Annotated in this window: 49 protein-coding genes and 3 pseudogenes (2 of these 52 cut by a window edge); 25 read left to right on the forward strand and 27 right to left on the reverse strand. The window is 73.4% G+C overall.

Annotated features, from left to right (window positions below; genetic code table 11):
• A protein-coding gene (gene bla, locus ACFVQZ_RS17630; protein ID WP_383623501.1) for a class A beta-lactamase crosses the window boundary here: on the forward strand, nt 1–529 show its 3' portion. It extends 404 nt beyond the left edge of the window; only the last 529 of its 933 coding nucleotides appear in the window; the start codon falls outside the window, past its left edge; the stop codon is at nt 527–529.
• Nucleotides 530–652: 123 nt separating this feature from the next.
• Here bla and ACFVQZ_RS17635 read toward each other — a convergent pair whose 3' ends face one another.
• A complete protein-coding gene (locus ACFVQZ_RS17635; RefSeq protein WP_383623504.1) occupies nt 653–1,735 on the reverse strand; it encodes an Lrp/AsnC family transcriptional regulator in 1,083 nt (360 codons plus the stop codon).
• 237 nt (nt 1,736–1,972) lie between these two features.
• Between ACFVQZ_RS17635 and ACFVQZ_RS17640 the strand changes: the two genes are divergently transcribed.
• The 7 genes from ACFVQZ_RS17640 to ACFVQZ_RS17670 all read left to right on the forward strand — a co-directional run bounded on the left by ACFVQZ_RS17640 (nt 1,973) and on the right by ACFVQZ_RS17670 (nt 10,850).
• Nucleotides 1,973–3,241, forward strand: a complete 1,269-nt coding sequence (locus tag ACFVQZ_RS17640) for an MFS transporter (protein ID WP_383623507.1) — start codon at nt 1,973–1,975, stop codon at nt 3,239–3,241.
• Entirely contained in the window at nt 3,213–4,502 is a 1,290-nt protein-coding gene (locus ACFVQZ_RS17645; RefSeq protein ID WP_383623510.1) for an amidohydrolase, read from the forward strand. Before ACFVQZ_RS17640 ends, ACFVQZ_RS17645 begins: the two co-directional genes overlap by 29 nt.
• Nucleotides 4,503–4,536: 34 nt before the next feature.
• Nucleotides 4,537–5,787 (forward strand): hypothetical protein, encoded by a 1,251-nt coding sequence (locus ACFVQZ_RS17650; protein WP_383623513.1) that lies wholly within the window; start codon nt 4,537–4,539, stop codon nt 5,785–5,787.
• A 303-nt stretch (nt 5,788–6,090) separates the two neighbouring features.
• Nucleotides 6,091–7,281, forward strand: coding sequence for a polyprenyl synthetase family protein (locus tag ACFVQZ_RS17655; protein WP_383623517.1), 1,191 nt, complete (start codon nt 6,091–6,093; stop codon nt 7,279–7,281).
• Nucleotides 7,278–8,816, forward strand: a complete 1,539-nt coding sequence (gene crtI / locus ACFVQZ_RS17660; protein ID WP_383623520.1) for a phytoene desaturase family protein — start codon at nt 7,278–7,280, stop codon at nt 8,814–8,816. The genes ACFVQZ_RS17655 and crtI overlap by 4 nt, the downstream gene beginning before the upstream one ends.
• Nucleotides 8,813–9,829 (forward strand): phytoene/squalene synthase family protein, encoded by a 1,017-nt coding sequence (locus tag ACFVQZ_RS17665; RefSeq protein WP_383623523.1) that lies wholly within the window; start codon nt 8,813–8,815, stop codon nt 9,827–9,829. Before crtI ends, ACFVQZ_RS17665 begins: the two co-directional genes overlap by 4 nt.
• Nucleotide 9,830: 1 nt before the next feature.
• Nucleotides 9,831–10,850 carry a DUF5914 domain-containing protein gene (locus tag ACFVQZ_RS17670; protein ID WP_383623525.1) on the forward strand — a complete coding sequence of 340 codons (1,020 nt, stop codon included), beginning with the start codon at nt 9,831–9,833 and terminating at the stop codon, nt 10,848–10,850.
• A gap of 110 nt (nt 10,851–10,960) precedes the next feature.
• Here the strand turns inward: ACFVQZ_RS17670 and ACFVQZ_RS17675 are convergent, their stop codons facing one another.
• The 3 genes from ACFVQZ_RS17675 to ACFVQZ_RS17685 all read right to left on the reverse strand — a co-directional run bounded on the left by ACFVQZ_RS17675 (nt 10,961) and on the right by ACFVQZ_RS17685 (nt 14,612).
• Nucleotides 10,961–12,520, reverse strand: coding sequence for an FAD-dependent oxidoreductase (locus ACFVQZ_RS17675; RefSeq protein ID WP_383623528.1), 1,560 nt, complete (start codon nt 12,518–12,520; stop codon nt 10,961–10,963).
• Between the two features lie 33 nt (nt 12,521–12,553).
• On the reverse strand, nt 12,554–13,723 hold the full coding sequence (locus ACFVQZ_RS17680; protein ID WP_383623531.1) for a lycopene cyclase family protein: 1,170 nt from the start codon (nt 13,721–13,723) through the stop codon (nt 12,554–12,556).
• 367 nt (nt 13,724–14,090) lie between these two features.
• Complete coding sequence (locus ACFVQZ_RS17685; RefSeq protein ID WP_383623534.1) at nt 14,091–14,612, reverse strand: SRPBCC family protein; 522 nt, start codon at nt 14,610–14,612, stop codon at nt 14,091–14,093.
• A 185-nt stretch (nt 14,613–14,797) separates the two neighbouring features.
• Between ACFVQZ_RS17685 and ACFVQZ_RS17690 the strand changes: the two genes are divergently transcribed.
• The 7 genes and pseudogenes from ACFVQZ_RS17690 (at nt 14,798) to ACFVQZ_RS17720 (ending at nt 21,186) form a co-directional block, all read left to right on the forward strand.
• On the forward strand, nt 14,798–15,361 hold the full coding sequence (locus tag ACFVQZ_RS17690; RefSeq protein WP_383623537.1) for a TetR/AcrR family transcriptional regulator: 564 nt from the start codon (nt 14,798–14,800) through the stop codon (nt 15,359–15,361).
• 143 nt (nt 15,362–15,504) lie between these two features.
• On the forward strand, nt 15,505–16,554 hold the full coding sequence (locus ACFVQZ_RS17695; RefSeq protein WP_383623540.1) for a medium chain dehydrogenase/reductase family protein: 1,050 nt from the start codon (nt 15,505–15,507) through the stop codon (nt 16,552–16,554).
• Between the two features lie 367 nt (nt 16,555–16,921).
• Nucleotides 16,922–17,410 (forward strand): VOC family protein, encoded by a 489-nt coding sequence (locus ACFVQZ_RS17700; protein WP_383623543.1) that lies wholly within the window; start codon nt 16,922–16,924, stop codon nt 17,408–17,410.
• 288 nt (nt 17,411–17,698) lie between these two features.
• Nucleotides 17,699–18,181, forward strand: a complete 483-nt coding sequence (locus ACFVQZ_RS17705) for a heme-binding protein (protein ID WP_383623876.1) — start codon at nt 17,699–17,701, stop codon at nt 18,179–18,181.
• A gap of 21 nt (nt 18,182–18,202) precedes the next feature.
• Nucleotides 18,203–18,997: pseudogene (locus ACFVQZ_RS17710) on the forward strand (aldo/keto reductase); the annotation flags it as partial.
• A gap of 728 nt (nt 18,998–19,725) precedes the next feature.
• The gene (locus tag ACFVQZ_RS17715; RefSeq protein WP_030495747.1) at nt 19,726–20,736 is read left to right on the forward strand and encodes an aldo/keto reductase; all 1,011 of its coding nucleotides are present in this window, start codon (nt 19,726–19,728) and stop codon (nt 20,734–20,736) included.
• A gap of 30 nt (nt 20,737–20,766) precedes the next feature.
• On the forward strand, nt 20,767–21,186 hold the full coding sequence (locus ACFVQZ_RS17720; protein ID WP_383623546.1) for an SRPBCC family protein: 420 nt from the start codon (nt 20,767–20,769) through the stop codon (nt 21,184–21,186).
• A 142-nt stretch (nt 21,187–21,328) separates the two neighbouring features.
• Here the strand turns inward: ACFVQZ_RS17720 and ACFVQZ_RS17725 are convergent, their stop codons facing one another.
• The 3 genes from ACFVQZ_RS17725 to ACFVQZ_RS17735 form a co-directional block, all read right to left on the reverse strand.
• Nucleotides 21,329–21,763 carry a hypothetical protein gene (locus ACFVQZ_RS17725; protein WP_383623549.1) on the reverse strand — a complete coding sequence of 145 codons (435 nt, stop codon included), beginning with the start codon at nt 21,761–21,763 and terminating at the stop codon, nt 21,329–21,331.
• A 56-nt stretch (nt 21,764–21,819) separates the two neighbouring features.
• Nucleotides 21,820–23,274, reverse strand: coding sequence for an ATP-binding protein (locus ACFVQZ_RS17730; RefSeq protein ID WP_383623879.1), 1,455 nt, complete (start codon nt 23,272–23,274; stop codon nt 21,820–21,822).
• A gap of 134 nt (nt 23,275–23,408) precedes the next feature.
• Nucleotides 23,409–24,104: a response regulator transcription factor gene (locus ACFVQZ_RS17735; protein WP_030495743.1), complete on the reverse strand. Its 696-nt coding sequence runs from the start codon at nt 24,102–24,104 to the stop codon at nt 23,409–23,411.
• Nucleotides 24,105–24,238: 134 nt separating this feature from the next.
• Between ACFVQZ_RS17735 and ACFVQZ_RS17740 the strand changes: the two genes are divergently transcribed.
• The 5 genes from ACFVQZ_RS17740 (at nt 24,239) to ACFVQZ_RS17760 (ending at nt 29,707) form a co-directional block, all read left to right on the forward strand.
• The gene (locus ACFVQZ_RS17740) at nt 24,239–24,892 is read left to right on the forward strand and encodes a hypothetical protein (RefSeq protein ID WP_383623554.1); all 654 of its coding nucleotides are present in this window, start codon (nt 24,239–24,241) and stop codon (nt 24,890–24,892) included.
• Complete coding sequence (locus ACFVQZ_RS17745; protein WP_030495741.1) at nt 24,889–25,995, forward strand: peptidoglycan-binding protein; 1,107 nt, start codon at nt 24,889–24,891, stop codon at nt 25,993–25,995. Before ACFVQZ_RS17740 ends, ACFVQZ_RS17745 begins: the two co-directional genes overlap by 4 nt.
• Nucleotides 25,996–26,153: 158 nt before the next feature.
• Entirely contained in the window at nt 26,154–26,843 is a 690-nt protein-coding gene (locus ACFVQZ_RS17750) for an ABC transporter ATP-binding protein (RefSeq protein ID WP_321192951.1), read from the forward strand.
• The gene (locus ACFVQZ_RS17755) at nt 26,840–28,033 is read left to right on the forward strand and encodes an ABC transporter permease (RefSeq protein ID WP_383623558.1); all 1,194 of its coding nucleotides are present in this window, start codon (nt 26,840–26,842) and stop codon (nt 28,031–28,033) included. Before ACFVQZ_RS17750 ends, ACFVQZ_RS17755 begins: the two co-directional genes overlap by 4 nt.
• A 1,230-nt stretch (nt 28,034–29,263) precedes the next feature.
• Entirely contained in the window at nt 29,264–29,707 is a 444-nt protein-coding gene (locus ACFVQZ_RS17760; protein WP_383623561.1) for a DUF4383 domain-containing protein, read from the forward strand.
• Nucleotides 29,708–30,385: 678 nt separating this feature from the next.
• Here the strand turns inward: ACFVQZ_RS17760 and ACFVQZ_RS17765 are convergent.
• Nucleotides 30,386–30,874, reverse strand: coding sequence for an isochorismatase family protein (locus ACFVQZ_RS17765; RefSeq protein WP_321192950.1), 489 nt, complete (start codon nt 30,872–30,874; stop codon nt 30,386–30,388).
• Nucleotides 30,875–31,973: 1,099 nt separating this feature from the next.
• Here ACFVQZ_RS17765 and ACFVQZ_RS17770 point away from each other — a divergent pair.
• Nucleotides 31,974–32,504 carry a hypothetical protein gene (locus ACFVQZ_RS17770; protein ID WP_321192949.1) on the forward strand — a complete coding sequence of 177 codons (531 nt, stop codon included), beginning with the start codon at nt 31,974–31,976 and terminating at the stop codon, nt 32,502–32,504.
• Nucleotides 32,505–32,771: 267 nt separating this feature from the next.
• Nucleotides 32,772–33,557: a hypothetical protein gene (locus ACFVQZ_RS17775; protein ID WP_030495735.1), complete on the forward strand. Its 786-nt coding sequence runs from the start codon at nt 32,772–32,774 to the stop codon at nt 33,555–33,557.
• A 77-nt stretch (nt 33,558–33,634) separates the two neighbouring features.
• Here ACFVQZ_RS17775 and ACFVQZ_RS17780 read toward each other — a convergent pair whose 3' ends face one another.
• The 5 genes and pseudogenes from ACFVQZ_RS17780 to ACFVQZ_RS17800 form a co-directional block, all read right to left on the reverse strand.
• Nucleotides 33,635–34,129, reverse strand: a complete 495-nt coding sequence (locus ACFVQZ_RS17780; RefSeq protein ID WP_383623567.1) for a DUF3237 domain-containing protein — start codon at nt 34,127–34,129, stop codon at nt 33,635–33,637.
• 154 nt (nt 34,130–34,283) lie between these two features.
• Nucleotides 34,284–35,102: pseudogene (locus tag ACFVQZ_RS17785) on the reverse strand (MBL fold metallo-hydrolase).
• A 748-nt stretch (nt 35,103–35,850) separates the two neighbouring features.
• The gene (locus ACFVQZ_RS17790; protein WP_383623569.1) at nt 35,851–36,246 is read right to left on the reverse strand and encodes a suppressor of fused domain protein; all 396 of its coding nucleotides are present in this window, start codon (nt 36,244–36,246) and stop codon (nt 35,851–35,853) included.
• A 9-nt stretch (nt 36,247–36,255) separates the two neighbouring features.
• On the reverse strand, nt 36,256–36,933 hold the full coding sequence (locus tag ACFVQZ_RS17795) for a class I SAM-dependent methyltransferase (protein WP_383623573.1): 678 nt from the start codon (nt 36,931–36,933) through the stop codon (nt 36,256–36,258).
• A gap of 764 nt (nt 36,934–37,697) precedes the next feature.
• Nucleotides 37,698–38,048 (reverse strand): DoxX family protein, encoded by a 351-nt coding sequence (locus ACFVQZ_RS17800; RefSeq protein ID WP_383623576.1) that lies wholly within the window; start codon nt 38,046–38,048, stop codon nt 37,698–37,700.
• Between the two features lie 98 nt (nt 38,049–38,146).
• On the opposite strand from ACFVQZ_RS17800, the gene ACFVQZ_RS17805 reads away from it, so the two are divergent.
• The 3 genes from ACFVQZ_RS17805 (at nt 38,147) to ACFVQZ_RS17815 (ending at nt 39,745) form a co-directional block, all read left to right on the forward strand.
• Nucleotides 38,147–38,539, forward strand: a complete 393-nt coding sequence (locus ACFVQZ_RS17805; protein ID WP_383623579.1) for a winged helix-turn-helix transcriptional regulator — start codon at nt 38,147–38,149, stop codon at nt 38,537–38,539.
• Between the two features lie 312 nt (nt 38,540–38,851).
• A complete protein-coding gene (locus ACFVQZ_RS17810; protein WP_030495730.1) occupies nt 38,852–39,229 on the forward strand; it encodes a DUF1304 domain-containing protein in 378 nt (125 codons plus the stop codon).
• Between the two features lie 99 nt (nt 39,230–39,328).
• On the forward strand, nt 39,329–39,745 hold the full coding sequence (locus ACFVQZ_RS17815; RefSeq protein WP_383623582.1) for a hypothetical protein: 417 nt from the start codon (nt 39,329–39,331) through the stop codon (nt 39,743–39,745).
• A gap of 1,948 nt (nt 39,746–41,693) precedes the next feature.
• Here the strand turns inward: ACFVQZ_RS17815 and ACFVQZ_RS17820 are convergent.
• From ACFVQZ_RS17820 to ACFVQZ_RS17885, 14 genes and pseudogenes are all read right to left on the reverse strand, one after another.
• Nucleotides 41,694–42,815 carry an endonuclease/exonuclease/phosphatase family protein gene (locus ACFVQZ_RS17820; protein ID WP_383623585.1) on the reverse strand — a complete coding sequence of 374 codons (1,122 nt, stop codon included), beginning with the start codon at nt 42,813–42,815 and terminating at the stop codon, nt 41,694–41,696.
• Entirely contained in the window at nt 42,812–43,759 is a 948-nt protein-coding gene (locus ACFVQZ_RS17825) for a D-alanyl-D-alanine carboxypeptidase family protein (protein ID WP_383623588.1), read from the reverse strand. Before ACFVQZ_RS17825 ends, ACFVQZ_RS17820 begins: the two co-directional genes overlap by 4 nt.
• A gap of 181 nt (nt 43,760–43,940) precedes the next feature.
• Nucleotides 43,941–45,200, reverse strand: coding sequence for an ATP-binding protein (locus ACFVQZ_RS17830; RefSeq protein WP_383623591.1), 1,260 nt, complete (start codon nt 45,198–45,200; stop codon nt 43,941–43,943).
• A complete protein-coding gene (cseB, locus tag ACFVQZ_RS17835; RefSeq protein ID WP_383623594.1) occupies nt 45,197–45,922 on the reverse strand; it encodes a two-component system response regulator CseB in 726 nt (241 codons plus the stop codon). The genes ACFVQZ_RS17830 and cseB overlap by 4 nt, the downstream gene beginning before the upstream one ends.
• A 358-nt stretch (nt 45,923–46,280) precedes the next feature.
• Complete coding sequence (locus ACFVQZ_RS17840; protein ID WP_383623597.1) at nt 46,281–47,609, reverse strand: diaminopimelate decarboxylase; 1,329 nt, start codon at nt 47,607–47,609, stop codon at nt 46,281–46,283.
• Nucleotides 47,610–47,680: 71 nt separating this feature from the next.
• A complete protein-coding gene (locus ACFVQZ_RS17845) occupies nt 47,681–48,001 on the reverse strand; it encodes a hypothetical protein (protein ID WP_383623882.1) in 321 nt (106 codons plus the stop codon).
• Nucleotides 47,920–48,318 (reverse strand): annotated as a pseudogene (locus ACFVQZ_RS17850) (hypothetical protein); the annotation flags it as partial. The gene ACFVQZ_RS17845 and the pseudogene ACFVQZ_RS17850, both read right to left, overlap by 82 nt.
• A gap of 139 nt (nt 48,319–48,457) precedes the next feature.
• The gene (locus ACFVQZ_RS17855; protein ID WP_383623600.1) at nt 48,458–49,801 is read right to left on the reverse strand and encodes a M20/M25/M40 family metallo-hydrolase; all 1,344 of its coding nucleotides are present in this window, start codon (nt 49,799–49,801) and stop codon (nt 48,458–48,460) included.
• A gap of 76 nt (nt 49,802–49,877) precedes the next feature.
• A complete protein-coding gene (locus ACFVQZ_RS17860) occupies nt 49,878–50,624 on the reverse strand; it encodes a M55 family metallopeptidase (protein WP_383623602.1) in 747 nt (248 codons plus the stop codon).
• On the reverse strand, nt 50,621–51,493 hold the full coding sequence (locus tag ACFVQZ_RS17865; protein WP_383623605.1) for an LD-carboxypeptidase: 873 nt from the start codon (nt 51,491–51,493) through the stop codon (nt 50,621–50,623). Before ACFVQZ_RS17865 ends, ACFVQZ_RS17860 begins: the two co-directional genes overlap by 4 nt.
• A gap of 110 nt (nt 51,494–51,603) precedes the next feature.
• Complete coding sequence (locus tag ACFVQZ_RS17870) at nt 51,604–53,640, reverse strand: prolyl oligopeptidase family serine peptidase (RefSeq protein ID WP_383623608.1); 2,037 nt, start codon at nt 53,638–53,640, stop codon at nt 51,604–51,606.
• 432 nt (nt 53,641–54,072) lie between these two features.
• Entirely contained in the window at nt 54,073–55,287 is a 1,215-nt protein-coding gene (locus ACFVQZ_RS17875; protein WP_383623611.1) for a C39 family peptidase, read from the reverse strand.
• 418 nt (nt 55,288–55,705) lie between these two features.
• On the reverse strand, nt 55,706–56,716 hold the full coding sequence (locus tag ACFVQZ_RS17880) for an ABC transporter ATP-binding protein (protein WP_383623614.1): 1,011 nt from the start codon (nt 56,714–56,716) through the stop codon (nt 55,706–55,708).
• Nucleotides 56,700–57,671 carry the 3' portion of an ABC transporter ATP-binding protein gene (locus tag ACFVQZ_RS17885; RefSeq protein WP_030495718.1) on the reverse strand. 33 nt of this gene lie beyond the right edge of the window, so the window shows 972 of its 1,005 coding nt (coding positions 34–1,005); its start codon lies off the right edge, out of view — the gene reads right to left on this strand; the stop codon is at nt 56,700–56,702. Before ACFVQZ_RS17885 ends, ACFVQZ_RS17880 begins: the two co-directional genes overlap by 17 nt.

Consider the following 57,671-nt stretch of genomic DNA (forward strand, 5'->3'; position numbering starts at 1 on the left):
GAACGGCATGACCGTCGCCGAGCTGTGCGACGCCACCATCTGCCACAGCGACAACACCGCGGGGAACCTGCTGCTCGTCGAGCTGGGCGGTCCGACGGCCATCACCGCATTCTGCCGCTCGATCGGCGACGGCCGGACCCGGCTGGACCGCTGGGAGCCCGAGCTCAACTCGGCGGAGCCGTGGCGGCGGACGGACACCACCACGCCGCGCGCCATCGGCGGCACGTACGCCCGCCTGGTGCTCGGTGACGCGCTGGCCGGCGCCGACCGGGAGCGGCTCACCGGCTGGCTGCTGGCCAACACGACCAGCCTCGAACGGTTCCGGGCCGGCCTCCCGGCCGACTGGATCCTCGCGGACAAGACCGGCGGCGGCAGCTACGGCGGCAACAACGACGTCGGCATCGCCTGGACGCCGGACGGCACTCCGGTCCTGCTGGCCGTCCTGACGACCAAGCACGAGCAGGACGCCGTGGGCGACCATCCGCTGGTGGCCGCCACGGCAGCCCTCCTCGCGGCCGAACTCGGCTGACGGCCTCGCGCACGGTGAGGGGCTGTCCCCTCACCGTGGCGTGGACGTTGCTTCTGGAGGACCGGCTTGCTCACGTCGGGCCGCAGCTCATCCTTCCGTGCGTGCGCATCAGGTGGGTCGCGGTCACGGTGTCAGGGCGGCCGCGGTGATGGCCACGTGTGCGGTGCCGCGGCCCCAGGGGTCGAGCAGGCGGCCCATGCGCTTGTCGGTGCGCAGGGTCAGGGTGCGGGCGTTCACCGCGAGCCGCGGGTGGTGGTGCAGTATCCGCTCCTCCAGTGCCGCGCAGTCCGCGGGTGTGCGCAACCACACCGACAGGAGAAGGTTGTCGGTCCCGGTGACGGTGGCGCACACCCTGGTCTCGGGCAGGGCCGCCAGGGAGCGGGCCACGGCGTCCACGCCGGGCCCGGGCACGGCGATCCGGAAGGTGGCGACGACCGGCCAGCCGGCCAGGTGCTGGGCGAGGTCGCAGCGGAAGTAGATCTCGCCGTGGTCGGTCATCCGCCGCAGCCGACGCCGCACGGTCGTCTCGCTCAGCTCGCAGGTCCGGGCCAGCTCGGCGTGGCTGCTGCGCGCGTCGACGCCGAGGGCGCGCAGCAGCCTGCGGTCGCTCTCGTAGGGCCCGGTGCCGGGTCGTGGCCGGGCGGGCCGTCTGCCGCCCGTCAGGTCGGAGCGCTGCTGCTCGTTGAGCGTGTGCACCAGCCATCCGCTGCCGTCCCGGTGCACCCCGGTGCACACGCTCAGCCGCACCGCGCGCACGCCGTCCATGGCGCCGAGCCGCCGGTGGACGAGGTCGTCGAGGGAGGGCAGGTCACGGGCGGCGACCGACAGGAACAGCTGGTGGGGCCCCGTGGTGCGTTCCAGGCTGAAGACCGGTCCCCACTGGCGCAGTCGCTCCGCCAGCCGGTCCACCGCCGCTGCTTCGCAGGCGAGGTCGACGTAGCCGACCACGGTGGCGTGGTGGGTGGGGTAGGCGGTCATCCAGGCGGCGCCGCTGTCGGTGAGCCGTCGCCACCGCCGGGCGGTGGTGGTGGCGTCGATCCCGATCACCGCGGCGATCCGCGACCAGGGGGCGCGGGGCTGCAGCTGGAGTGCCTCGATCAGCGCCAGGTCGATCTCGCTCAGTTCGGTGACCAGAGCCGGAGACGACGCCTCGGGGGACGGTGGCCGGGGAGGAGCGGGGGCGGCGGTGGGCAGCACGGTGCTCATCCTGTCAGCGCCGCCGGTGGAACAGAAGGGCCGCTGGACCCCGGTCCGTCGTAGCGGATCACGGGCCGACCGCCTGACTCGACCTCGGGTCGTCATGGCCGGGCCGTCCTCGTGCGGCGGCGGATTCGGGCGGGGCATGCGCGCCGGGAAGTGGAATCCGGCGATACGGGGGTGGCGACCGGGGCGCGGTGCAGGGTGTCCGCCAAGCGTCATCCAGCCGGGCAGGAGGACCCCCCTGTGCTGAGAACCACCCGGACGACCGCCGTCCTGCTCTTCGTCGCCTGGGCCGTCGACTACATCGACCGACAGGTCATCAATCTGGCCCTCCCGTTCATCGGGGACACGTTCGACCTGACGCACGGCGAACGCGGCATGATCATCTCCGCGTTCTTCCTCACCTACGCGCTCACCCAGATCCCCGCCGGCTTCCTCGCCCACCGCTTCGGCGGGGTCCGGATGGTCTGCGTGGCGCTGGTCCTGTGGTCGCTGTTCACCGGCCTCACGGCGATCGCCTGGTCGTTCACCGCCCTGCTGGTCTTCCGCGGCCTGTTCGGCGTGGCCCAGGGCCTGTTCCCGGCCGCCGCGATCGACACGCTCAGCCGCCGCAGCGTCCCCGAGCAGCGCCTGACGGCCAACGGCTGGATCCAGAGCTCCAACGCGATCGGCGGCCTGCTGGCCGCCGTGCTCGGCGCGTTGCTGCTGGCGCACTGGGACTGGCGGGTGATGTTCGTCGCCGTCTCGGTCCTGGGGCTCGTGGTGGTGGTCGCGATCCGGCGCCTCATGCCCGCTCCCCTGCCCGCCGAGAAGACGGGCCCCGTCCTGCGGCGCACCGGGCACGGCCCGTCGGCGCTGCTGAGGTCCCCGGTCATCTGGGGTTTCGCGGTGATGTTCTTCGCGTACGACATCGTGGTCTGGGGACTCAACAGCTGGAGCGCCTCCTACCTGATGGACGAACGCGGCCTGGAGGTGGCCGACGCGGGACTGGTCGCGCTGGGGCCGACGCTGCTCGCGGCGGTCACCGCCGTCGTCGGCGGTCGTCTCTCCGATCGGTTCGAGGGCCGGCCGCGGCGCATCGTCGTGCCGGCCATGACGGCGGCGGCCGTACTGATCGTCGTGCTCCCGCTCACCTCCTCGCTGACCTGGTTCGTGGTCGTGGCCACGCTCACCAGCGCGGCGATGGGCCTGTGCTACATGCCGTGCTTCTCGGTTCCCCTGCGCAGTCTGCCGCCGGGGCTGACGGGCGCGGCGGCCGGGGTCATCCTCTTCGGCGGCCAGTTCGCCGGGATCGTGACGCCGGTCCTCTTCGGCCACGTCGTCGACGCCTTCTCCTACCGCGTCGCCTTCTGGTCTCTGCTCCTCGGGCCCCTGCTCGCGATCACGGCCGTCCTCTGCCTCCCGCAGACCTCGCAGAGCTTCCTGGCCCGCCTTCACGCCCTTCCGGTCCACGACCGTACGACGAAAGAGGAGATCGACAGCGATGCGTCCACAGCTCCCCCCTCCGTCTGAGAACTCCCTCACCGAGGACCTCACGGCCCGCCTCCCCCACTGGGAGCAGGTCTACCGCGACCTGCACGCCCACCCGGAACCCGCCTTCGAGGAGCACCGCACCGCCGCGGTGGTCGCCGAGGAACTGGCCGGCATCGGCGGCTGGGAGGTCACGACCGGGATCGGCGGCACCGGTGTGGCGGCCGTCCTGCGCAACGGGGCGGGGCCGGTGGTCTGGCTCCGGGCGGACATGGACGCCCTGCCCGTGCACGAGGAGACCGGCCTGCCCTATGCCTCCGCGTCGCCGGGTCTCATGCACGCCTGCGGCCACGACGTCCACGTGGCCGCCCTGCTGGGCGCCTGCCGGCAGCTCGCCGGCCGTCCCGACGCCTGGCGGGGCACCGTGGTCGCCGTCTTCCAGCCCGCCGAGGAGGTGGGCCGCGGCGCACAGGCCATGCTGGACGACGGCGTCCTCGACCGGCTCCCGCGCCCCGAGGTGGTCCTGGGCCAGCACGTGGGCCCGCTCCCCGCCGGCCTGGTGATCACCCGGCCGGGCGTGCTCATGGCCGCCGCGGACAGCGTCCGCGTCACGCTGTACGGAGCGGGCGCGCACGCCTCCGCCCCGCACCTCGCGGTCGACCCGCTCGTCATGGCGGCGGCCGTGGTCATGCGCCTCCAGACGGTGTCGGCCCGGCTCGCCCCGCTGACCCCCTCTCCGCTGCTCACCGTGGGCGCGCTGCACTCGGGCACGGTCGCCAACGTCATCCCGCACACCGCCGAACTCCTGTGCAGCCTCCGGACGTTCGACGAGCGGACCCGCGACGGCGTACTGGACGACCTGCGCCGGGTCGTCGCCGCCGAGGCGGCGGCCCAGGGCGCCGAACGGATGCCGGACGTGCGGACCTACGACTCCTTCCCGGCGACGGTCAACGACCCGGAGGCCACCGACCGCGCGCTGCGGGCCCTGACCGACGGGGGCGCCCTGGGCCGTGTGCTGCCCGTTCCCCTGGCGGCCAGCGAGGACTTCGGCCGCTTCGGGACCGCGGCCGGCTGCCCGTCCGTCATGTACCACTTCGGCGGCGCCGATCCGGAGACCTTCGACGACGAGGCCGTCGCCGCCCTGGAGCGCGGCGCGCTTCCCCCGGGCACCGTCATGCCCCACTCGCCCCGCTACGCGCCGTCCGACCGCCATGCCGTCGCCGCCGGGGTGCGTCATCTGCTCGCCGCCTCCGCCGCGTGGCTGGGCGGCGGCAGCGGCACGGAGGGGCCGCATGCGGCCTGAACCCCACCCCAGGACACGACGAAAGGAAGAACTCATGAGGTACGGGAAACCGCTTCTGCTTGCCGCCGCCCTCGCCCTCGCCCTGTCGGCGACCGCGCCCGGCGCCGCCGCGCAGGCCCGTCCCCAGGAACCGGCCACCCCCGCCTGCGCCTGGCAGCCGCTGGGGTACCGCACCTCGAACGTCGCCTACCCCGACACCCACACCCAGTACTGGCTGCTGCACTACACCAAGCAGGACGGCCTCGCCATCACGCTCGAAGGCCGCTACCCGGACGCCCGCTACGCGTCGTTCACGTCGTACGACGCCCGGCACGACAGCTTCACGGGCCCCGACGGCTCCGCCTCCGTGCTGGCCGACCACGGGATCGCGCCCGACCGGGGCAGCGACAACCCCTTCGAGGAACCCTCCCGCGCCGGCGGAAAGTACACGGTCACCGTCACGGACGAACCCACCCGCCGGCCCAACGTCCTGCCGCTCTCGCCCGCACAGGCCCCCGAGGGCGCCGCGGGCACGGTCATCTACCGGGTCTACCTGCCCGAGGGAGAGGTCCGGCTGCCGAAGGTCACCTTCCACCGCGACGGCCGGAGCACCCGCGTCGCGGCCTGCGCCGACGCGCAGAACGCCGCCGCGACACCCGCCCCGGCAGGCCCGGGCACCACGCGGGGGGCCGCGGCGGCCCCGGCCGCCTCCCCGGCGCGGCCGCTCTTCGCCAGGCTGCCGGGCTCCGGTCTGTACCCCCTCCCCGACAACGCGTACGTCGCCGCCGGCTTCGACGCCCCGCCCGCCGGGCAGGTCCTGCTGGTCCGGGGCAAGGCCCCCACCGCGACCGCGCATCGCGGCGCGCAGCCCTGGCCCGACCCGAACGCCCAGGTCAGGTACTGGTCGATGTGCAACAACCTGTGGTTCGGTCCCGGCGAGGTGGTGGCCAACCCGCGCCCCGACGGCACGGTGGAGCCCGGGTGCCGGGCCGACTTCGACACCCGGCTCGCCACCGACGGCACGTACACCTACGTTATCGGCACCGAGGAGCAGCGCGCGGCGATCGAGGGGATCCCGGGCGTCACCTTCCTGCCGCTCTCCGCGAAGACGCCGACGGCCAGACACCTGCTGATCCTGCGGAACATGCTCGCCTCCCCCGGCTTCGCCGAAGCGATCCAGCGGGTACCGGCCGGCAGCGACCCCGCCCGCACGGCGGAGACGATGGGTGCCTACTACCCGGAGGCGACGTACTGCGGCCTCACGGCGCTCACCGCTTCCGGCCCCGCTGCCTGTCCGACGCCCTGAACTCGACCGTCCTTCCGCTCCGTGACGCAGCCGTGCAACCGGGGGCACCCCGCAGCTGTACCTGTCGAAGCGCCTGCGGCACCCGGTCCTCCCCGATGGGCGTCGGGCGGATCGACGGCAGGAGTGCGTACGCCGCGGGCCGAGGCGGCGCGCGGGCCGGCGGACGGCTTGAGGGCGTAGGACTGCGACACGAGCAGGACCATACGGCCCAATCCCTGCCACACCGCTGCATCCGCGGGGCACTGAGGGAACGAAGCCCCTCACGCACCGCCCTGCCAGACGCCCGGCAGCAAGGGAATCCACATGCAGACGATCGAGCCGCACACCGTCGACCGCGACGTCACCGCGGCGCTGGACAGTTTCCTCCACGACCTCTTCCGACAACGCCTCGACGAAGCCCTGGCCATCGACGGGACCTTCGCCGCGGACATCGCCCGGCGCGTGGCCGCCTTCACGGCCGGCGGCCACCGCCGCAGGGCCGGCCTGCTGTGGTGGGCCATGCGCGCGGTCGGCGGGGAGGAGGACGAGGCCGCGGCCACGCTGCGCGCCGCCGCGGCCGTCGAGCTCGTCCAGACGTGCGCGCTGATCCATGACGACGTCATGGACGATTCCGGGACGCGCCGGGGTGAGCCCGCCGTCCATGTGGCGCTCGACCACCAGTACGGGACGGAGGGGCGCGCCGGCCCTGTGGCGGGCTTCGGCAGGTCGGCCGCCGTGCTCGCCGGAGATCTGGCCCTGGCCTGGGCGGACGACCTGTTCGCGGAGGCCCTGCTGAGGACCCCGCACTCGGCCGGGCTCGGCGCGCAGTGGCGGGCGATGCGGACGGAGATGGTCGCGGGGCAGTATCTGGACCTGCACGCGCAGGTGACCGGCGCGGGCTCGGCCGGGCTCGCCCTGCGGACCGCGGTCCTGAAGACGGCGTGCTACTCGGCGGTGCATCCGCTGCTCCTGGGGGCGCGGCTCGCGGGGGCCGGGGAGGGGACCGTCCGGTCGCTGCGGCGGGCCGGCCTGTGCGCCGGGATCGCCTTCCAGCTGGAGAACGACCTGCAAGGGGTCTTCGGCGACCCGGCGCGTACCGGAAAACCGGTCGGCGAGGACCTGCGCGAGGGCAAGGCGACGTACCTCATGGCCGTGGGACGGGCGCTGTGCGTCCGCCGCGGCGACACCGCGGGGCTCCGGCTGCTGGACACGGTCGTCGGCTCCCCCACGGCGACGGACGCCGATCGGCGCCGCGTACGGGATCTGCTCGACGGGCACGGGGCCCGCGCGCACGTCACCGCGCGGGTGGACGGTCTGTGCGCGCGTGCCGTCGACGCCCTGCGGCGGACCGATCTGGTGGCCGGGCCCGCCGAGCGGCTGGAGCGGCTCCTCCTGGACGCCTGCGGCCGGACACCGGCGGGGGTCGCCTCGGCCCGGCGTGCCGGTGCGGGGGGACCGGGCCTGAGGGAAGCGGCGCACCGGTCGTCGGCCGCGGTGACGGGAGGGGTGCGGTGAAGAGGGTTCCGGGGGCGACGGATCACGTCGTCGTGGTGGGCGCGGGGTTCGCCGGTCTGTCGGCGGCGCTCCATCTGCTGGGCGCCGGACGGAAGGTGACCGTCGTCGAGCGCGACCCCGGGCCCGGCGGGCGGGCCGGGCGGCTGGACCTCGGCGGGTTCCGGGTGGACACGGGGCCGACCGTCCTCACGATGCCCGACCTCCTCGACGAGGCGTTCGCGGCCGTCGGGGACTCGCTGCGCGAGCGGGTCGACCTCGTACCGCTCCACCCGGCGTACCGGGCGCTGTTCCACGACGGGAGCGGCGTCGACGTCCATACGGAGGCCGAGGCGATGGCGGCCGAGGTGGAGCGCTTCGCCGGGGCCCGGGAGGCCGACGGCTATCTCCGGCTGCGCTCCTGGCTGGCCCGGCTGTACGCCGTGCAGGAGCACCGGTTCATCGGCGCGAACTTCGATTCTCCGGCGCAGCTGCTCCATCCGGATCTGGCCCGGCTCGCGGCGCTGGGCGGGCTGGGACGCCTGGACCGCGCGATCGGGTCCTTCCTGAAGGACGAGCGCCTGCGGCGGGTCTTCTCGTTCCAGGCCCTGTACGCGGGCGTGCCGCCGTCGCGGGCGATGGCGGCGTACGCGGTGATCGCGTACATGGACACCGTCGCCGGCGTGTACTTCCCCCGCGGCGGGATGCACACGGTGCCGGTGGCGATGGCCGAGGCCGCCCGGCGGGCCGGGGCCGGCCTCCGGTTCGGGGAACGGGTCGAGGCGCTCGAACGGTCGGGGCCGCGGGTGACCGGCGTGCTGACGGAACACGGGCGGATCCCGTGCGACGCGGTGGTGCTGACCACAGAGCTGCCCCACGCCTACCGGCTCCTGGGGCGGGCGCCGCGGCGGGCGGTACGGACGCGGCACTCCCCCAGCGCCGTGATCCTGCACGCGGGGACGGACCGCACCTGGCCGGTCCTCGCCCATCACACGCTCCTCTTCGGGAGGGCGTGGGCGCGCACGTTCGACGAGCTGACCCGTACCGGGGAGCTGATGACGGATCCGTCGCTCCTCGTCACCCGGCCCACGGCCACGGACCCGTCGCTGGCGCCGCCCGGCCGGCACCTCCACTATGTGCTGGCGCCGTGTCCGAACACCGACATCGGGCCGGGCGCCCTGCACTGGGGTGAGCTCGGCCCCGCGTACCGGGATTCCCTCGTCCGTGAGCTGGAGCGGCGCGGGCTGGACGGCTTCGGCGACGCGATCGACGCCGAGTGCCTGGTGACGCCGGCCGACTGGGCGGCCGTGGGGCACAGCGCGGGCACTCCCTTCTCGGTCGCGCACACCTTCGCCCAGACGGGGCCGTTCCGCCCGCGCAACCTGGTGCGGGGCACGGAGAACGTGGTCCTCGCGGGCTGCGGCACCACGCCCGGCGTCGGCGTGCCGCCCGTGCTGGTCTCGGGGAGGCTGGCCGCCCACCGCATCACGGGAGCGGCACCCGGAGCGCGGCGGCGTGCGGTGCCCGCCGTCGCGGGCGGCCGGCGGGAGGTCTCGTGACCTCTCGTGAACTGGACGCGGCCGGGGCGCACGACCCCGCGCTGCGGGCCGCCTACGCCGAGTGCCGGCGGCTGAACGCGCGGCACGGGCGGACGTACTTCCTCGCGACGCGGCTGCTGCCGCTCGACCGCAGGAGCGCGGTCCACGCCCTGTACGGTTTCGCCCGGCGCGCGGACGACATCGTGGACGAGAACGGCTCCGCGTCGGCGGAGGAGCGCGCGGCGGCGCTGGACGTCCTGGAGGCCGAGTGGCGCCGGGCGCTCCGCGGCCAGGAGGTGGCGGACCCCACCGTGACCGCGGCGGCGCACACGCGTGAGCGCCTCGGGATCCACGCGGGGCACTTCGACGACTTCCTCGTCTCCATGCGCAGCGACCTGTACGTGAAGGAGTACGCGACCTACGCCGAGCTGCGCGCGTACATGCACGGGTCGGCCGCGGTCATCGGGCTGCAGATGGTGCCCGTCCTCGGGACCGTCGTGCCGAGGGAGGAAGCCGAACCCTACGCGGCGGCGCTGGGGATCGCCTTCCAGCTGACGAACTTCCTCCGCGACGTCGGGGAGGACCTGGACCGGGGCCGGGTGTACCTGCCGGCCGACCTGCTGGCGGCGTCCGGGGTCGACGGGGAGCTGTTGCGGTGGAGCAGACGGACCGGACTCCACGACCGCCGGATCACGGAGGCGCTGCGGACGGCCGTGTCGCTCACCCGTGACGTCTACCGGGACGCCGAGCCGGGGATCGATCTGCTGGATCCGGTGTCCGCGCCGTGCGTGCGCACGGCGTTCGTCCTGTACCGGGACATCCTCGCGGTGATCGAGAGAGAGGGGTATCCGGTGGTGCACCGGCGGGCCGTGGTCGGCGCGCGCCGACGGGTGTCGATCGCGCTGCCCGGCCTCATGAGGGCCTTGGCCGCGCGGGCCCGCCAGGGGACCGGATCTCCCGTCGTGGGCGGGGGTGCGCCGGGGGCGCGGGGTCTCCGGGGCCGAGAGGGCGCGAACGCGCCGGAGAGGACCTGAGGTGACGGAACGACACGGGCGCGGCGACCGCGGTCGCGTGCCGCTGAGCTTCCGGCGCGACGCGGTGCGCTGGGAGAGCCAGCGGTCCACGTGGCGGCAGGCGCGTCCGGCGGCGATCGCCGCCGGGCTGAAGCGGGCGGTGTCCCGGCCGTCGGGCAACTGGTACGTCGTGGGGGCGAGCGCGGACATCCGGTCGGATCGTCCCGCGGGCCGGACCGTGGCGGGCACCGAGGTGGTCCTCTGGCGCGACGCCGGGGGCGAGGTGCGCGCGGGCTCCGGTGTCTGCCCGCACCTCGGCGCCGCTCTGAAGGACGGCGTGGTCCGGTGCGGGACGCTGATCTGCCGGTGGCACGGTCTGGCTCTGGACGGCTCCCCGTTCGCGGGCTGGGAGCCGTGGCCGGTCCACGACGACGGCGTCCTCGTGTGGGTGCGGCTGGATCGCGTGGGGGGCGAGGAGCCGACGGCGCGCCCGGTGGTGCCGCCCCGGCCGCCGGGCGGGGCGGCGATCGCCGCCGTCTACACCGGCGTCGGCGGCTGCGAACCCGAGGACGTCGTCGCCAACCGGCTCGATCCCTGGCACGGCGCCTGGCTCCACCCGTACTCCTTCGTCGACCTGGAGGTGCTGTCGGCTCCGGCGGACGACGCCGCCGGAGCCGACGACGCCCTCGTCGTGCGGGTGTCGTTCAAGGTGGTGGGCCGCGCCGTGGTGCCGGTGACGGCCGCCTTCACGGCGCCGGAACCCCGTACGGTCACCATGCGGATCACGGAGGGCGAGGGCGTCGGCTCGGTGGTCGAGACGCACGCCACGCCGCTGACCCCGGCCGGGTCCGGCCGGCCGCGCACGGCCGTGGTCGAGGCCGTCCTGGCGACGTCCGACCGTCCGTACTTCGGTGCGGTCAGGGCCCTGGCGCCCCTGCTGCGGCCCGCGATGCGGTCCGCGGCGGGACGGCTGTGGCGCGACGACCTGGCGTACGCGGAGCGCCGCTGGCGGCTCCGGAGCACGGGCCGGTTCCCGGGCTAGGGCGCTTCCTCGGCGGTTGCCGGGCTCCGGTTTCTCGGTGGTCGCCGGGCGCGGCGCGCACGGCGACCACCCGCGAGGGCACGGCCCGGGCCGTGCGCGGTCGTCGCGTGTCAGGGGGTGGAGGCCGCGCGGGCGAGGAGCCTCAGTGCGGCGGAGCGCCCGGCGGTGGGGACGGTCCACAGCGTCTGGCCGCGCAGGCCCCACCGGTGGAGATGGGCGTTGGCCGCGAGGAAGCCCGTGGTGGCCGCCCGCTCCATGAGGGCCACGGGGTGTTCGGTGCGGACGAGGTCTCCGGCGACGGTGACCGTCGGGTCGGAGGTGTGGACGGTGGGGCGGTTCCGGTGGCCGCCCACCTCGAAGAGCGGGCAGTCGGAGCGGAATTCGTGCCGCTCGTCGACCACGTTCGCGGCACGGGTCTCCGGCCAGGCGCGGTGCAGCCGCGCCACCAGTTCGCGGGAGAGCTCGCGGGGGTCCGTCGACGGATCGACCGCGTAGGCGTGCAGTTCGACGACCGAGCCGCCGGTGCGGGCGGCCCAGCGAGCGGCTTCGCCTTCCCAGCGGTCGAGCACGCTGATGTTGTCGAGCGGGCCGTATCCGCTGGTCCCGAGGAAGCCGGGGCGCTCCGGGCGCACGGGACGGTCGAGCCACAGACGGGACACGAGGAAGGGCGGCGCGGTGCGGAGCGCGCCGATCCGGGCGCGCCAGGGTGCGTCGCAGAGGGCCGGGGACGCGGCGACGATGCCCTGGAGCCCCGTGGTGTCGGCCGCGAGCACGAGGGCGTCGGCGTGCCGGGAGCCGTCGGTGGAGAGGAGCGTGTGCCCGCCTTCCCGCGCGGGGACGATCTCCTGGACGGCGGTGTCGGTCAGGATGCGGACCCCGTGGCCGCGCAGGTAGGAGGCGAGGGGGTCCCACAGGGCCTGCGGGTAGGGCTCGTTGGGCACGTCGAAGAGCAATCCCTCGGACGAGCCGAGGAAGTAGATGTGGAACATCAGCACCAGCTCCGCGGCGGACAGTTCCCCGGGGTCGGCGAAGAAGCTGCGGGAGAAGACCTCGAAGGCGAGGTGCTGGGCGGCGGGCGGGAACCGGATGTCGTCGAGGAAGTCCCGCGCGCTGACGTCGTCGTACCGCCGGTAGACGTCGGAGACGCGTACGTCGAGCAGGGGGAGCGCGGCGGGGGCGTTCATCCGGGCGAGGTCGCGCCAGCCGAAGCTCGGGCTGAGGGCCACGAAACCGAGGGCGCTCCAGGGCGGTGTGCGCGGCACCCGCGCGAAACTGTCCTGGAGGCCGGAGCCGTGCCGCAGGGGGTAGTCGGGCAGGCCGGTCAGCCGCTCCAGGGAGGGGTCGATCCTGCGCAGCAGTCCGCGCAGGTTGTAGTACTGCCGGAAGAAGGCATGGAATCCGCGGCTCATCGTCACGTCCGAACCGTCCTTCAGCCGGTCCGGCCAGCCGGCCAGCCGGCCGCCGAGAACGGGCTGCCGCTCGTAGAGCGTGACGTCGACCCCGCGTTCGGCGAGGATCGTGGCCGCCGCGATCCCGGCGATCCCGCCGCCGACGACGGCGCAGGTGGGACGTCGGCCGGCGGGCGTCCGGCCGAGCCCCGGCGCGGCGGGCACGACGACCGCTCTGCGGTCGCGGCCGCGTGGGGCACGGGCGTGGCGGGTGGGGCGCATCGCGTGGGCTCGCTCTCGTGAAGGGGGACCGGTTCAGCGCCGGCGGGAGAGGAAGGGCAGTTCCGCCGTGGTGCGGAGCATGGGGAGGACGGGGGTGTGCAGGCCGATGCGGAACTCCTCCGCCGGGCGCGTCCCGCCGTCGAGGAACCGCAGGAGCGTGTCGACGGGGACCTCGGCGAACAGACGGGTGAAGACGCCGGGACCGGAGATCCTTCCGGTGTCGATGCCGCGCAGGAGGACGGCGTCCATCGCGAGGGCGCGCCGGGGGTGGGCGGGGGGAGGCAGTGGTTCCCGGCCCGCGTGCAGGAGGGCGGCGACGGCGCGCGTCTGCCGCTGGATGGCGGCGAAGGCGTATCCGGTGGAGGGCCGCACGGCTCCGCCGGCACCGCCGAGCCGGAAGGTGCTCAGGCCCGCCCGCCGGGGGAAGCGGGCATCGGTCATCGAGATGCGCCCGCGCTCCACGGCGCGCACGTCGAAGGGGCCCAGCCGGAGGACGGACCCCGTGTAGTGGCGGAGGGCGGCGTCGTACTCCCCGTCGGTCAGGGGCTGCCGGCCGAACTCCGTGTACTCGACGAGGGCTTCGTGCGGGGAGAGCGGCAGCACGTAGCCGAAGGAGAGGCCGTGCGGTGGTTGCGGCGTCCGGAAGTCCATGAGGTCGACGGCGTCCGGCGCGAAGGCGGGTTGTTCGGTGCGCAGGAACCATCCCTTGAAGTGCTGGACGAGACGGACGCGGGCCGCGGGCTCCGGGACCGGGGGCCGGGTGTCGAAGGCCCAGCGCGCGTGGACGCGGAACTCCGCACCGTCGGCGGACCGGCAGGTGACGGTGACCAGGTCGGGCCGGTCGTCGACGCCGTGGGCGGTGGCCTCGATCCGGCGCAGCCCGCGGAGCAGCGGGCGCAGTCCCCGGGAGAACGACTCGGACGTCAGCATCTTGTAGCGCAGCCCGCCCAGGTCGCGGTGGAAGGAGCGCCCGCCGGCCTCGTGCAGTCTCACCCTGCGCCACGACGACGTCAGCCAGGCGTCGTACGGTCCGGGGCCGTTCTCCCAGTAGCACCAGGTCCGCGGGGGCGGACGGAGGGGGCCAGGGGGCGGGTCGAGCAGGACGACGGCGGGAACGGGTGCGCCGGGCGGAGGGGCGAGGAGACGCCAGGCCAGGGACAGGCCGGCCGCCCCCGCTCCGATGATGACCACATCGCACCGCATGAACCCCGTCTCCTCTCGGTCGCGCGGACACGTTCCCGGTCGTCACCCGCGGAACGGCGGGGGCGATCCGTTCTGCGTGTCCGGGCAGTCCACCAATACCCCAGCCGCCGCTCCCCCGAGGACCGACGTCGCCGAGGGGGAGCGACGGATCTCCCCGTGCCTCCGAGCCCATCGCGACGGTGGCGGTCGCCGGAGGCGCGGCGGAGACTCGTCCTGCGGCAGGGATGCGACGCATGTGCTGGTTACTCCTCGCTGCTGTCCGTGCACGGCATTCGGCGCTCGCACCGTCCCCGGATGCACCGAAATCCGTCGAGCCGCTTGTCGCGGTTCGCCATGACGGGCAGGACACCGGGTCGAGGGCCCGGTGTCATCTTCCCTGTTCGGCACGGTGCTTGAGGTGGTGGAGCCAGTCGTCGAGGGACGCGTCCAGGGCTTCCTGGAGGTACGCGGTGTGGGCGTCGACCGGCTCGCCGGTCCAGGACTCCTCCGTGCGCACGACGACTCCGTCCTCGGTGGGCTCGAAGGTCCAGACGTGGACGGCGGTGATGCCCGCGGCCGGGCCTCCCCACACGATGCGACGTCCGTGCTCGACCTGCTGGACGGTCGAGGTGATGTTCTCCAGCCCCTCCGTGGACCACACCCAGGAGGAGCCCGGCCGCAGGGCGCCCTCCGTCTTCTTGACGACGGAGCTGACGCCCGGCTGCCAGGTCGGCCATCCCTCCACGTCGGTCTGGAGACGCCAGACGCGATGGGCCGGCGCGTGGATGACGATGGCGTCGCGGGTGATCACCGGGGCCGTTTCGTCGATCGTCACCGGCTGGGGGGCGACGTGGACGGCGCCGATGGCGGCGGCGAGGAGTCCAGAGGCGGCGTGAACAAGGGAAAGCACGAGTGTCTCCTGCTGGTGTCGGAGAAAGGGGCATGGAGAGACGGACGGCCGAGCGGTGCAGCACCACCCGACTTGCCATGTGAGTAGTCAATCACTCACCAACCTGAGCGTCAAAGCTGCTGTTCAGGCATGCTTCTGCCGGGCAGCGCTTGACGGAGCAGATGGGTGAGTGATTGAGTACTCACATGAACACGGAACCCCGGCGACTGTCCACCGCGGAGGAGCGCAGGGAAACAGTGCTGCGCACCGCCATCGGGGCGTTCGCCGCACGCGGCTATTTCGGCACGACGACCGCGGAGGTCGCCAAGGCGGCCGGCATCTCGCAGGCGTACGTCTACCGCCTCTTCCCCAACAAAGAAGCCCTGTTCACCGCGGTCGTCGCGCACTGCTTCACCCGGGTGCGCGCCGCCCTGGAGCGGGGGGCGGCCGAGGTCGCCGGCAGCGAGCCGCAGGCGGTGCTCGACTCCATGGGAGACGCCTACGCGCGCCTGATCAGCGACAACGATCTGCTTCTCGTCCAGTTGCACGCCCAGGCGGCGGCCGTTTCCGAACCAGCGATCAGGGAGGCCGTGCGCGCCGGGTACGCCCGCACGGTGGAGTACGTCCGCGGCGCGTCGGGCGGCAGCGAGGAGCAGGTCCAGCAGTTCTTCGCCGCCGGCATGCTCTGCCACCTGATCGTGTCCCTGGACGCTTCCTCCGTGGACGCTCCGTGGACCCGCACGCTGACCTCCGGCATCGTCCACTACTGACCCGACCCGCTCCCCTCCTCCAGCAGGCCGCCCGGCTGCCGCTCGCCCCGAGCGGCGGCCATCCTTCCGGGCCAGAGAGTGAGTGATTGACCACTCCCTCACTTGTCCTTATTCCTGATCCCTCCCCTCATCGAGGAGCACCTGTGCACATCACCGAGATCGTTCTCCCTGCCATCGGCGAGCCCGAGAGCCTTGAGGTCCGCCTGCGGGAACGCCCCCAGCCGGGCCCCGGCCAGGCCCTGATCCGCGTCGAGGCCAGTGGCGTGAGCTTCGCCGAACAGCAGATGCGTCGCGGCAAGTACTACGACATGCCGGAGTTCCCCTTCGTCCCCGGTTACGACCTCGTCGGCATCGTCGAGGAGCTGGGGGCGCCGGCCGACGGCGGGCAGCCCGGCCCGGCCGTGGGCCAGCGGGTGGCCGCTCTCACCAAGACCGGCAGCTGGGCCGACCATGTGCTGCTGGACGCCGCCGACCTCGTGCCCGTACCGGAAGGCGTCGGCGCCGCGGAGGCCGAGACGCTCGTGACGAACGGTGCGACAGCCTGGCGAATGCTCTTCCGCACGGCGCACATCCGGCCGGGTGACACCATCGTCGTCCACGGAGCCAACGGCGGCGTCGGCAGCGTACTGGTCCAGCTCGCCCGGACCCGGGGCGTGCGCGTCATCGGCACCGCCTCGGCCCGCAACCAGGAAGCCGTCGCCGCGCTGGGGGCACTGCCCGTCGACTACCGCGACGACGTTCCCGCCCGGGTACGGGAGCTGGCCCCGCACGGGGTCGCGGCGGTCTTCGACCACGTCGGCGGCAAGGGCGTCAAGGACTCCTGGCGCATGCTCGCCCCCGGCGGCACGCTCGTCTCCTACGGCAGCGCCTCGACCCGCGACCAGGCGGGAAACGGCACCCTCACGGTCCTCCGGCTCGTGGCCCGGCTGGCGCTGTGGAACGCCCTGCCCAACGGGCGCAGCGCCCACTTCTTCAACCTGTGGGCAGGAAAGGCCCGCAATCCCGGCACGTACCGTGCCGCCCTGCGCGACGACCTGACCGAGGTGTTCGAACTGCTGCGTGCCGGAACCATCCAGGCGCAGATCGACCGCGTGTACCCCCTGCACCAGGCGGCAGCCGCGCTGCGGCACGCGGAGTCCGGCACCGTCGTCGGCAAGGTCGTCCTCGCGCCCGGAGGCGACCCCACCGCCTGAACGGCCGACGGCCGAGATGCCGCGCAACAGGGCCTCCGGAGCCCGGCCGCGGCGCTGGACGTGAAGGACGTCCGGCGCCGCGGCACGGCCACCGCGGGCCGGTGTCACACCAGGCACGGAACGGGGCGCGCCGGACAGGGAGCTTCTGCACACCGCGCCGAGCACGGCGCGCTCCCCACGCGAGCCGCCGGCCCGCTCCTCACTCGTTCGCGCCGCTACCCGAATCGCACTCATGTCATGCTGACGCTCGCTTGCACCGCGGGCAGGGCGCCGCACCGGCGCCGTTCCGCCCGCCAGGGAGATGCGAAACATGCCAGATTCGGAAGAATTGCCCGGGATGCAACCACCTGAACCCGGGAGGACTCCCATGACTGTCGCCGATACGCCGATGCACCTCACGCGGGGCGCTCACGTAGGGATCTCGGTGTCCGACCTGGACGCCTCGATCGCGTTCTACTCGGCCCTGACAGGACGCGAACCCGTCGCGCGGGGAACGATGGACAGCGAACCCTTCGGCCGCACCCAGGGACTGCCGAACGCGAAGCTGAGGTACGCGACGATCAACATGGACGGGCTCGGCATCGACCTGATCCAGTTCGAGGACCCGGTCGGCGAGCGCACCAACGGCAGGGCGAACCGGCCCGGGTCCATGCACCTCTGCTTCAAGGTCGACGACTTCGACACGGTGTACCAGCGGATGAAGGACGCCGGATACGACTTCCTGGGCGACGACTACACGTTCGTCGCGGGCGAGGTCACCCCGGAGGCGGCACTCGGCACGAGGGTCGCCTACTTCAACGACCCCGACGGCACCAACCTGGAGATCATCGAACCCAAGGGCGGCTTCGCCAACTGACCCTTCCGGATCGGCTCCGGCAGATCAGGGGTAGGCCGGATCCCGCTGCACGGGGTGGACACCGCCGACGGTGCGCCCGCGCCCCTCGGTCACGCGGGCGAGGGGCGCGAGTCGCCGGCCCTCGGCAGCCTCGGCGAGGCCCCGTACAGAGCGGCCCCCTCGGGGACGGACCTCCTTCAGGAGCCACGGCCCCTCACCGGAGACATCGGCGGAGCCGCCGCGCCGGCCAGTGGAGCACGGGCGGCACACGAACAGGAACAGGCCCTCCTACCGGGCGCGCTCCGTCGGGTGGCGGCGCCCGCACAGCGGGCGAGGGCGTCGGACACCGCCCTTGACAGGCCGGTCCTCCTCATCGCCGGTGGCATCTCCGTTCACCTCGACGACCGCCTCGTCGGCGCGATCGGCGTCGACGGCGGCACCCTCGAGCAAGACCACTCCTTCGCCGCCGCGGCCGTCGACGCCCTCGCGGAGCGGGGCGATGAGCCGCACCCCGCAGGGGGTCTTCGCCGACCACGGCAACCGGCTCGGCACCGGCGGCCTCGAACCGATCAGCCGGAACCACACCGAGGACGCCGTGCTCCTCACCCCCCGAGGGCACCCTCGCGGGACGCGAGGGAGTGCAGCGGGGCATCGGCGCACTGCTCGCCGAACTCCCGGACGCCGCACGGCACCTGCCCCCCGGTTCGTCGGCGACGTGCTGTTCCTGCAGTGGAGCGCCCGCACCGAGACCCACGAGGTCACCGACATGGTCCACACGTTCGTCTTCCGTGACGGACTCAGGGTGATGAACAGATGCTCACGGGTAATGCCGGAGGACGCGAGAGCCTTGCCCACGCCGGCCTCGTTGCCGTAGATCGCCGCAGCGTCGATGGACCGGTAGCCGGCCTCGGGAGCGGAGGAGACGGCGGCGGTGGTCCCGCCGTCGGGAACCTGGAAGACGCCGAAGCCGAGCTGGGGGTCTCGACGCCGTTGTTCAGGGTGACGGTGGGGATGCCGGCGGGTGCCATGGTGGCCAAGCTGTGGAACGCCGACCAGGGCTACGACGCCGCCCGCCGCGCCTTCGACGACAGCCTGGCCAAGCTGGGCCTCGACTACGTCGACATGTACCCGATTCACTGGCCCACCCCAGCCCGTGACCTGCCACAGGGAGACCTGGAAGGGCATCGAGAAGCTCGTCGCGGACGGCCGGGTCCGCACCGCGGGCGTCTCCAACTTCCAGCCCGACCACCTGAAGCGGCTGATCGACGGCGCCGAGCTCGCCCCGGCCGTCAACCAGGTCGAACTGCACCCCGGCCTGCAGCAGAAGGAACTGCGCGCCGCGCACGCCGAACTGGGCATCGCCGCCGAGGCGTAGAGTCCGCTCGCCCAGGGCGCCGTCCTGAAGGACGAGGCCGTCACGGCCATCGCGGGCCGGCGCGCCACGTCCCCGGCGCAGGTGGTCCTGCGCCGGCACCTGCAGCTCGGCAACATCATCATCCCCAAGTCGGTGAACCCGGAGCGCATCCGGCAGAACCTCGACGTCTTCGACTTCACCGGCGACGAGAGGGCCGCGATCGCCGGCCGGACCGCGACCTGCGCACCGGACCGCACCGGACCAGTTCAACAGACCCGGCCCGAACCAGAGCCGACCCCGCGGAGATCCTGAGGACTGGGCCTCCGCGGGCCGGCGTCAGATGCCGGGGCTCTCCGGTCAAGCGGCGTTCCAATCGCCCCGGGCGGACGGGATCCACGACCGCCGCTCGGCGGTCGCGCCCGTCGCCCACCCCCACTGGCGCCCCGCGGAGCGCGAAGGAACGCCTCGGTTCCCATGAAGCCGCCGGGGTCGTGATGGCAAGCGCCGACCGGACATCGCGGGGCCGCTCGTCCGCGAGCCGACCGCCGACCGGGACGCGGTCCCGGTGCGAGCGACCACGCTGACCTGTCCGGGACGGCGGTCGGTCGTCCGGGCGCGGGAAGGGCAGCTCGATGCCCTGGTGAACGCGGCACCAGGACGCGCGGGTCGTCCGAAGCGCCGAGATGGCCGTCCCAGGGGGCGTAACCATCCACGCGCGCGCCCCGGGGGCGGCCGACCGGCCCGGGTTCCCGAGGCCGGTCGGCCGCCTCCGCCGCCCGTACTGAGGTCGACGTCCGCGCCGAGCCGTCGCGGGGTCACGCGCGGAGGGACGCACCCCATAGGGCGGACGCGCATATGAGGCGTTTGCATTAGTCGGCGCTTGCAAGTATTGTTCTCCTCGCCAGGTGCGGTTCGCACGCAGATGTGAGCGCACCGGCGGCCTTCCGGCCCTCCTCCCCCACCTCTCGCAAAGGCACTTCGCATGTCGCTCAAGAACATCCTTCCCGGACGCCTCGGCTTCGGCACCGCCCCGCTCGGCAACATGTTCCGCGCCATCCCCGACGACGAGGCCGCCGCCACCGTCGAGGCCGCCTGGGACCACGGCATCCGCTTCTACGACACCGCGCCCTTCTACGGCGCCGGCCTCGCCGAGGAACGGCTCGGCCAGGTCCTCGCCGGCAAGCCCCGCGAGGAGTACGTCCTGTCCACCAAGGTCGGCCGGGTGATCCTCGACGAGCACGAGACCGACGTGCCGGACTTCGGCGAGAAGGGCGGCCTGTTCGAGCACGGCAACCCGAACAAGATCCTCCACGAGTGGACCGCCGACGCCACCGAGCGCTCCATCGAGGACAGCCTGCGGCGCCTGCGCACCGACCGCCTCGACATCGTCTGGGTCCACGACATCGCCCAGGACTTCCACGGCGACGCCTGGCTCGCCAAGTTCGAGGAGGCCCGCACCGGCGCCTTCCGCGTCCTGTCCCGCCTCCGCGACGAGGGCGTCATCAAGGCGTGGGGCCTCGGCGTCAACAAGACCGAACCCATCGAACTGACCCTCGCCCTCGACGAGCCGCAGCCCGACGGCTTCCTCCTCGCCGGCCGCTACACCCTCCTCGACCACGAGCACGCCCTCACCCGCCTGCTCCCCATGGCGCAGGAGCAGAACGTCGACATGGTCGTCGGCGGCCCGTACAGCTCCGGCATCCTCGCCGGCGGCACCCACTTCGAGTACCAGCAGGCCCCCGCCGTGATCGTCGAGCGCGTCGGCAAGCTGAAGGCCCTGGCGGACAAGCACGGCATCTCCATCAAGGCCGCCGCCCTCCAGTTCTCCCTCGCCCACCCGGCCGCCGCCGCCGTCATCCCCGGCGCCACTCGGCCCAGCCGCATCGCCGAGGACACCGCCGCCCTGAACGAGACCGTTCCGGCCGCGTTCTGGACCGACCTGCGCGCCGCCGGCCTGGTCAGCCCGGCCGCCCCGCTCCCGAACAACGCCTGAGTCCCACGCCCTCCCCCACGGAGCACCATCATGGCTTCCACGTCCGTCTCCCGCGCCGTCCCCGCCTCCCCCCAGCAGGTCTGGAACCTGATCGGCGGCTTCGACACCCTTCCCGACTGGCTCCCCTACATCCCCGAGAGCACCGCCCTCGAAGGCGGCCGGGTCCGCCGCCTGAAGAACCCCGAGGGCGAGGTCATCGTCGAGCGCCTCGTGGACTTCAACGAGGCCGAGCGCCGCTATTCGTACACGATCCTCCAGGCTCCGTTCCCGGTCACCGGGTACGTCTCCACCCTCCGCGTCCACCCGGTCGACGGCCGGGACGACATCGCCGAGGTCCAGTGGTCGGGCCGATTCACCCCGGCGGGCGTCACCGACGCCGAGGCCGAGGAACTGTTCGCGGGCATCTACCGCGACGGCCTCGACGTCCTGCACCAGGCCCTCGCCGCCTGACCTCCGCCACCCCGCACGGCCCGGACACGCACCCGCGTGCCCGGGCCGCGGGCGGTCCGGGCCGGTTCGCCGACGACAGTCGAAGTCGTCCCCGCGCGCTCACCCGTACCGACGCCGTCCACCGAGCGTTGAAGGAAGCGCCCTAGCCGTTGAGGAACTCGGGACACCGGTACGGTCCGAGGGGCTGGGCCTCCGGCGGGCGCAGGGTGACCTCCACGTCCTCGGTCCTCACCCCCGGATCGAGGACGGACTGGGCGCGGGCCAGTGTGCACACCAGCTGCCCCGTGCCCTGGTCACGGCCCGTCGCCCCGTAAGGGTCCTCCAGGCGCACCGTGACCCCGGCGCCCCGCCCGGTCACCGTGTAGCCGCCCAGCTGGACGAGGTTGGTGAGGCCGTCGCGCTGTTCGGCGGGCGGCGGGCCGCTCATGAGCAGCTTCACCACCGAGTCGAGGCTGTCGACCTCCCTGTCGAGCACCGGCACGCCCCGCAATCCGCCGTCCGACGCGTAGTACAGCCGGATCCCCCGCGTCAGCCCGGTCGCCGGCTCGCCCGCGCCGATCACCCCGGTCGGCTGCACGCCACACCCTGCCAGGGCGATCCCCAGGACAAGCGCCGGCGCTCCCGCCCGTACCCTCACTCCGCGTCCTCACCAGTGTGCCGCAGGGGCAGTCGCAGGGTGAACACGGCGCCGCCTTCCGCCCCTTCGGCGACGTCGATGGTGCCGCCGTGCAGCCGCGCGTTCTCCAGCGCGATCGCCGTGCCGAGGCCGCTGCCCTGCCCGTCGGTGTCGGATGCGCTCCGGGTGCGCGCCGCGTCCGCCTTGTAGAAGCGGTCGAAGACCCGCTCCCGGGCCTCCGGCGGCAGGCCCGGGCCGTGGTCGGCGACCTCCACCGTCACCCACTCCCCCGTCGCGCCGTCCGTCCCGAGGGTCACGGTGACCGGCGGGGCTCCGTGCCGCAGCGCGTTGCCCACCAGGTTGGCCACGATCACGTCGACGCGGCGCCGGTCGACCACCGCCCGTACGCCCTCCTCGAGGCGGACCTCCTCGAGGCGGACCTCCACGCACTCGGTCCAGCCGCGCAACGCCAGGCAGGCCCGTACCGTGTCGGCGAGATCGGTCTCGGCCGCGTTCAGCCGGACCGCCTTCGCGTCGAAGCGGGAGATCTCCATCAGGTCCTCGACGAGCCGCGAGAGCCGCGCCGTCTCCCTGCCCACCGTGCGCGCCGCCCGCGCGGCGTCCGGCGGCAGCTGGTCGGCGTCCTCCTCCAGCACGGTCGCCACCATCGTCATCGCCGCGAGGGGGGTCCGCAGTTCGTGGGAGACGTCCGCGACGAAGCGGCGCGCCTTCGCCTCCTGTTCGCGCAGGCGCGCGTCGGAGGCCTGGAGGGCGTCCGCCGTGTCGTTGAACGTCTGTGCCAGATCGGCGAGTTCGTCGTGCCCCTTGACCGGGACCCGGCTGCCGAGGTCGCCCTTCGCGAGCTCCCTGGTGACCCGTCCCAGCTGTCGTACGGGGCGGAGGACCGTACGGGCGGCGAGCAGCGCCAGGACGGCGGTCAGCACCATCACCGGCAGGATGCCGGCGCGTACGGAGTCCACCAGGGCGGCGGTGTCGTCGCGCTCGGCCCGGAGGTCGGTGATCGCGAAGACCTCCAGACCGGAGAACCGCCGGTCGCCGTCCGCGTACGTCACGGGCATGCCGACCACCAGGTACGGCTCGTCCCGCCATGTCACCCGCTGGAACCGGGCCCCGTCCCCGGCCCGGACGGCGGCCCGCAGCTCGGCGGTGATCCGGCCCTGCGTGTCGGCGAGCGGGTCGGACACCGCGGCGAGGTCCTGGTGGCGCGCGACGACGATCCGGGCGCCGAGGCCGTCGGAGACCTTCGCCGCGAACCGGGCGAGCGACCGCTGGTCGGGCGGCAGGTCGAAGTCGGCGGCGACCGCGGTGACCCGCGTCCGTACGTCGTTCACGGCGGCGTCCTGGGTGCGCCGGAGGACGGCGGTCCGCGCGTCCCGGTAGGCGAGCGCGGTCGCGGTCACCGCGCTGACCAGCGCGACCACGACGAACGTGACGACGAGCCGGGTCCGCAGCCCCCCGACGAGCCTGCGGGAGCGCCGCCTCGGGGCGTGGGCGCCGGCCCCGCCGTTCGCCGCGCCGTTCGCCGCGCCGTTCGCCGCGCCGTTCGCCGCGCCGTTCGCCGCGCCGGCGGCGCCGCGCGTGCGCCTCACAGCGGGCCGAAGCGGTAGCCGAAGCCCCGCACGGTCTGGACGTACCGCGGCCTCGCCGGTACGTCCTCCAGCTTCGCGCGCAGCCGGCCGACCGCCGCGTCCACCAGCCGGGAGTCACCGAGGAAGGTGTGGTCCCAGACCGAAGCCAGGAGCTGCTCGCGGCTGAAGACCCGGCCCGGGGAGGCGGAGAGTTCGAGCAGCAGCCGCAGCTCGGTGGGCGGCAGCGGGATCACGACGCCCCGCTTGGTGACGGTGAGACCGGCGCGGTCGATCACCAGGCCCGCGAGGTCGGCGCCGGCCGCCCGGGACGGCGCCGACGGCTCCGCGCGCCGCAGCGCGGCCCGGATGCGGGCCTCCAGGACGGGCGCGGTGACCGGCTTGACCACGTAGTCGTCGGCGCCCGCCTCCAGGCCCGTCACGATGTCGTGGTCGTCCCCGCGCGCGGTCAGCATGATCACGGGAAGCGTGGTCGTCCGGGCGCGGATACGACGGCACACCTCGAACCCGTCCATCCCGGGCAGCATCAGGTCGAGGACGGCCAGCTCGACCTTCGCGCCGTCGGAGGAGTCGAGCAGCGCGAGCGCCTCCTCGCCGGTGGCGGCCGTGGCGACGCCGTACCCGTGGCGGCGCAGCACGAGCTCCATTCCGTCCCTCACGGACGCGTCGTCCTCGATGAGCAGTACATGCGGCATGCGGTCGATTATGGGTGCCGCAACCACCGGCCCGCCGCCCGAAGGGGGACTGAAGCCCCAGGTCGGGGGCATTGTTACGTGCCCATCATGTCGTCATGGCATCGTCATCACGTGGCCTCACCAGGGTGGTGCCCATGAGTCCGAAGACAACCTTCCGCGCCGCCGCCCGGCTGCGCCTGACCGCCCTCGCCGTGCTTCCCGTCCTCGCCTTCTCCGCGGCGTGCGGCAGCGGCGGCGACAGCACCGCCGGCGACCGGACGAACGACGAGATCGCCTCCGTGCCGGAGGCCGCCACGGCCTCGCCGTCCGCGAAGGACGGCAGCGCCCCCAGCACCCGGCCCGCCGGCAAGAGCGCCTTCTACGACGCGCAGCTGCTCTACGTCCGGTGCATGCGTGACAAGGGCGGCTACAAGGACTACCCGGACCCCAAGCTCAGCGGCCACCTCGACTGGGCGAAGATCGAGGAGATCTCCTCGCGGCCCGGCCAGATGGAGGCCGCCAAGGGCGGCAAGAACGGAGTGTGCGCCGCCGAGCTGCAGAAGGCCATGCTGGCCGAGCCGCAGCGCGACCAGCAGAAGGACTACGAGTCCATGCTGGCGCACGCCAAGTGCATGCGCGACAACGGCGTCTCCCAGTTCACCAACCCGACGATGAGCGGCGGCAACGCCCAGCCCGGCGGCGATCCGAACCCCGCCTCCCCGACCATCGACCACGACTCGCCCGCGTACAAGCAGGCCCGCGAGGCGTGCAAGACGAAGCTCCTCGACGGTCTGGACGGCATGCAGTGAAGCGCCGCACCGTCTTCCGTACCGTCGGCGCTGTGGCGGTCGCCGCCGCCGTGACCGGCGGAGCCGTCCACTTCGGCGTCCTCGGGGACCTCGGGAGGGCCCACGAGGGGAACGACCCGGGGGCCTCCGGGAAGGGCGGCGGACTGCCGCCCGCCACCACGACCGTCGTCCGCACCGACCTCGTCCAGTCCAAGACGGTCGACGGCAGGCTCGACTTCGCGCAGCGCCGCCCCGTCAAGTCCGCCGTCGACGGCACCGTCACCGTGGCCGCCTCCGAAGGACGGACGCTGACCATGGGGCAGGCGCTGTACGAGCTGAACGACAAGCCCGTCACCCTGCTGTACGGACCCGTCCCCATGTTCCGCGAGATGAAGCCGGGAGACCGGGGCAGTGACGTGCTCCAGCTGGAGCGCAATCTGCGCGACCTGGGATACGGGGCGGGCCTCTACGTCGACACCCGGTACGGCAAGGACACCGAGGCGGCGGTGAAGCAGTGGCAGAAGTCCCTGAACCGCGAACCCACGGGAAGGGTCGGCAAGGGAGACGTCGTCTTCCAGCCCGGCCAGGTCAAGGTGGTGTCCGTCGACGCCGCCCTCGCCGACCAGGTCGCCCCGGGCGAACCCGTCCTGACGATCGCCTCCACCAGGCCCGTCGTCCGGGCCCACCTGGACCAGACCGACGGCGCGCTCACCGACGCCGGCACCAAGGTCGAGGTCACCCTGCCCAGCGGGAAGACCGTGCCCGGGCGGGTCGCCGGGACCGTACGCCCCGAACCGGGCGGCTCCGGGGAGGGCGCGGCCGCGCAGGAAGGCATCGTCGTCGAGGTCGTCCTGGACGGCGGGGCGCGCGCCGCGTCCGGGGAGGACGCCAAGGCACCGGCCAGCGTGAAGTTCGTCAGTGAGGCACGCGAGGGCGTTCTCGCCGTCCCCGTCGAGGCGGTCCTCGCCCTGCGCGGAGAGAACGGCGGCTACGGACTTCAGCTCGTCCAGGGCACCACCACGCGGACGATACCGGTGGAGACGGGGATGACCGCCGACGGGCAGATCGAGGTCAGCGGACCGCACGTGCGGGAAGGCATGACGGTCGGGATGGCGGCCTCATGACCCCTGCCGCCGCCGCGTCGCCGGCCTCTCCCCTGCCCCTGGGCCCCGCCGCGTCGCCGGCCTCTCCCCTGCCCCCGGGCCCCGCCGTGTCGCCGACGTCCCCCCTGCCCCCGGGACCAGCCGCGCCGCCGACGTCCCCCCTGTCCCCGGAGCCCGTCGTGGAACTGCGCGGCGCGACCAAGACGTACCCCGGAGGCGTCCACGCCCTGCGCGCGGTGAACCTGTCCGTCGGCGAAGGCGAACTCCTCGCCGTCGTCGGCCCGTCCGGCTCCGGCAAGTCCACGATGCTCAACATCATGGGCACCCTCGACAAGCCCACCAGCGGCACCGTCCGGATCGCCGGCCACGACGTGACCGCGCTCTCCGACAACCGCCTCTCCGCACTCCGCGCCCGCCACATCGGTTTCGTCTTCCAGCACTTCCACCTGGCGGCGGGGCGCGACGCCGTGGACAACGTCGCCGACGGACTGCTGTACGCGGGCGTGCCGCTGCGGGAGCGCCGCGCGCGGGCGCGGCACGCACTCGACCGGGTCCGCCTCGCGCACCGCCACTCCCACACGCCGAACGAACTGTCCGGCGGCGAGAAGCAGCGCGTGGCCATCGCCCGCGCGCTGGTGGGAGAGCCCAGACTGCTGCTCGCGGACGAGCCGACCGGCGCCCTCGACACCGCCTCGGGCGAGGTCGTCATGGACCTGCTGCGCGAACTGAACGAGGCCGGCACCACGATCTGCGTCATCACCCACGACCAGGAGATCGCCGACTCCCTGCCGCGCCGGGTGCGCTTCAAGGACGGCGAGATCGTCGCGGACGAACGCGGCGCCGCCCGGACGGAAGGAGTCCCGGGGTGAAAGGCACCCTCAAACCCTCCCGGCTCTCCCCCGGCGACATCCTCCGCGTCGGCGCGGTCGGCCTCCGCGCCCGCCGCGCGCGCGTGGTGCTCTCCGCGCTCGGGATCGCCATCGGCATCGCGACCATGGTCGCCGTCGTCGGCCTCTCCGAGTCCAGTCGCGCGGACCTGATGGCCCGGCTCGACCGGCTCGGCACCAACCTCCTCACCGCCGAGGCGGGCAAGGACACCCAGGGCAAGGAGGTCAAACTCCCCAAGAACGCGGTCGCGATGGTCGAGCGCATCGGCCCCGTCCGACAGGCCACCGGAACCGGCGACGTCGACGCCCGGATCCGCCGCAGCGACCTGGTCCCCGAGGAGCGCACCGCCGGCGTCACCACGCAGGCGGTCCGCACCGACCTCCTGGCCACGCTCGGCGGCGAGGTCGACAAGGGCGCCTGGCTGGACCCGGCCGGCGAGCGGCTCCCGGTCACGGTCCTCGGATCGGTGGCCGCCGACCGGCTCGGCATCACCGGCATCGGCGAGACGATCATGATGAACGACACCCGTGTGGTGGTCGTCGGCATCCTGAAACCGCTGGAACTGGTCCCGACGCTCGACCGGGTGGCGATGATCGGATTCCCCGCCGCCGAGCGCCACTTCGGTTTCGACGGCCACCCGACCACGATCTTCGAGCGCTCCACGGACGCGTCGGTGGAGGACGTACGGGCGGTCCTGGCCCGCACGATCAGCCCCGGCGGCGAAGCGGCCGTCAAGGTCTCCCGGCCCTCGGACGCGCTCGCCGCCCGAGCCGCCGCCGACGAGGGCCTGACCACCCTCATGCTGGGCCTGGGCGCGGTGGCGCTCCTGGTCGGCGGCGTCGGCGTCGCCAACACCATGGTCATCTCCGTCCTGGAACGCCGGCAGGAGATCGGCCTGCGCCGCTCCCTCGGCGCGACCCGCAACGCGATCCGGCTCCAGTTCCTCACCGAGTCGCTGCTGCTGTCGGCACTCGGCGGGGCGTCGGGGGCGCTGCTCGGCGCGGCGGCGACGTACGGCTTCGCGCGGACCCAGGACTGGACACCGGTCGTCCCGCCCTGGTCCCTCGCGGGCGGCCTGACCGCCACCCTCCTGATCGGCATGATCGCCGGCCTCTACCCGGCGATCCGCGCGTCCCGCCTCCACCCGACGGCGGCACTCAACGCGCCGTGAGGCGGGCCGGGCGCGGCGCCGACTGGGCGGTGGGCGGGGCTCACGGCAGCCGCCTCCGAGGAGAAGGACATACGGCTGCGTCCCGCCCGAGTCATGCCGACGCGGGTCGACCAGCCGACTGTTCCGCGCGCGTCTGGCACGGGGCGCATCTGGGAGCAGGGCGTGGGTGGCGCGGTGGCGGGTGGTGAGGTCATGGGTGGCACGGTCGTGGACAGGCCGAGGCTCTGCTGGACAGCCGAGGAGGGCAAACCGGGGTCGGCAGCACGCGGTTCGCCGACCCCGGGGCAGGGTCTCGGTCCACGGCATCCCGCCCTTGCCCGCGTCGAACGCCCCTGCGAGCCGCCGGCGGCGAGGAGGGCGTGACTCCTCGATGCTTTGCACGATCCCCCGGCGGGGCCGTGCCCGACCCCGGCTCAGCGAGCGCCGGGGCCGGGCCATCCGTATTCCGCCCCGCGGCCCCCTACCTTCTTGCGCTCACCGTCGCCGGCGCCGGTGAGGTGCACCCGGTGGAGCACTGGACCGCCGCGGGCCCGGGGTCCAGGCCGGTACGGCGCCTGTTCCGTGTGGGGCCCACTCAGAGCCGGTTCGGACGCGGCCACGCGAAGACCGCACTCGGTCATCATCGTGCTGGTCGTGGCGCCCCCACTGGAAGCCCGGGCTGTTCCCGCAATGCGCTTCCGTGCCCACCGACTACCCCGCCCCTCGGCAATCGACTCATGCCCTGTCGGCGCGGTGCCGTCCGACTGCCGTTTGCGGGGACCGCGGCCGGGCAGGCGCCGGAGCGACGCGAACCGCCATGGAGGCGTATGTGAAGTGGTCCCGCCGCACGGTTCTCCTCGGCGCCGGACGGGCCGCCGCCCCGGCCGCCCCTGCAAGGTCCGGCGGGCGGTCCCGGACGACGGCTCGGAGACGCTCGTCCGTGCCTCCAGCGGCATCACCGCCGAGGCGACGACCACGTACCCACGACCACGTCATACCGCGGCTGCGCCCGCAGACCGACAGTCCGACGGCGCTACGGCACGCCGTCCGCGTCTCCCGCACCGCCGACACCATGTCCGTCCTCGGCATATTCACCGGAGCCGGCGACGAGCCCCCCTCGGCGCGCAGACCCGAACGAAGCGCCGCGGAACCCCCGTCACGTTCACGGCGGACGGATGCGTCCGCACCGCATCCGCCCCGGGAGGACGTCACACCGGCCCTCGATCCTCCCAGGCGAAAAGGAGAACCATCATGACCACCCACCCCCGCACCACTGCCCGGACGCCCGTGCAGCTCGCCGCTCTCGTGGTGGGAGTCGTCTTCCTGCTGGTCGGCGTCCTCGGTTTCATCCCCGGGATCACGACTGACTACGACTCCCTGAAGTTCGCCGAGCACCACTCGGAGGCCAAGCTGCTCGGCGTCTTCCAGGTCTCCGTCCTCCACAACATCGTCCACCTGCTGTTCGGCGTCGCCGGCATCGCCATGGCCCGCGCCGCCACGACCGCCCGCACCTACCTCATCGGCGGAGGCCTGATCTACCTCGTTCTGTGGATCTACGGCCTGCTGATCGATCACGACAGCTCCGCCAACTTCGTCCCGGTGAACACGGCGGACAACTGGCTCCACTTCATCCTCGGCGTCGGCATGATCGCCCTCGGCGTCCTCCTCGGACGCCGCCGCGCCCTGCACACCTGACAACCAGCTGGTGCCCCTGCCCCTTTCGCGACAGGGCGTCGAGCAGTCGCGAAAGGGACGCCGGCGTAGCGACCCGCCAGCGCCACGACCACGCGGAGCCGCCTGAGCAGCCGTACAAGTCCCCCCAGGCTGACCAATAGACGCTGCAGAAGCGCTCAGAACGGGACGGCGGCAGGCCGGACATGGGGGCAGGAGGTCGGCGTCGGCAGGTAGCCGGCCTGGGCGGCGAAGGCTTCACGCGGACAGGCCCGGCGGTCAGCTGGCGCCGGCCTCCATGAGTGGCGTGCCGGCTGCGGCGTGCCCTCGGGTGGCGGCCGCTGCGGCGAAGGAGCGGATGACGGGGAGGGAGCCCACCCGCCGTTGCGCAACCGCTGTCCCGTCTCTTCTCGTCATCGCGGTTGGCGTGGTCAGCCGCCGGCTCGGGACGGCCACCGGCTCGGCCACCCGCTCCCGGCCTATGCGCTTCCGGCAGTTTCCCCAGCCATGACGCAGGAGGTGTTCACCTGCCCGATGACACACTCCCGTCCGTCAAGCTGCTCACCGCCGAGGCGAGCATCACCCAGCCCAGCGCAGAAGTGCTGTACGAGACGGCGCTCAAAGAGCTGCGCAGCATGGGTGTACGCAGCCGGGTCCCGCTCTGCCGCTGCCGCTCGCGCGGGCGAGGAGGCCGGGGGGGTGTCACCGGTAATCAGAGGTCATCCGTACCTCGCCGAAGCGAGGGAAGATCCGCTCCACGGCGAAGTCGTGTTCGTCCGCGGCCAGTGCGGACATCGCGTCGGCCACGAACTCCAGCCGGTAACCGTGGTCGGACGCGGCCCGCGCGGTGGACTCGACGCCCATTGAGGTGACCAGTCCGGCAAGCACCAGCGTGTCCACGCCCAGGGCGCGCAGGCGCTCATTCAGGCCGGTGCCGTAGAAGGCACCGACGGTTCGCTTGACCACCACGAGGTCGCCGTCGTGCACCAGGCCGTCCGCGAAGCCGCTGCCGGGCGGCTGTTCAGCGACGCCCGGACGTTCCGCCCGCACCATCACCACGGGCCGCTTCCGTACCCGGAACGACTCGGCCAGCTCGCGGCCGCGCTGCAGTACTTCCTCTCCCGTGCGGGGGGCGAGCGGAAGAGCGATGATGCGGGGCATCAGGTCGATCAGGACCAGGGCGGAAGGCATGCCGGTGATCATAGGACCGACCCTGTCCAGAAGAACAGATCTTCGAACCGAGCCCCACCGTCCCATCGATGCGGCGTCGAAGACGCCCACCGGCCGAACAGCTGACGTTCCCGAAGACGGCCCCGTCCAGGGGCCGGACCTGTCAGGACGAGCTTCAGAGGCCCTTGCCACTGCGCCGGCAACAGAACAGCGGCTTCATACCGGGACCGGAGTAAGGCCGGTCGGCCCGGGGACGAGCAGACGCCGGCCGAGAGCGGCAGGCCGAGGAAGCGCCCTGAGGTAGCTGTCCGTGAGGTGCTCCCTCACAGGCCCCTGCGGTACGGATGGCCCGCGCCGTTGCGGGTCACCGCTTCAACTTCCAGGGCCGCCTGGCGGCCCGAGCAACGAGAACGGTAACCGCCCGGCCTCCGACTTGTGCGCCGCGCGGGCCACGGCGCCTCGGGCGCTGTCCCTTCGCCGAGGGCAGCGAGGCGGGCGGTCGGGGCCACCGGCTGGCGGCAGCTGGTCGGTGACGTCAGGGCCGGGGGTGAGGGGACAGCAGTGTGATGCGGTACTCGCCGCACCCGTCTCCCCCGCCCCGCACGCCCTGGCAGGCCGCCCCGGGTGCCGAGGGACGACCCGCGACGGCGAGTCCGGGCCTGTCCAGGGCTCGGGTTCCGCAGCCGGGCCGGCTCGAGCGCGACGCAGACGCGCGCGCCCCGGGTGGCCGCCGGCCGGCGCGGTACCCGGCCGCACCCGTCCCTTGCGCCCGGGAAGAGCAGCGCCAGCTTCCGTGTCGCGGGCGGCATGAGGGGTAGACGCCAGCGACACGAGTACGCAAGGAGGCGTAGATGATGCCCGCTCACGTCGAGAGGTGCCGACTGCCGGCGGCGCAGCGCTCCGGTGCCGCCTCCGGCCCGGCTCCCGTCGGCTGGGGGCGCTGATGGCTCCCCGTCCCTCCCTTCGTTCGCTGGCCAGCGGCCTGGCCCGATGCCGGGGCCGAAGGCCTGCTCTGCATCCGGACGGTGTCGTCCTGTCCGGAGTGCTCGAAGTCCTTCCGGCCGGTCACCACACCTGGGGCGTGGCGTGGCTGGACTCGGCAGGGCGGTATGACGTCACCGTGCGTTGGTCGAGGGCGGCCGGACTGCCCGGGCGACTGCCCGACGGGCTGGGGCTGGCGCTGAAGGTAGAGGACGCCGCCGGTCCGGACCGGCCGCTGGACCTGCTGCTCACCTCAAGCGGCAGCGGTTCCCTGACACGGCACGTGCCCCTTCCCCGTACCGACGCCCTCGCCGGCCCCTACTCCACCCTGAGCGGCTACCGCTTCCCGGACCGGGTCCGGGTGATCGCTGCCTTCCCCGACGAACCCGGCCGCGGGCTTCCCGCGCGCCCGTCGGAGCTCGCCGCGGCGCTGGCCCGCCGCCCGGCACGCTTCCGGCTCTGCGCTGCGGCGCGCGGGGAGCCGTGGCGGCAGTTCGCCGCCCTCTCCGTACACACGGCGCTCCCTGCCCCAGCACCGCTCACGGTCGCTTTCGACCCGTATGCGGCGAGCCTCACAGACCTGCAGCCCACCGACACTCTCCGTCCCCTGCGCGAGGCGGCCTACGCCGGATCCCGCCAAGGCCGCGGAGCCACGGCGCCACCGCAGTAAGGCCGGCCGTCGCGGGTGCCAGGGCGCCGGCCCTTCCCTCGCTGTCGCCACCCCACCACCGCGCCCACTCCCCGGCAGCCTGCGTCAGGCCCGCGGGATCGGCGTCTGGACGGCCCTCACCTTCCCCGCATCGACCGCGTGAAGTCCCGCCGGTCGCGCGAGCCAATCGTAGGCACCAGCTCACCACTTCGTACCCGTTGAGCATTCGGCATCGCCCGCCGGTCCGGGGCAGCTCGTGGGTTGCAACGGTCAGCGGGTGGGCAGGCGGTGCAGGACCAGCTCGCTGAGCATGCCGTCGGGCACGGGACGGAACGATCACGCCCGCAGGAACACGACGACAAGACCACCCCGATCCCGCTGCCTGCGACCCTCGCGGCCGCACCCAGGGCCGGTGCCATCACTCCCGCCCTGCCGGAGTACTTCGGCGTCGATCCCACCACCGTCCGGCCTGAAGGACCGATGCGCGACACCATGTCCGACGACACCTCGGTCCGCGACCGCGACCAGCCGCTGCACGAGCACACCCTTATGCCCACCCACATGCGCGGCGCTTCACCCGCCGAGCTCGTCCCGCCCCTCGCCTTCACCAACAACGTCCCGCTGCTCAAGCTCCCGGGCCACACCCTCCCCAACCCGTACGCCTTCGGCACGCACCTCTTCGTCCTGCACACCGACGCCGACCAGGCCCCTCCCGGACGACAACCTCGAACCGCGCATGGTCACCCTGCGCACCACACAGCCCCGCGTCGCCGGCACTCCCCGGAGCAGTACGAGCGCCTCAACCTGCCGCCCGCGGGCCCGTTCACCGAGCGCCTCCTGGCCTGTGCCCAGAAGGCACGGGCTGACGCGGCCCACCAGCTTCACCGTGCCCCGAGGACTTCCCCAGCCGGCCCGCTCAGCGCGCACGCCCTCGTCGCCCAACCCGCCCTCAGCCTCTCCCGCCTCCGGATAGCCGACCTCACCGTCGGACTCAGATTCACCGACCGGCTCCACGGGGTCTCGTTGCGGAGCCGACCTGTCGCCTGCAGGGGGGAGCTGGGCCGGCGTTTCTGAAGGCTTCACGGTCCGAAGGGCGGTGGTTCTGGACCGGGAGGGCTATGGGGGCTCTGCTCCGCGGCTTGTCGCGGGGGTCAGGCCACGGAATAGAAGCGGATGGCGACTTCCGAGTCGTCGCCGCGGGCGAGGCCGATGAAGACGGTGCGGGCGAGCCAAAGGTGGGCGGGGGCATCGGTGCGGAAGACGGGGGAGGTTCGGTAGTACACGCCTGCCTCGGACACCTGCTCGGTGCCGTCGTACTGGGCGGGGGCGGCGGGGTTGTCCTCGTGGTAACAGCCGCGGTTGGTGATGTCGATGACCGCGCCGTCATCTGCTTGCAGGAGGTATCGGGCGTCCAGCTGGTAGACCTCGCGGCGCCTGTCGAACCAGTCGCCGCCGCCGGCCAGGACCGTGCCGCGCAGGCGGGGGCCGTCGACGGTGCCGTCGATGATGGGGACGTACTCGGTGACTTCGCCGGCGCCATGGCCTATATGGAGGGAGGGGGCGAGGAAGGCCCGGACCTCGAAGGCGAAGTGGAGGGCGGGGGTGAAACCCGACCGGGCGGCAGGGTGTGACTCTGGGGCGATCACGGCGCTCACTCCGTAAGAGCTGCGGGGCTGGCGGGGCGGTTCGCCAAATGCTGGCAAGGCGCAGCCAAATGGTCAACGATGTTGACGTAACGCAGCCGCGCGGTCGCCTCGCCGAGGACACGTCCTCGTCCCGCGACTCGGCACCGGGTCCCGGTCAGCCGCCATCGCGCTCGCTTCCTCCGACGAGGCTCCGGACGTGTCCCTCGTGAATGGCGGTCGCCCACTCCCAGCCGGGCTTGGGCGATACGATTCTTGGATCGTTGGAAACCCGGGCGTCCCGCAGGTCCTCCACGTACGCCCGATCCAATCTGAGCCTTGCGCGTACCTCATCAGCCCTGGCGACGGACCCGTGGCCGGGGACAAGGACATCGACGTCGTCCGCCACGCCTTCGAGCAGACCCAGCACGACGAGGTAGTCCGGAATCGGATTATCGGTGTCGTCAAACATCGGGACGAAGACATCGGAAAGCATGTCGCCGGCGACGAGAACTCGGCGTTCCTCGATCAACAACGCCGCATGGCCCGGGGCGTGCGCCGGATGCTCGATGATTCGCACCTTGGGGCCGTCCCAAGGGAGCTACGCGGTTTCAGCAGGCAAACCTGTGATGAGACCGTAAAGGTCCAGCGGTGTGTCCTCGGCGATTTCCGGTGGCAGACCCTCGGCGACTTCGGCCCTCCAATCCGGATTCGACCGCACATCCCGCATGAAGGCTGCGCAGCGCGCTGTGCCGTAACGCGGTGCTTCGCCAAGTTCGGGGTGCCAGAGCACGTGATCCCAGTCAGGGTGCGTCGAGAAGCCGGCCACCACGGGTTGGCCAAGCTCATGAAGGTCGTTCGCCAGGCAGACCATTTCAGCGCCGGTGATCCCGGCGTCCACGAGGAGCACACCGTCGCTGCCCTGCACGACAACGGTATTGTTCTCGAGCAGCTCACTCTTGTGGACCAGCACGCCCTCGGCGACCTGCTTCAGCATGGGGATCCTCCCGCTTGACGTCTGCAGCCGCGCCTCGACCGGCGCCCGGTCGCTGCTCCTGTGCAAAGCCGGAGCGTCTCATCGGTTCGCATTACAGCCCACATCTCGGGCCTCCGTCCACCACTTCGGCCAGGTCGAGTTTCGTCGGAGCGCGGATGCCGGGTTTCGCCGGAACCCCATCCGGGGGGGGAGACGAGCAGGCACGAAAAGTAGCTCTCCGCTACGACGGACAGACGGACGCCCAACGACAAGCCTCGGCGGATGATTCCGAGGCACCTCCGGATATGGCCAATCGCCGCCCCACGCCTCCTGTCCGTGCTGTCAGTCCGAACTGGTTCGATGGAATCCCAGCGACAGCGACATCCCACGCAAGGAGACCTCGTGGGCACGTGGGGCAGTGGAAACTTCGAGAACGGCACCGCGGCGGACTACCTGGCGGAGGTCATCGACCGTCTTGTCACCGAGGTCGCCGCGTGGGTGGCCGGCGTTCCTGGGCCATCGAGCCTGATGAGTATGGGGGCGTCGTCGTGCCGTGCAACGTGGAGCTGCTGCACCTGCTCGCCCGGTCCGGCTATGGCGCCGGCAGCCTTCCGCAGGCCCAGGTGGCTTCGTTCATGAACGCGGACAGCGTTTGTCGATGACTTTGGGCGGCAATCGGTGATCGCTGTGCCTCAACTTGTCGACGAGTTTTGACGGCGCTGGGGAACTCCCCGACTATCGCTTGTGCTCCGAACTGAGCCCGCGAAGTTCAGGCGACGGGTGGACGCCTTGGATCGGTCGGAAAAATCCCGTGCTCGTCGGAGAGCTGCTCAAGGGCCTCGTGACCGTGCTCGCGGCGGTATGCCGTCCCGGCAGCGGTGACCGGCAGCGCCCAGAGGTTGCGGGCATGGCCGTCCGGCAGCGGGCAGCTCTCCAAATTAGGGCCATGGAGGTAGGGGAGGCTGATCGGCAGGTGGCCGCAGTGGGACCCAGGCGACCACGGCTCCCGATGGGCAGGCTGTGCACGGCATCGAGGTGCACAACGCGCGGCGCGGTCTCCTGGCGTCTCGCACCGCGGCGGGGCCGCCACGGCCCGGCGGGCTCCTCTCTCCCACCCCCTTGACCACGGCTTGATCATGAGCCGAAGCCGGCGATGCCAAGGCATCTCGGGGACCTAGGCAGTCAAGCTGGTCTCCTTGGTAGTCGGCTTGCGGGCCAGAAAACTGGCGAACTTCCAGTTCCGTTCCTCGTCGGGCTCCTGCAGCAGCTGGGCGGTGATGGTGAGTTCGGCCTGGTGGAGCAGTTCGGCGAGTCGGTGTGCGGGCAGCCGATAGGACGTGTAGGACACGGGGTGGCCGCCATGGCCGTGTGTGGGGCGGCGCTGCTCACCGGTGCCCACGTGGCCGGCGAGGAGGAGATGTCCGCCGGGTGCCAGGGTGCGGTGGAACTCGGCGAACACGGTCGGCAGCAGCTCCGGAGGTGTGTGGTGGGTGGAGTAGTACGCCAGGATGCCGCCGAGCGCGTCGTCCTCGATCTCCAGCGCGGTCATGGAGCCCACGGAGAAGCGCAGGTCAGGGTAAGCGCTTCGGGCCAGTTCGATCATCTTGGGGGACACATCGATGCCGAATGCAGAAACGCCGAGTCCGGCCATGTGCGCCGTGACTCTTCCGGGTCCGCAGCCCAGGTCCGCTACCGGTCCTCGGTCGGATGCCCGCACCAGCTCGGCGAAGGCGGTCAGCATCGAGCGAGACAGGGGATCCAGTTCAGAGGGGGTCTTGACGAGGGCGACGTAGTCGTCGGCCACGGTGTCGTACGACTCCCGGACGGCGGCAAGGTAGGAAGGCTCAGTCACGCCGTGAATCTAGACGGGCGCGGTGCGCGGCGGCGGCCGGGAGGCGCTCGGCACGATGTTGTCCGCGCTCGCGAGCCCACCGGGTGCCGGTCGCGTCGCCGGCCGGCTCGTACACTTCGCTGCCGCACGTCTCCAGCAGGGTCTGGGCCCGCTGCCACTCGGCGTGCGCGGCGGCCCAGGTGTCGGCCAGGCGGTACGTGCCGGTCTCCAGGCCGGCAGGCCGGTGTCGCGCCGGACGCCGCGATGGGCGTCAGCGGCCACCTGCCGGGCCCCGGTAGCTGTCTCGGCGGCCTGGGCGGCGATCTGCGCGGTGTCCAGGCCGGTGGTCTGCCGGCGGACGGCGTCGCGGGCGACGTCCTGCGAGCTCCAGATGCTCATTGCCCGTCTCCGTCCCGACAAATGGCTGCCGGCAGAACGTCCAGCCCTTCAAGGCCGGAGCCAGCGGTGCGGGGGCCGGGGCATGCGTCCTGGCGGGGGAGGTGGCATCGCAGGTGTCGCAGGCAAGGCGCTGTGATGCGTGCGGGGCGGAGCTCAGCCGGTGACGGCGGATGCGGGCCATCTCTACTCGCCCCCCTTCGGCGTTGGGAGTTCTCGGCTCGCTGCTGAGTGAGGTGCCGGGCGGCCGCGGCGCCGCCCCAGACGCACTGGGAGGTGTCGGCCGCGGCGGCCAGGACGGCGCAGACGGCAGTGACGGCGTCGGGTCCTCATCGGAGGCCAACCTCACTCAGCAGGGTCGAGGCCGGCGCCAGACCGCCTGTCAGCTGTCAGAGGGTGGCAGCACGCAGGACGATCAGGGCGACGGAGGCCATGGTGAGGACCACCGCCGGAGACGCGCCCTTGCGGTCGCCGGCGCGCAGGTGGAAGGCGACCGCCCCGGCGAAGTAGAACGTCAGGCCGATCGCGGCGGCGATGCCTACGGGTCCCCACCAGAGTCCCGCTATCACACCGGCCGCGCCCGCGACCTGAGCGCCGATCAGGAAAGCCATCATGCTCTGCGGCACTCCGAGGGTGGACATCTGCTCCGTGATGTGGCGTGTGCGCAGGGACTTGGCACCGGCGGAGGTCAGGAGAAGCGCCGCCATGAGCACGGTGACGACGGCGAGGGAGACGAACATGGCTGAAACCTCAATCGTGCGAGATGCGAGTCAACGGGGGTGTGCGCACCTCGACGACGATAGGCGGCCATCAGGTACCTCCAGGTAACCTTCGGGGCATGAGCCTGCGCCCTGGAGTTGCCTTCCTCGCCGACTGTCCCGCGCTCCTGGCCATGGAGATCATCGCCAGCAAGTGGTCCATGGTCACGCTCTTCGCGCTGACCGACGGCCCGTTGCGTCACGGCGAGCTGGTCGAGCTGAGCGGTGGCATTTCGCGCAAGGTACTGACGCAGACGTTGCGCCGGCTCCAAGCCAACGGGCTCGTCGAGCGGCACGCGTACGCCGAGGCGCCGCCGCGCGTGGAGTACAGCCTGACCGATCTCGGGCGAACCCTGGAGGAGCCCATCAGGATGCTCACCGCATGGGCGCGGGAGAACGGCGAGGCGGTCGTCGCCTTCCGGGAAGCAGCCGAGGCGGCCGGGACCATCGAGGCGGATCAGGCGACACGGTGAAGGCCCCTCATGTCGATGAGAACCCCAGCCGTTTCTGATCAAGAGAAGAGTCGCTGCGCGCGGTAGAAGGCGTGCGCCGTCGCGGTTGTCGCGCGCGTCGGTCAGCGTCTGCTCCCGGGTGTGTCCCAGGCGCCGCCGCCGTACCGCCCGCGCCGGCGCCGTGCTCCGTCAGCTGTTCCAGGGCGATGCCGAAGGGGGCGGCGACACCTGCGGCAGAGCCCTGTTCCCGGCCATCGGCTGAGCGGATGGACCTGATGGGTGGGGGCGTTGCGCGACGGCTACTCATGACATGGCTCGTACCATCATGCGGGCATGCACATCGTCAGTCAGGTCTTCGCACTGGTCGCCGCCGCCGTCCACATCTCGGTCTGGCCATTGGAAAGCTTCCTCTACGCTCGGCACGCATGGGTGCGGCAGTTCCTCACGGGAAGCACGGCCGACGCGCCCGAGGTCCGCCTCTGGCGGTTCAACGTGGGGTTCTACAACCTGTTCCTGGCCTGCGGCATGATCGCCGGCTTCGTGGCCCTGCACCTGGGACACCAGACCGTTGGCCGCTCTCTGATCCTGTACCTCGCCGCCTTCATGACCGGCGGCGGCATCGTGCTCTTCATCTCCGATCCCAAGCTGTGGCGCGGAGCACTGAGCCAGGCAGTTCCAGGCGTCATCATCCTGATCACCGAGCTCTCGTGACGGCAGAACCCACACGGGAACTGCATAGCTGCCCCCCGTCTGACCACCGATGACCTGCACGAGAAGTGCTTCGCCCTGCGCGCGGCTTCGATGGGGCGTATGGACCGCGACAACCACCACAGTCACCTGGAGTACGACGGCGTCGCGTTCGCGACGGGAGTAGCCAGGCCAGAGCAAGAGAGGTTCACCGTCGTCGTGCAGTACACCCCCAAGACCACCGACGGCGAGCAGACGACCGACGATCGGCTGCTCGCTGTCGTGCGTGCCTTTGTCACCACGCACGCACCGTGGAAGCCGCTGTTCATCGGCGCCGTCATCACCGGGGATAACCGGATGCGTCTCTACTTCCGTTCCCCTGAGCGGGACCGCACCTACGGCGTGGACGTGCTGGCCAGTCGCACGGGTCCGGGCCTGCTCGGAGCCCTGATCTCTCCGGCGTTCCTGGCGAACGAGCACCTGCATCAGCCCTCCGACGACCCGCACTGCGACACGGTCGTCGACCTCACCGACTACTGATGAGCGGAATCGGCCGACGGGACTCGGGGTGCGCTGTCAGGCGGGCGCCTTGAGTACGGCGGCGATCTGCCGGACGTCGATGACACCGGTCCTCGTGTGATCGATGAGGTCGATGGCGTTCTGACCCGGACGGGCGCGTCGGTGGCCGAAGGGGTGGGGGTAGTCGGTGGCGACGGCCAGGCCGAACTGGTCGTGGAGTGTCCGGGCGGGGACCCGGACGAGCTGGTAGAGAAGGGCCGCTGCGCGGTGGTGGGGCTGTGGAAACGGGCGTACGAGTCATCGTGGCGGCCGGTTCCCCGGCCCCGCACCCCCCGCACCCTGCGCCGTCTCAAGAACCGACGAGTCGCCGGCCTCGCCCAGCCTCTGCGTCTCGCCCTCGGCCGCGGACGACGCCCGGTGGCCGGCCCGTCGCGGCCCGAGGGCGGGTGCAGGCCCAGCGGGGGTACGCGGCACAATGTGCCGTGGCCGAGTTCCAGGAACTCGCGGAAGAGTCAGACCCGCTCGGCGAGATGGGCGTGCCGCTGCCGTCGGCAGCGCAGTTCGCCGCCATGGAACTGGTGAGCACCGGCGTCATGTCGCCGCGCGCTGGCGGGAAGATCCGGAGACGGCGGTCGGCCTGGTGCATGAGCTTGCGGCCGGCGGCGAGTCGGGGGATGGACGAGGCGGTCGACGCAGCGGTGCTGTCCGTACTCCACCACGATCCGCAACCACGGCGGGGGCGGTACCGGTCAGCCCGGGTGGAGGTCCGTACGGGCGGAGTAGCCACGAGCGTCTGCTCGGCGAGCCGGGTCAGGCCGTGGTCGAGCCGCCGGAAGTACGTGGCGCGGCTGGGGTGCCGACGGTGTGCCACCCCGACGTGCTCGGGCCTGCGGCGTACGTAGGAGGCGTCAGGGATCCGGCCCGCCTGGGCAGTGGGTGGGGCGTCGGAGGCCATCAGGTTGCCGACCGTCCGGCCTGCGCCTTTCGCAGTTTCCGGGACGGTCGGGGGGCGGCCTGGGCCAGCAGGGGCTGCATGCCAGGTGGCCGGGGTCGTGGAGGCGGGGCCGGCCGTGTTCCGGTGGCAAGCCGGGCGGGGACCAGCCGGACAGGAACGTGGGCGAAGGCGCCGGCAACCCGCCGAAGCGCGGGCATGGTCAGTTCCCTTCGTGCTCGCCGCCGTACCAGCCGTACAGGCTGTAGGGGGCTCGGCTCTCCGTCGCGGTCGAGCCCCGTTTCGGCGCAGCGGGAAGGAGCACGATCCGGTACGGGCCGCCGGTTCCGCGAGCTGGCACGCCTCCCCGGTCGGGGGCGCTCACCCTGCTCCCCCGCCCGCACGGCCCGCACAGGCCCCCGGTCTGATGCGCAGTCACCGCCGCCGCCGACGCCTGCGCTGTCTTACCGAGAATTCCTGCGCCCTGGCTCGTGTCAGCGGACGGGTCCCTCACCTGCGAGGCCGTCTGCGTGGACAGTGGCGTCCTCGTCGAGGCGCGGGTGGAGAGGTGCGGGGGGGTGTGGGTGGTGGTGTCGGAGATGGGTGGGCGCTCGGGCCGGGCCCGGCACCCAGATGTCCCTCGGCCCCGAGCCCTCGGCCCCGAGCCCGCGGCCGGGCTCCGCACCGAGCCCGGCCTCGACCGGCTCAACACCCGGTGGGTCCGTCCCGTGGCCGAGCCCGTCGGCGCCTGCCGCCACGCCCGCTGACCTGGAGGCTGCCAGATCGGTGCCGTGCGGGCCTGCCCGAGGAGGTCCTTCTCGGGCAGGCCCGCTCCTGCATCGCGGTCGCGCGTCCTCACCGGCCGACTCCATCGCCCCGGCGCATCGGTCGGCCGCCTCCGGGGATGCGGGGACAGGCGCGAACTCTCCGGAGAATCTGCACCCCCTGACGGAGACGGAACGGACATGCCCTCCCTCCACGCCCGGCGTGCACGTCGATCAGGTGCCCTTGAGGGCCCTCTCTTCGGACACGGCTTGTTCAAGGGCCGGGCTCGGGAGCGAGGATGATCCGGGCCGCCACCGGGAGGTGGTCGCTGGCCGTCGCGGGAAGGGTCCACGCCGAAGCGGCCCGGACGCCGCCGAGGAGAATCTGGTCGATCCGTACGGCCGGCAGGCCCGCCGGCCAGGTGAAGCCGAACCCGGCGCCGGCCTCGGTCTGCGCGGAGACGAGGTGGTCGGTGAGGGGTCGCAGCGCGCGGTCGTCGGTGGAGCCGTTGAGGTCGCCCATGACGACGACGCGCCGCACGGGCTCGGCCCTCACCTCCGCCGCCAGCAGGCTCATCGCCTCGTCGCGCGCCCGGGTGGTGAAGCCGGAGAGGCCCACGCGGACGGACGGCAGATGGGCGACGTACACGGCCAGCCGTCCGCCGGGCGCGTCCACCGTGGCCCGCATCGCCCGCGTCCACGGCATGATCGGCACGGCTCGCGCGTCCCGCAGCGGGTGCACGCTCCACAGGCCCACCGTGCCCTGCTGGAAGTGGTACGGGTAGGCGTCTGCCAGGGCCCGCTCGTAGGCGGGCGCCGTGGCCGGGCTCAGCTCCTCCAGCGCCAGGACGTCCGCCCCTGCGGCCAGCAGGCTCCGCGCGGTCCCGGCGGGGTCCGGGTTGGCCTGGTTCACGTTGTGGGTCACGATCGTGAGGTCGCCGCCGAGGGACGACTTGTCGACCAGGGCCCCGCCGAAGACCGCCAGCCAGGCCGCCGTCGGCACCAGCAGGGCCGTCACGGCCGCCACCGCCGCCCGCCGTAGCAGGGCGGCGGCCACCAGGACGGGGACGCTCAGCGCGCTCCAGGGCAGCAGGGTCTCGGCCAGACTGCTCATCCGTCCGGGCAGGCGGGGGAACAGTGGGTGCCCCGCGATGCCCACCGCGAGGAGGACGGAGCAGGCCGTGACCGCCGTCCCGCGCCGTCGCCACCACCGCCGGCGCGCCGCGCCGTCCGCCGCTCCGAGGCCCGGGGCCGGCCTCGCCGCAGCGGGGATCGCGGGCACGGGGGCTCGGTCCTGGTGGACCGCCGTGCTGCCCGTCCCGGCGGCGGGGTGCGGCTGTGCCGTCCTGCCGTCCGGTGCCCCGGCGGAGGGGTCGGGGCGTGTCGTCGCCGTCATCGCGCCCGGCCCTCCGTCCCGGCGGCCAGCCCGTCGCGGACGGCGGTGAGCAGGCCGCGGCTGGCGTCGACGGCGGCCCGGAGCCCTTCGGCCGGCGTGGTGTTCGCCCTCTGGTGAAGGACGGCGCCCACCAGCAGGCGGGGCGTGCCGCCGACGCGCACTTCGCAGGCCCACAGCAGGTTCCCGCCTGCCGGAGTGCTGGAACCGGTCTTCACGCCGAGGACGCCCGGGGTGCCGAGGAGGGGATTGGTGTTCGCGATCGTGCCGAGGCCGGGGACGGTGATCTCGCGGGTGGCCACGATGGCCCGGAAGACCGGGTCCTTCATCGCGGCCCGCACCAGTCGGACCTGGTCGGCCGCGGTGCTCGTGGTCGTCGGCTCGATGCCGCTCGCCCCCGTGTAGACCGTGTCCCGCATGCCGAGCCGCTCGGCGGTGCGCCGCATCTTCGCCGCGAACGCCTCCTGGCTGCCGGAGTCCCACCGGGCCAGCAGCCGGGCCACGTTGTTTCCGGAGGGGATCAGGAGCAGTTCCAGGAGCCGGCGCTGCGAGTGGCGCTCGCCCGCACGCACGGGGACGGTCGACTCGCCGCCGACCCCCACCTCGTGCGCGGCCTGTGGGTCCACCTCGATCAGGGGGCCCTCCTCGTCCGGCCGCAGCGGGTGCCCCTCGAGCACGACGTAGGCGGTCATCACCTTCGCGAGGCTCGCGATCGGCACGGGCCGCCGCCCGCCCCTCTCCCCCAGCGAACCGCTCCCCTCCAGCTCGACGGCGCTCTGGCCGTCCTGCGGCCACGGGAGCGGGCCGATGCCGGCAACCGGCCGCCCGCCGTCCGGCTGCGAGGGGGATCCGGAGGGGGAGACGACCGCGATGCCCAGGGCCGTCAGCAGCGCCAGGGCCAGAGCACCGCCGGCGAGACGGTGACGGGGTGTGCGGGGAAGGGACACGGGCTGCCTCCAGGAGCTGCGGTACGGGATCGGTACGGCAGCAAGGCTCCTGGGGAGAGGTCTCCGGTCGGCGGACACCGGAGCGCGGCCCGTGCTCGGGAACCCATCGGTCGTGTATCGGTGGGGCTGCGGGAGGGGTGCGCACCGAAGGACCCTCTGGGGCCGGCGGAGGGAGAGGGGGTCAGGCGTCGGCGAGGGTACGGTCCGGGGGCAGGCTGAGGGTGGCCACCGCGCCGCCGTCCGGGGCGTTGGCGAAGTCCAGGGCCGCCCCGATCACCTTCGCCTGGCCGGACGCGATCGTCAGGCCGAGGCCGTGCCCGCGCCCGCGTTCGGCCGCGCCCGTGCGGAACCGCTGGGGACCGTGGGCCAGCAGGTCGGCCGGGAAGCCGGGGCCGTGGTCCCGTACGGTCACCGTCCGGCCGGCGACGACGACCTCCACCGGGCCGGCACCGTGCCGGTGGGCGTTGACGACGAGGTTGGAGACGATCCGGTCCAGGCGCCGGGGGTCCGTCTCGACCACCGCCGCGTCCTGACCGGACACCCGCGCGGCGAGGCCCGTCCGCTTCACCGCGTCCCTGACGAGTCCGGCCAGGTCGACCGGTCCCGGCCGGGACCGTTCGGCGCCCGCGTCGAGCCGGGAGATCTCCAGGAGGTCCTCCACCAAGTCGCGCAGCACCCGCACCCGGCCCTGGACCAGGTCGGTCACCTCGCCCTCGGGCAGCAGCTCCGCCGAGGTGACCAGGCCCATCAGCGGGGTGCGCAGCTCGTGCGCGACGTCGGCGGTGAAGCGCTGCTCGGTGTCGATCCGCCGCTGGAGGCTGTCGGCCATCGAGTCGACCACGGCCGAGATCTCGGCGACCTCGTCGCCCCCGCGCACCCGCCCGGTCCGGGCGTCGAGGTCGCCGGCCGTGATGCGGCGGGCCGTACGGGCCACCCGGCGCAGCCGCCGGGCGGGGAGCTCGCAGGCCAGCGCCGTCGCCGGGACGACGACGCCCAGGGTGAGCAGCGAGTACTTCCACATGTGCCGGTCCAGGGCCTGCCGGGTCAGCAGATCGGCGGTCATGTCGACCTCGACCGCGTACAGTTCCCCGCCTTCCCACCGGGCCGCCCAGAAGACGGGGGCGGGTGGCCCGTCCTCGTAGAACGTGGCCTCGCCGCCGTGCTCGACCTGCCGCAGCAGGGGGTCGGGCAGTTCCCCGGGGGAGACCAGGGGTCCGTCCCCGCCGACGGCCGCGGCGTCCTCCAGCGCCTTCTCCAGGGACGCGCGGGCTTTGATCGCGCCCTCGTTCAGGGACCGCCGGAGCACCGAGTCGTGCACCAGGACACCGACCGTCAGCGCCATCGAGGCACAGGCCAGCGCCACCAGGAGGACGATCTTCCAGCGCAGCGAGCGGGGGTGCGGCACCAGTTCGGCGACCGTTGCCCGGTGCCCGCCGCTCACCGCTTCCACTTGTAGCCGAAGCCCCGGACCGTCTCGACGCGCTCGGCACCGATCTTCTTGCGCAGCCGCTGCACGCACAGGTCCACGACCCGGGTGTCGCCGTCCCAGCCGTAGTCCCAGACCTCGCGCAGCAGGGTCTGACGGTCCAGCACGATCCCGGGGTGGGCGACGAATTGGAGCAGGAGCCGCAGCTCGGTGGGGGCGAGGGCGATCCGCTCGCCGTGCCTGCGGACCTCCAGGGCTGCGGGGTCGAGGGAGAGGTCGCCGAAGACCAGCGGGCCGTCCGGCTCCGGGGGGACGGCGGGTCCGGCAGCCGCCGGGGGTGCGAAGGCGGCCCGGCGCAGCAGCGAACGGATCCGGGCGACCAGGACGGCGGTGTCAACGGGCTTCACCACGTAGTCGTCGGCTCCCGCCTCCAGACCGGACACCACGTCGAGGGAGTCGCCGCGCGCGGACATCATCAGGACCGGGTCCGTGGACGTCTCCCGGACGCGCCGGCACAGGCCGATGCCGTCCAGTCCCGGCAGCATCACGTCGAGCAGCAGCAGGTCGTGCCTGCCCTCCCGGAAGAGTTCGAGCCCGGTCAGTCCGTCGGCGGCGACGAGCACGCGGTAGCCGTAGCGTTCCAGGGCCATCGCGACGGACCGCCGGATCACCTCGTCGTCCTCGACGAGCAGGACCGTCACGGGCGCCGACGCGGGCGTCGGCACGGCATCAGACATGTGCGTTCCTCGGACACGGGACCGGGCAGGTCCTCCATCATGCCTCACCGCCGCCGGTCCTCCCGCAGCCTGAAGTTCCGCCGACACGCCCGCGACCTGGGACGATACACGCCTGATACATCGTCGCGCGGTGGCCGAAGCACGCCCGAGCCGGTACCGACACCTAAGCGGCGCGGGGTCCCGGTGATCGAGCCCGAGACGACGCAATGGGGTACGCGGCGCGCCAGGGTCCTCGCTCCCGAGGGCCACGAGTGGAGCGTGGGACCCCACCGGACCGGCTGACGTGGGCCGGCCGTCCGGGCGCGCCCGCTGTCCGGGCCGGTAGCGCCGGCACCGCGGCGGGACCCGGTCGAACCGGTCACGGCGCCGGTGGGCCGAACCCCGTCAGGAGCGCCGACGCGTGCGGGGCGCCGCTCTCCTCCACCACCTCTTCGAAAGTCTGCGGCGTCCTCACCGGCGCCAGGTCGACCCCGCCTTCCCGGTGGAGGAAGCCGTAGACCCCCGGCCGGGGCAGGCTGTTGTACGCCCAGGGGGCGGAGAAGTAGTAGGCGCCGGTGTCGTGCAGCACCACGACGTCGCCCTCCGACAGCTCCGGCAGGAGACGCTCGTGGGCCACGACGTCGCCGGCGAAGCAGAGCGGACCCGCCACGTCCTGCGGCACGACGCGGGTGGTCCTGGGCCGTCCGTCCGGGCCGTGGGCCGTGATCCTCACCGGCCACGCCTCGGGCATGAACACCGTACGGGTCGCGACCTGCGCTCCGGCGTGGGTGACCGCGATCCTCCGGCCGCCCGAGTCCTTGACGTACTCGACCACGGCCGCGGTGAAGCCGTTCTTCGCGAGCAGCGACCGGCCGAACTCCGTGACCACCTGGTACCGGCCGTCGAGCAGGGCCGGTTCCGTGCGGTCGAGTTCCCGGACGTACTCCTCGAACGTCGGCGTCACCGTGTCGTCCCGGACATTGACGGGGAGCCCGCCGCCCAGGTCGAGACTGGTGACCTGGCGTCGGCCCGCATGGGCGTTGATCTCCTCGGCGAGCCGGTGCAGCGCGGCGAGGCCGCGGGCGATCAGCGGCAGCGGGCAGCCCTGGGAGCCGACGTGGGCGTGCAGACGGGTGAGCCAGGGCCGCCGCAGGAAGGCGTCCAGCACCCGGGCGCGCCCGCCCGGGTCGTCGAGGGCGACACCGAATTTGGAGTGTGCCGTCGCCGTGCTCATCGCGGCGATGGTGCCGCCGCCGACCTGCGGGTTGACGCGCAGGCCCACGACCGAGCGGGAGTCGGCGGGACGCAGGTCGTCGACGCGTGCGAGTTCGGCGAGGTTGTCCGCGTTCAGGGCGATGCCCAGGGTGAGCGCCTCGCGGATCTCGGTGCGGGTCTTGGCCGGTGAGTCCAGGACGATGCGGTCGGGCTCGAAGCCGGCGGCGAGTGCGAGGCGGGTCTCGCCCGGGCTCGCCGCCTCGCAGCCCATGCCGGCGTCCGCGAACAGCCGCAGGACGGGGACGAGGGGAGCCGCCTTGACCGCGAAGGCGTGCAGCACGTCCGGTACGTGGGCGAATGCCTGGTGGAGGGCGGCGACGCTGTCCCGTACCCCTTGGACGTCGACGAACCCGGCGACGGGGTGGTCCTCGCCGAGGACGCCCCGGCTCAGGGCCTCCTTCAGTACGGTCGCGGTCTTCTCCCGGTGTTCCATGGGTTCCTTTCCTGGCGGCGCGGGTGGGGCGTGGCTCGGACGGGCGGTGGGAGGCGCTTCCGGCGGGCGGGTCACGGGACGTCCAGCCGCAGGACGTCGTCGAGCGTCTCCCCGCGGACGACGAGGCGCGCGGCGCCGTCGCGCACGGCGACGACGGGCGGCCAGGGCTGGGCGTTGTCGTTGTTCGCCATGGAGCGGTGGTAGGCGCCGGAGGCCGGTACGGCGAGGAGGTCGCCGACGGCGATGTCGGCGGGCAGGCGGGCCGCGTCCACGACGACGTCACCGGACTCGCGGTGCCGGCCGCAGACTGTCACCGTCTCGTCGGCGCCCCTCGCCGTCGTCCGGGCGGCGAGGACGGCCGTGCAGGCCGCGCCGTGGAGGGCGGGGCGCAGGGCAGGTTGTCGCTGAGGCCGCCGTCGGCGGACAGCCAGGTACGCAGGCCGCATCGGCGCTTGACGGTGCCCACGGTGTACAGCGTCACCGTGGTGGGGCCCGCGATCGCGCGCCCGGGTTCGACGGCCAGGCGGGGCATGGGGATGCCCGCGTCCGCGCACGCCTTGTGGACCCGGTCGACGACGGCAGGAGCGAGGTCGCGCACGTCCAGGGGTTCGTCCTCGGGAAGGCAGGCGATGCCGAGGCCGCCGCCGAGGTCGAGGCGCCGCAGCGGCACTCCGTGCGTACGGGCGGTGTCGGCCATCAGGGCCACGAGCCGGTCGGCGGCGGTCGGACTCGTCGGCGAGGTCGCTCCGGCGCACCCCGCCGATCGCGAGGCCGTCGGGGCCGCTGGTGGTCGTGGCCGGCCACAGGTGCGGGGGAAGGTGCATGGTCGTCCGCCCTTCGCGCATGGCTCAGTAGCTGGTGAGGAACCGGTGGAGGACGCGCACGCCGAAGTCGAGGCCGGACACGGGCACTCGCTCGTCCACGCCGTGGAACATGCCGAAGTAGTGCAGGTAGGGGTCGAGCAGGAGGGGTGCGAAGCCGTAGGTGCTGATGCCGATCCCGGCGAAGGCCTTGGCGTCGGTGCCGCCGGACTGGAGGAACGGCACCGGGTGCGCGTGGGGGTCCTGGCTGCGGATCGCCGCGGCCATCGCGTCGAAGGCCGGCCCTTCGTGGTCGGCGGCGACGGCCTCTTCGCAGTTGATGAACTCTCGGGTCACCTTGGGGCCGAGGAGCCGGTCGACGGTCTCCAGGAAGGCGTCCCGTTCGCCGGGGAGGAAGCGGCCGTCGACCTCGGCGTGGGCGTGCGAGGGGATGACGTTGACCTTGCCGCCGGCGGTGAGCACCGTGGGGTGGGCGGTGTTGCGGACGGTGCAGTCGAACAGCTCGCCCAACTGGCCGAGGCGGCCCGCCTCCTCCTCCAGCCTGGTGCGGTCGACGGGGAAGCCGAGGGCCCGTTCGAGGGCGTCGAGCAGGGCGCCGACGGCGGGCGTGAGGCGTGTGGGCCAGCGGTGGTCGGCCAGCCGGGACAGCGCGCGGACCAGTTCGGCGACCGCGTTGTCCGCGCCGGGGCCCGAGCCGTGCCCGGCCGTGCCGCGGGCGGTGAGCCGCAGCCAGGCCGTACCGCGCTCTCCGACGGCGATGGGGTACACGCGCGCGTCGGGACCGGCGTACGTGCTCCTCGTCGTGATCGAGAAGCCGCCGGACTCGCTGATGGCCTCCTCGACGCCGGTGAAGTGGTCCCGGTGCGCGGTCGTGACGTGCCGTGAGCCGTGCGCGCCGGTGGACTCCTCGTCCGCGAGGAAGGCGAGGACCAGGTCGCGGCGCGGCCGCTGTCCGGTGCGGGCCCAGGCGCGCACCAGGGCGAGGGTCATCGCGAGGGTCCCCTTCATGTCGACGGCTCCGCGACCCCACAGGCAGCCGTGGTGGAGGTCTCCGGAGAGGGGGTGCAGGGTCCAGTCGCGCGGCTCGGCGGGCACGGTGTCGAGGTGCCCGTGGACGAGCAGCGGGGGCAGGCCGGGGTCCTCGCCGTCGATCCGGGCGAGGACGCTGGTGCGGCGGGGGCGTGGTTCCGTGAGGGTGGCGCGGACGCCGGCGGTGTCCAGGGCCTCGGCGACGTACTCGGCGGCCCGCCGCTCGCCGGGTCCCGACCCGTCTCCGGGGTTGGTGGAGTCGATGCGCAGGAGGTCCGAGCAGAGTGCGGCGACGTCGGTGGCGTATCCGTCGTGCAGGCCGGGCGGTCGGGTGGCGGTCACGGGCAGCTCCACGAGGGCGGGGGCGGTCAGGGGGCGGGACGGGCGCAGGACGGCGCGGGCGCGGGGGCTGCGGTCGTCAGCGGAAGTGGTCCTCCATCGCCGCGCCGGCGACGGTCGTGCAGACCTTGAAGGTGCGGGCGGCGGTGGTCGCGTCGGGGGCGGTGAAGGCGACTCCGCGCGGACCGGCGGCTTCGACGGTGGGGACGGCGAGCACCGTCGCCGCCAGGTGGGGTGCGTGGAAGTCGAGTGCGAAGCGGTGGGGCCTGCCGGGAGCGCCGCGCCTCCGCGCCGGGCCGGTGTCCGCCGGGGCGCTCGGGGCGGGGCGCCGGGTGGGGCGGGCGGCGGCCTCCGCGGCCCGGGCGCGCAGCAGTTCGGCGCTCCGGGCGGGCGGGAGGCAGACGGCGGCGTACCTGCTGACGCATTCCTTGACCACCGCCACGAGGGCGTCGGGGGCCCACGTCGCCGCCGCCCGGCAGGGGAGGTCGTCCCCGGTCACGAGGACGACGGGGACGCCGTGTTCCTCGGCGATCAGCGCGTTCATACGGCCCTCGTCGGCCGTCATGCCGAGCGGCTTGTGACGGCCGGTGAGCGGGCGGGCCCGCGGGTCGAGGGCTTCGTGGAGGAGGTTGCGCTGGGTGGAGTGGGCGTCGTTGACCAGCACCTCGCTCGCGCCGCCGGCGAGGAGGCCGTCGACGACGGCGTTGACGTCGCCGGTGAAGAGGGGGCGCATGCGCTCCCAGGAGGCGGTGCCGGGTTCGACGTCGTCGGGGCAGGTGACGCCGGTGACGCCTTCCATGTCCGCGGAGACGAGGACGCGCGTCATGGGGAGTTCCTTTCGTACGGGGGGAGGGTGACGCGGCGCTGGGCCGTGTCGAGTACGGCGCGGGCCCCCAGGGGGACGGTCAGCTGGCGTGGTCCGTGTCCTGCGGCGAGCCCGGCCGCCACGGGGACGCCGAGGTCGGACAGGCGGTCGCGCAGCACGGCGTCCACCTGGTCGGGAGGGCCGCAGTCGGTGAAGTCCCCGAGGACGACGCCGGCCGCCCGCCGCAGGACTCCGGCCCGGCGGAGCTGGGTGAGGGACCGGTCCAGTCGGTACGGTTCCTCGCCGACGTCCTCGAGGAGGAGGATCCGGCCCTCGGTGACGGGTGCGGTGGCCGTCCCGAGCGACGAGGCGAGGACGGTGAGGTTGCCGCCGGTGAGGGGGCCTTCGGCGCGCCCCGGGACGAGGACGGATCCGTCCAGTTCGAAGGAGCGGGGAGAGGGTCCGAAGAGGGCGGCGTGCAGGGACGCGGCGGTGGCGTCGTCGTCGTGGACGGGGCGGCACGCGGGCATGGGGGCGTGCAGCGTCACCAGGCCGAGTCCCTCCCCCACGGCTCGGTGGAGGCAGGTGATGTCGCTGGAGCCGACGAGGAATTTTGGGCCCGCGGCGGCGAGGAGACGGTGGTCGAGGCGGTCGGCGACGCGCTGGGTCCCGTACCCGCCGCGTACGCACAGGACTGCGCGCACCTCGGGGGCGAGCCACGCCTCGGTGAAGTCGGCCAGGCGCGTCTCGTCGGTACCGGCCAGGTAGTCGCGGTGGGTCGCGGAGAGCCGGGGAGTGGTGCGGGGCCTGAGACCCCAGCTCTCCACCAGGGCGCGGGCCGGGGCCGTCTCGTGGTCGTCCACGGGTCCGGCGGGGGCGACGAGGGCCACCGTGTCGCCCCGCCGGAGGAACGGGGGGTGTGCGCGCTCCGGCTCCGGCGGGTGCGTGCGGATCGGCTCCGGCGGGCTTCCCGTGGCCGCGGCCGACGTGGTGGCGGCCGTCATGGCCGGGGCGCGGGGGCAGGGGAAGGCGTCGTCTCCGCTGCGGAGCCGCGCGGCGGGCCGAAGAGCCTTTCGTAGAAGCGGATTTCGGCGTCGAGGGCCGCCCGGATCGTCTCGGCGCGCCGCCATCCGTGGCGTTCCCCGGGGAACTCGACGTGCTCGTGGGGCAGGCCGGCGTCCCGGAGGGCGCGGGCCATGGCCGATGACTGCGCGGGGTCCACGATGGCGTCGTCGAGGCCGTGGAGCAGCAGGGCTGGGCCGCTGGCGCGGGACGCGGCCAGGACCGGGGAGCGCTGTTCGTACAGGGCCGCGGCGGCCGGCAGCGGGCCGATCAGCGCGTCGAGGTAGCGGGACTCGAAGTCGTGGGTGGTGGCGGCCCAGGTGACGGGGTCGGTGATGCCGTAGAAGGAGACGGCGCCCGCGAAGACGTCCGTGTGCGTGAGGGCGGCGAGCGCGGTCCAGCCGCCCGCGCTTCCGCCGCGTATCGCCAGGCGTTCGGGGTCGGCGAGTCCTTCGCGGACCAGGGCCTGGGCGACGGTGACGCAGTCGTCGACGTCGACGACGCCCCAGGCGCCGTCGAGGCGCTCCCGGTAGGCGCGGCCGTAGCCGACGGAGCCTCCGTAGTCGACGGTCACGACGCCGATGCCGCGGCTGGTGAAGTAGGCGATCTCCAGGTCGTACACCATGGGGTGGTCGCCGGTGGGGCCGCCGTGGACGAAGAGGACCCAGGGCGGGCGTTCCCCGTCGGGCGCGGCACGGTGGGGGTGGGCGGGCGGGTAGGTGTGCGCGTGCACCGGGGCCTCGGGGAGGCCGGGCGCGTCGCCGGTCGCCGTCGCGGGCGGACGCGGGAAGGCCCTGGCGGTGGGGCGGGGCAGCCAGGCGGGGTCGACCGGCGTGGTCCTGGGGGTGGACAGGATCCGGGCGTCCGGTGGGCCGGCGGTGCCGGGGCGAGGCAGCTCGGCGGTGATGACGCTGTACGGCAGGAGGGTGCTCGCCCCGGCGGTGACCAGGCGGTTCGCGTCGGCGTCGATGCTGTGGACGAAGTCGGTGCAGGGCAGGTCGAGAGCGGTGAGGACGGGCAGGCCGGGACCGGCGTCGGGGTCCACGAGGGAGACGCGGCGCCCGGCGCCCGTGCCGTGGACGGCGACGGCCCGGCCGTCGGGGAGCGGGGCGAACCAGGTGGCGCCGGGCTTCCACAGCGCGCCGCCGAACTCCTCCTCGGCGTACGTGACGGGGCGGGCGGGGCCCGCGTCCGCGGGCACGAGGTGGAGCGTCCACCATCCGTCGGGGTCGGTGACCGCCCAGAGGCTGTCGGGGTCCCTCCACTCGGCCTGGACCACCGACTCCCGGGGGCCGCCCGCTCGCACGCGGTGGGTGCCGGCGGTGCCGTCCTGCCGCAGCGGCGCGACGCAGAGTTCGGTGCCGTCCCACGGCATGGCCGGATGGTTCCATCCGATCCAGGACAGCCGGCGGCCGTCCGGGGAGAGACGGGGGCAGGTCATGAAGTGGTGGGTGGCGGCGACGGTCCGTTCGGCGCCCGTGGCGAGCGAGACGGCCACGAGGGCGCGCTCGACGTCGCGCACCCCGTCGCGGCGCGTCTCCCGGACGGCCCAGACCTCGTCGCGCGACGGCGGCACGTAGAGGTCCCCATAGGTGACGTGCCCGCGGGCGGGCGTGAGGGGCCTGGGCGGGTCCTGGGAGTCCGGGTGATGGAGGTACAGGCGCTGGTCGTTCCAGTGGGTGAACACGAGTCCGGTGCGGGTGGGGCGCCAGGGCCTGCCGCCGTACTCGTGCAGGCCGTTGCGGGCGTCGAACCCCGGGGGCAGCAGGTCCTCGACCCGGCCGTCCGGCTTCGCGCGTACGACGCAGCGGCGGCCGGCCTCGTGGGGGCGCGGTTCGTCCCACCACACGTCGTCACCGACGAGGGAGACCCAGCCCGGCGTCCCGTCCTGGCGGGCTACGTGCGCGGCAGTGATGTCGGAGTCCCAGGCCCGGAACGCGGGCGGCGTGCTGCGGGTGGGAGGGGCGTGGTTCATGGGGTTACCGCCTTGGGGCCGTGCGAAGGGGCGTCAGGTCGTGAGCGGGGGACCGCGAGGGAGTGGAGCGGGCCGGCCGTACGGGGAGGGCACAGGATGCGAAACATGGTCGAGGTGCGGGACGTACGCGGGGTGCGGGACGTACGCGAGGTGCGGTGCCTGCGGGACGTGCGATGCCATGCGCGGGGGGCGAAGTCATGCGCGGGGTGCGGGACGTACGGTGGCGGACGTGGTGCGGCTGTCGGACCGGCGCGCCGCGTTCGGGCCGCCGTGCGCGCGGCGACGGGTCGCCGGGACCGGCCACGCGCTCCACGCTAGTGAGCCCCCGCGGGGCCGCACGATCAACAAAAGGTCCCGCCCCGCGGCGGGTTCATCGACGTTTCGTCGTACAGGCGGGGGCGGCGCTGCCGAGGGCCGGGACCGGTGCGGGGACTACCAGTTGGGGTCGAGGCCGGGCACGTGGGGAGGAAGGGGGAGATCGGCGGGGTGGAGGAGGTAGACCACTCCCCCGCCCCCCGACGCCGCCAGCCACACGCGCTCGAACTCGCCGCGCGGGTAGGTCCGCCGTACCTCCTCGTCGGTGGCCGACAGCGGGTCGTTGACGACGACGTCGCCGTCCGGCGTGAAACCGCAGACGATCTTGATGCTGCCGGCCGGTGAGTACCCGGCGCCCGCGAGCTCGCCGATGCGGAAGCTCTGGGCCGTGGCGACCGGGATGCCCGCCAGGATGAAGCGTTCGAGCTCGCTCAGCGAGCGCAGCCGCGTGACCATCCCGCCGAGCCCGTAGCGGGACGGGTAGGCCGCGTTGAACGCCCAGTTGCCGCAGCCCTTGTAGGCGTAGTCGTAGACCGCGCGGGCGGTGAAGTCGACCTGCGGGGCGGTGTCGGCGGGATCGATCCAGGCCATCTCGCCGGCGTCCGGACCGTGCCCGAAGTACTCGACGAGCATCGCGGTGCACGCGGGCGCCGACCAGGCCTCTCCGCCGCCGTCCCACTGCGGGCTGTGCCCGGTGTGCACCTCCTGGGAGCGGCGCGGGACGTCGAGGACCGTGCCCCAGGCCCCGCCGGGGCCGCTCACCACCGGGCGGTGTTCGGGAGGGGTGGACGACGCGGCGAGGTACAGGGCGCGGACGGACGGGGCGTGCGGAGCGCCCGGGACGCGCGCGAGCCGGACCTCCAGTTCGTACGCGGCGGCGGGCCTGCCGGGGGCCATGACGAACACGTCGACGTCGGCGGACCCGAACGGGCCGGTCTGGCCGGGCACGGTGGTGCGGTGCACCACGTCGTCGTCCGAGGCCCAGTGCGCCATGACGTACCAGGGCGAGGTGTCTCCCGCCTCGTCGCGGACGCGTAGCCGCACCATCAGCCGGGTGCCGGACGGCGTGCGGGCCGTCCACGACGGGATGAGCTCCCCGGCGGGGAAGGGCAGGTCGCGCCAGCCGGTGGAGCAGGTCGCGTACTCCCACTCCAGACTGGCGTGGCCGTGGTGGTCGACGTACGTCTCGCGCCCTTCGACGCTCCGCAGGCGCAGGGCCCCGTCGGACCAGGCGGTTCCCCGGAAGACGGCGTCGGTGAAGTGGCAGGCCTCCGACCAGCGGTGCAGCACCGCCTGCGGCTCGCAGGGGTCGTCGCTTCGCCCTCGGTTCACGCCTGTCACGGTCTTCCTGCCGCTCTCTCGTAGCTCCGGTGTGGCTCCGGTAAGGCCCAGCCGGACGCCGGTGCCGGGACGGGGCCCACATGGTAACGGCCCGGGGTTCGCGCTCAGGAGCCCCGGGCCGGTTCGGATCGGTCCCGCGCTCCGTGCGCCACGCGGTGCATCGTGGCGGCGGACCGGAGGATCACGCCGTCCGCCCTGACGGACATGACGCGGTCGCCGTACTGCCCCCGGCGGTACCGGAGCGTGCCGCGGACCACGGTGTGGGCGGCGAGCCCGAAGGTCTTGGAGGGGAGGTGCGGGGCCCGGGCAGGGGCCATGGCGGGGCCGGCGGAGAGCACGGGGGCCAGGACCGCTCCGGGGGGCGCCGCTCGGTGGCGCGTCGTTCGTCTCGGCGCCACACCTGCGTCCGTCATCCGGTGGTGTCCCCGGGGAAGTGACAGGCGGTCGGGTGGTCGGCCCCGTCCCGCACGCGCAGTGCCGGTTCCGTCAGGCACTGCTCGCGGGCCTGGGGGCAGCGCGTCCGGAAGGGGCACCCGGACGGCGGCGCGGCAGGGGACGGCAGGTCGCCTTCGAGGAGGAGCGCGTCGTCGGGCGCGCGCCGCCTCGGGTCCGGTACGGGCGCCGCGGCGAAGAGGGCGCGGGTGTAGGGGTGGCGGGGGCTCGTGCAGATCTGCTCGCGCGTTCCGGTCTCCACGATCTTCCCGAGGTACATGACGGCGATCCGGTCGCAGAGGTGCTGGACGACCGCGAGGTCGTGCGAGATGAAGACGCAGGCGAGGCGCAGTTCGCGGCGGAGGTCGTCGAGCAGGTTGAGGACCTGTGCCTGGACGGAGACGTCGAGGGCGGACACCGGCTCATCGCACAGGAGGAGTCGCGGCCCCAGGGCGAGGGCGCGTGCGATGCCGAGGCGCTGGCGCTGTCCGCCGGAGAACTGGTGCGGGTAGCGGTCGCGGTGGGCCGGGTCGAGGCCGACGGTTTCGAGGAGTTCGGCGACGCGACGGCCGCGGTCGGCGCGGGGCAGGGCCTCGGGGTGGATGGCATAGGGCTCTCCGACGATCTGGCCGGCCGTCATCCTCGGGTTCAGCGAGGTGTACGGGTCCTGCAGGACCATCTGCACGCGTCGGCGCAGCGCGCGCACGGCGGGGCCGGAGAGGGCGAAGGGGTCCTGTCCCTCGATCGTCACCGTCCCCGAGGTGGGGCGGTCCAGGGCCATGAGGAGCGAGGCGAGCGTGGACTTGCCGCATCCCGATTCGCCCACGATGCCGAGGGTCTCGCCTCGGCGGACGGTCAGGTCGACGCCGTCGACGGCTCGGACCGCGCCGATACGGCGTTTGAGCAGCACTCCTTCGGTGACCGGGAAGTGGCGGGTGAGCGCGGTGGCCCGGAGGAGCGGCGGAGCGGCCTTAGCCGGCTGCGGCATGGTGGACCTCCTCGGCGAAGTGGCAGGCGCTGCGGTGTCCGGTGCGTGTCAGCGTTCGGAAGGCGGGCTCGTCGGTGGCGCAGCGCGGCTCGGCCCGCGGGCACCGGGGGTGGAAGGCGCATCCGGTGGGGACCGCGGAGGGCGGGGGCGGGGCGCCGGCGATGGGGACGAGCGGCTTGCCCAGGCGGTCCAGGCGGGGCACGGAGTCGAGGAGGCCCCGGGTGTAGGGGTGGCCGGGCCGGGCGTAGAGGTCCTGCGCGTGCGCGGACTCCACCGTGCGGCCGGCGTACATGACGGTGATGCGGTCGGCCGCCTCCGCGACGACGCCGAGGTCGTGGGTGATCAGCAGCAGGCCCATGCGGGTCTCGGCCTGGAGCTGTCGGAGCAGGCGCATGATCTGGGCCTGGACGGTGACGTCGAGGGCGGTGGTGGGCTCGTCCGCGATGACGACCTCAGGGTCGAGGGCAAGCGCCATCGCGATCATGACGCGCTGGCGCATGCCGCCGGAGAACTGGTGGGGGTAGTCGTGGACCCTGCGCGCGGCGGCAGGGATGCGGACGCGGTCCATGAGCGCGACGGCGCGCGCGAGGGCGGCCCTGCGTCCCAGGCCCTGGTGCACGGTGTACATCTCGGCCAGCTGGTCGCCCACGGTCAGCACGGGGTTGAGGGCGGTGAGCGCGTCCTGGAAGATCATGGCGAGGCGGGTGCCGCGGACCTCGCGGTGGCGCTGCGGGGGCATCGCGAGGAGGTCGTCGCCGTGCAGCCGGACGGTTCCGCGGGCGATGTGCGCCGGCGGGGTGTCGAGCAGCCCCATGACGGCCTGCGCCGCGACGGACTTGCCCGAGCCGGACTCACCGAGCAGGGCGAGCGTCTCGCCTGCGCGCAGGGTGTAGGACAGGCCGTTCACCGCCCGGACGGTGCCGCGCCGGGTGCGGAACTCGACGCAGAGGTCCTC

Origin of the sequence: Streptomyces sp. NPDC057854 (assembly GCF_042797055.1) — a bacterium.
GTDB lineage: Bacteria > Actinomycetota > Actinomycetes > Streptomycetales > Streptomycetaceae > Streptomyces.

Coding starts and splice junctions, on each gene's coding strand:
- ACFVQZ_RS17810 (WP_030495730.1), top strand. CDS start 38,852: ATGCACATCGTCAGTCAGGTCTTCGCACTGGTCGCCGCCGCCGTCCAC.
- ACFVQZ_RS17860 (WP_383623602.1), bottom strand. CDS start 50,624: ATGACGCGCGTCCTCGTCTCCGCGGACATGGAAGGCGTCACCGGCGTC.
- ACFVQZ_RS17790 (WP_383623569.1), bottom strand. CDS start 36,246: ATGCCTTGGCATCGCCGGCTTCGGCTCATGATCAAGCCGTGGTCAAGG.
- ACFVQZ_RS17870 (WP_383623608.1), bottom strand. CDS start 53,640: ATGAACCACGCCCCTCCCACCCGCAGCACGCCGCCCGCGTTCCGGGCC.
- ACFVQZ_RS17715 (WP_030495747.1), top strand. CDS start 19,726: ATGTCGCTCAAGAACATCCTTCCCGGACGCCTCGGCTTCGGCACCGCC.
- ACFVQZ_RS17650 (WP_383623513.1), top strand. CDS start 4,537: ATGAGGTACGGGAAACCGCTTCTGCTTGCCGCCGCCCTCGCCCTCGCC.
- ACFVQZ_RS17815 (WP_383623582.1), top strand. CDS start 39,329: ATGGACCGCGACAACCACCACAGTCACCTGGAGTACGACGGCGTCGCG.
- ACFVQZ_RS17720 (WP_383623546.1), top strand. CDS start 20,767: ATGGCTTCCACGTCCGTCTCCCGCGCCGTCCCCGCCTCCCCCCAGCAG.
- ACFVQZ_RS17700 (WP_383623543.1), top strand. CDS start 16,922: ATGACTGTCGCCGATACGCCGATGCACCTCACGCGGGGCGCTCACGTA.
- ACFVQZ_RS17675 (WP_383623528.1), bottom strand. CDS start 12,520: ATGCGCCCCACCCGCCACGCCCGTGCCCCACGCGGCCGCGACCGCAGA.
- ACFVQZ_RS17880 (WP_383623614.1), bottom strand. CDS start 56,716: ATGCCGCAGCCGGCTAAGGCCGCTCCGCCGCTCCTCCGGGCCACCGCG.
- ACFVQZ_RS17820 (WP_383623585.1), bottom strand. CDS start 42,815: ATGACGGCGACGACACGCCCCGACCCCTCCGCCGGGGCACCGGACGGC.
- ACFVQZ_RS17690 (WP_383623537.1), top strand. CDS start 14,798: ATGAACACGGAACCCCGGCGACTGTCCACCGCGGAGGAGCGCAGGGAA.
- ACFVQZ_RS17800 (WP_383623576.1), bottom strand. CDS start 38,048: ATGTTCGTCTCCCTCGCCGTCGTCACCGTGCTCATGGCGGCGCTTCTC.
- ACFVQZ_RS17680 (WP_383623531.1), bottom strand. CDS start 13,723: ATGCGGTGCGATGTGGTCATCATCGGAGCGGGGGCGGCCGGCCTGTCC.
- ACFVQZ_RS17735 (WP_030495743.1), bottom strand. CDS start 24,104: ATGCCGCATGTACTGCTCATCGAGGACGACGCGTCCGTGAGGGACGGA.
- ACFVQZ_RS17840 (WP_383623597.1), bottom strand. CDS start 47,609: ATGGAACACCGGGAGAAGACCGCGACCGTACTGAAGGAGGCCCTGAGC.
- ACFVQZ_RS17740 (WP_383623554.1), top strand. CDS start 24,239: ATGAGTCCGAAGACAACCTTCCGCGCCGCCGCCCGGCTGCGCCTGACC.
- ACFVQZ_RS17655 (WP_383623517.1), top strand. CDS start 6,091: ATGCAGACGATCGAGCCGCACACCGTCGACCGCGACGTCACCGCGGCG.
- ACFVQZ_RS17805 (WP_383623579.1), top strand. CDS start 38,147: ATGAGCCTGCGCCCTGGAGTTGCCTTCCTCGCCGACTGTCCCGCGCTC.
- ACFVQZ_RS17765 (WP_321192950.1), bottom strand. CDS start 30,874: ATGCCTTCCGCCCTGGTCCTGATCGACCTGATGCCCCGCATCATCGCT.
- cseB (WP_383623594.1), bottom strand. CDS start 45,922: ATGTCTGATGCCGTGCCGACGCCCGCGTCGGCGCCCGTGACGGTCCTG.
- ACFVQZ_RS17645 (WP_383623510.1), top strand. CDS start 3,213: ATGCGTCCACAGCTCCCCCCTCCGTCTGAGAACTCCCTCACCGAGGAC.
- ACFVQZ_RS17760 (WP_383623561.1), top strand. CDS start 29,264: ATGACCACCCACCCCCGCACCACTGCCCGGACGCCCGTGCAGCTCGCC.
- ACFVQZ_RS17635 (WP_383623504.1), bottom strand. CDS start 1,735: ATGAGCACCGTGCTGCCCACCGCCGCCCCCGCTCCTCCCCGGCCACCG.